Consider the following 54,229-nt stretch of genomic DNA (forward strand, 5'->3'; position numbering starts at 1 on the left):
TTATGGCGAACCCGAACGACCCCTTCACCCCTCCGAGCACGCCTCCCTCGTCGGGCGGCGGCGGCAGCGGGTGGCTGATCGCCCTTGTTGTCATTATCCTGGCCATTGTTGCGTATTATGTTTTTGGCAGAACCGGCGGCGAAAAGGCCCCGGCGCCCGCCGAGCCGCCGGCCGCCAGTACGCCGGCTCCGGCGCCCGAGCCAGCGCCTGCAACTCCTGCTCCGGCTCCCGCGCCAGCACCGGCTGAGCCAGCGCCTGCACCGGCTCCTGCCCCTGCGCCCGCCCCGGCCCCTGCGCCGGCTCCTGCTCCGTCACCCGCTCCGGCTCAGTAACCAGACCGCGATTCTTGGAAAAACGGCCCGCCTTTCGGCGGGCCGTTTTGTGTTGGAGCAACCACGCCTCGTCACCCAAGGGTCTGCGCGCGTCGCTTCGCTCCCTGCTTCGCCCTGGGATGACGAAGCGATGGAGGTTCGGCGCCAAGCGCGGTCAAATGTGGATCGGCTTGAAGAACGTGGCCAGCGCCGCTTCCTTGACCGCTTCCGACATCGTCGGATGCGCATGGCAGGTGCGGGCGAGGTCTTCCGAGGAACCGCCGAATTCCATCAGCACCGCCGCTTCGTGGATCATCTCGCCGGCGCCGAAGCCGACGATATGGACGCCGAGCACGCGATCGCTAGCCTTGTCGGCCAGGATCTTCACGAAGCCGTCGGTGTGCAGCATGGCGCGCGCGCGGCCATTGGCGGTGAACGGGAATTTGCCGACCTTGTAGTCGATGCCGGCCTTCTTCAATTCCTCCTCGGTCTTGCCGACGGAGGCGATTTCCGGGCTGGTGTAGACGACGCTCGGGATGACGTCGTAGTTCACGTGACCGGCCTGGCCGGCGATCATCTCGGCCACCGCCACCCCCTCGTCCTCGGCCTTGTGCGCCAGCATCGGCCCGGCGATGACGTCGCCGATGGCATAGATGCCCGGCACGCTGGTCCTCAAATGCGCGTCGGTCTTGACCCGGCCGCGCTCGTCCGTCTCGACGCCCGCTTCCTTCAAGCCAAGGCTGTCCGCATAGGGGCGACGGCCGGTGGCGACCAGCACGACGTCGGCCTCGATGGTTTCGGCCGCGCCACCCTTGACCGGCTCGAAGGTGACGCTGGCGCCCTTCTTCGATTTGGCGACGCCGGTGACCTTGGCGCCGAGCCTGAACTCGAAGCCCTGCTTGGACAAGAGCCGCTGGAACTGCTTCGAGACCTCGCCGTCCATGCCGCCGAGGATGGTGTCGAGGAACTCGACGACGGTGACCTTGGCGCCGAGCCTGGCCCACACCGAGCCTAGCTCCAGCCCGATGACGCCGCCGCCCACCACCACGAGGCTGCCGGGTACCTTGGGCAGCGACAGCGCGCCGGTCGAGGATACGATCACCTTCTCGTCGAAGTCGACCTTGACACCCGGAATGCCGGCGACGTCGGAACCGGTGGCAATCACGATGTTCTTGGTCTCGAGCTCCTCGACCTTGCCGTCCTCGCCGGTGACGGAAATCTTGCCGGCGCCGATCACGTTGCCGGTGCCGCGGAAGCTGTCGATCTTGTTCTTCTTGAACAGGAAGGCGACGCCGCTGACATTGGAGGCTACCGTCGCATCCTTGTGCGCCAGCATCTTCTTCAGATTGAGCTTTGGCGCGCCGACCTCGACCCCCAACATGTCGAAGGTATGGCCGGCTTCGGCGAACATCTCGGAGGCGTGGAGCAGCGCTTTCGACGGGATGCAGCCGATGTTGAGGCAGGTGCCGCCGAAGGTGGCGTTCTTCTCGACTACCGCCGTCTTCAGGCCGAGTTGCGCCGCCTTGATGGCGCAGACATAGCCGCCCGGTCCCGATCCGATGATTACGACGTCATAAGCCATGATGGTGTCCTTCTGGTCTGGCCTTCAACGGCCGCCGCTCACATTGAGGATCGCGCCCGTTATATAGGAGGCCGCGTCCGACAGAAGATAGAGAACCGCGCTGGCGACCTCGTCGGCCGTGCCCGCCCGCTTCATCGGCAGCATGTCCCGCATCCGCGCCACGCGATCAGGCTGGCCGCCCGAGGCATGGATCTCGGTTTCGGTGATGCCGGGGCTGACCGCGTTGACGCGGATGCCTTCGAGCACCACCTCGCGCGCCAGGCCGATGGTCAGCGTGTCGATCGCGCCCTTGGAGGCGGCGTAGTCGACATATTCGCCGGGTGAGCCCAGCCTGGCCGCCGCCGAGGACAGGTTCACGATGGCGCCGCCCCTGCCGCCGTGACGGGTCGACATGCGCTTGACCGCCTCGCGCGCGCAGAGGAAGGAGCCGACGACGTTGATGCGCATCATGCGCTCGACCCGCTCGGCGCTCATCTCGTCGACGCGCGCCTTGACGTCGACGATGCCGGCATTGTTGACGAAGGCGTCGAGCCGGCCGAAGGCCTTGTCCACCTGCTCGAATATCGCCATGACGTCGGCCTCGTTGCCGACATCGCCCTTGACCGCAAAGGCCGCGCCGCCGGCAGCCTTGAGTTCGGCGACGAGCGCATCGGCGGCCGCCTGGTTGGAGACGTAGTTGATCGCCACCCGATAGCCGGCCTGGACGGCCTGCCTGCAGATGGCGGCGCCGATGCCGCGGCTGCCGCCGGTGACCAGCAGCATCTTCTTGTCCGCGCTCATTCCTGGCAGCCTTTCAGGGTAAAGACGTCCCACGGCACTTTGGAGAAGCCGGCAGGGCCGTAAGCGGCCGACATTTCGAGCGACGGCCCGAGATCGGGAAAGATCAGGTTTTTCGGCGCATCGGCGCCCTCGGCCGGCAGCAGCCCGACGGTGCCCTTTTCGTCGGCGCTGTAGATCACGCCCTCCCAGACCGTGCAGGCGGCAAGCTCCTCGCCGGTGACGTCGCCGGTCGGGCATTTGTACATCAGCGAGCCGTGTGGGCGCGAGGCGGAGCCCTCGGTCCACATGGCGATGCCATCGAGCACGACATTATTGTCGAGGATCATGCGGAATGTGTTGGTGATCGTCGCCGAGGTGCCGGTCGGGGTGAAGTCGATCTCGGCTCCGCTTTTTGCCTCGGCATAGACGGCAAGCTGGATCGGGCAGGCGGCATGGGCGCCGGAATTCGCCGCCGTCAGCGCCAGCGATCCGGCCAAAAATCCGATCAAAGGCGAAGCGACGTTGGTCATCAGTTAGCCTGATCGCCTTCGCGGCCGTCGGCGTTTTCGAGCACTTCGAAGTCGGTCATCAGGAGAAGTGGTTCGCCGGCCGAGTCCAGTCCCCAGAAGGACCGATACGCGCCGTCGCCATAGCCAGTGTCGAACATGGCAACATTGAGCGGGTTGCCCTCAATGGGATTATCCAAACCAAACCTGTCGAGAGAGCATGCAACGTCGGCGAGGTAGTCGTCGAGTTCTTCAGTGTCGGTCATGAGCGTCAGAAAGGACTTGTCCATGAACGCCGCAACCGCGTCGTCGACGATAAATTCAAGAAATTCGGACTTATAGGCCGGTGGGCGATCGGGAACGAAGGTCGCCAATTCCCAGCGCATCGGCAAGCCGGAGCCGAACCGCAAGACCGCTGCGGCAATGCGGCCCTGCGCCTGAAACAGCGTGACCGGATAGCGTCCTGGCTCCACCTTGCGGCTGAAAGCAGGCCGGCTTAGTCCGGTGATGAGCGGATCGCAGGCGACAATTTCGCCGGTTGGCAGCTCAAGCTCACCGATCGTGATGGCGCTGATCTTCCGCTCCGCCATCTCAGCGTCGCTGAGAGCGAAGACGCCCAGATTACTGCTTTCCGGCGGCGGATCCGATTCAATCGATTTCACCGGTGAAGCGGCGGCAACCGAGGCAGTTGGCCGAAAAGTCCGAAGGGCGCGCCCCAGCGCAAACCCGAACCGTTCCAGCCAGCCGCTCATTGCGGATCAGCTCCGATCACAGATCGAGCACCAGCCGCTCGGGATCCTCCAGGCTTTCCTTGACGCGCACGAGGAAGGTCACCGCTTCCTTGCCGTCGACGATGCGGTGGTCATAGCTCAGCGCCAGATACATCATCGGCCTAATCACGATCTGGCCGCCGACCACCACCGGCCGATCCTGGATCTTGTGCATGCCGAGGATGCCGGACTGCGGCGCATTGAGGATCGGCGTCGACATCAGCGAGCCATAGACGCCGCCATTGGAGATGGTGAAGGTGCCGCCCTGCATGTCCGCCACCGACAGCTTGCCGTCGCGCGCGGCGAGGCCCAGCCGACCGATTTCCTTCTCGATCTCGGCGATGGACATCTGGTCGGCGTCGCGCACCACCGGCACCACCAGACCCTTGTCGGTACCCACCGCAACGCCGACATGGGCGAAGTTCTTGTAGATGATGTCGGTGCCGTCGATCTCGGCATTGACCGCCGGGATTTCCTTCAGCGCATGGGTGACGGCCTTGGTGAAGAAGCCCATGAAGCCGAGCTTCACGCCATGCTTCTTCTCGAACACGTCCTTGTACTTGGCTCTCAGCGCCATCACCGCGCTCATGTCCACCTCGTTGAAGGTGGTCAGCATGGCGGCGGTCGACTGCGCCTCCTTGAGGCGGCGGGCGATCGTCTGGCGGAGCTTGGTCATGCGCACGCGTTCCTCGCGCGAGGCATCGTCGGCCGTGGATGGCGCGCGGGCCGCGACGGGAGCAGGTGCCGCCTTGGGCGTCTCCGCCGGCTGCGACGGCGCGCCCTTGGCGATCGCGTCGAGCACGTCGCCCTTCAGCACCTGGCCGCGCTTGCCCGAGCCCGAGAGTTGGTCGACCGAGAGATTATGCTCCGCGATGAGTTTGGCCGCAGCCGGCGCCGGCGGCATGGTGCGCGGCTCGATCGGCCCGGCGTCGCCGGCCATCTTGGCGGTTTCGGCCTGGGCCTGCTTGACCGTGGACGCGGCGTCCGGGCTCGAGGCCTGCGCCACCGCCTGCGGCTTGGTCGCGGGAGCGGCGGTGGCGGCCGCGCCGCCAGCCGAAATCGAGCCGAGCAGCGCGCCGACATTGACCGTCTCGCCTTCCTTGACGGCGATCTCGGCCAGCGTTCCGGCACCCGCGGCAGGCACCTCCACCGTCACCTTGTCGGTTTCGAGCTCGACCAGCGGCTCATCGGCGGCGATCGCGTCGCCGACCTTCTTGAACCACTTGCCGACGGTCGCCTCGGTAACGGATTCGCCGAGAGTGGGGACGCGGATTTCGGTAGCCATTGTGCCTGTCCGTTCTTTTCTCTTCTTGAGGTCTGTTCGTCCGGTCTGCTTATTCGCCCAACCTGCCTACTCACCGAGCGCGTCGTCGAGCAGCGCGGCGAGCTGGCTGAGATGCTTCGACATCAACCCGGTCGCCGGCGAGGCAGAAGCCGGCCGGCCGGTGTAGCGCACCCGCTGATGCTTGGCGTCGATATGCGCCAGCACCCATTCCAGATACGGATCGATGAACGACCAGGCGCCCATGTTCTTGGGCTCCTCCTGGCACCACACCATCTCGGCGTTTCGGAAGCGCGACAGCTCGGTGATCAGCGCCTTGGCCGGGAACGGATAGAGCTGCTCGACGCGCAGCAGGTAGATGTCGTTGATGCCGCGCTTCTCGCGCTCCTCGTAGAGGTCGTAATAGACCTTGCCCGAGCACAGCACGACACGGCGGATCTTGGAGTCCTTCACCAGCTTGATCGCCTGGTTGGGCAACAGCTGCGCGTCGTCCCACAACAGCCGGTGGAACGAGCTTTCGCCCGCCATTTCCGACAGCGTCGACACCGCCCGCTTGTGGCGCAGCAGTGACTTCGGCGTCATCAGGATCAGCGGCTTGCGGAAGTCGCGCTTCAACTGCCGGCGCAGGATGTGGAAATAGTTAGCCGGCGTGGTGACGTTCGCCACCTGCATGTTGTCCTCGGCGCAGAGCTGCAGGAAGCGCTCCAGGCGGGCCGACGAATGCTCCGGCCCCTGGCCCTCATAGCCATGCGGCAGGAGGCAGACGAGGCCCGACATTCTGAGCCACTTGCGCTCGCCGGACGAGATGAACTGGTCGAACACCACCTGGGCGCCGTTGGCGAAGTCGCCGAACTGCGCTTCCCAGAGCGTCAGCGCCTTGGGTTCGGCAAGGCTGTAGCCATATTCGAAGCCGAGCACCGCCTCTTCCGAGAGCATCGAGTTGATGACCTCATAGCCGGCCTGCGCCGCCGACAGGTTGTTGAGCGGGATGTAGCGGTTCTCGTCGCGCTGGTCGTAGAGCACGGAGTGGCGTTGCGAGAAGGTGCCGCGCTCCGAATCCTGGCCGGAGAGCCGGATCGGGTTGCCGTCGAGCAGGATGGCGCCGAAAGCCAGCGCCTCGGCCGTCGACCAGTCGATGCCTTCGCCGGATTCGATCGCCTGGCGGCGGTTCTCGAGGAAGCGCAGGATCGTCTTGTGCGCCTCGAAATCCTTCGGCACCTCGGTCAGCTTCTTGCCGATTTCCTTGAGCGTGCGGACCGGCACCGCGGTCTTGCCGCGCCGCTGTTCGTCCTGGTTGTCGGCGGTGCGCAGGCCCGACCAGGCGCCGTCCAGCCAGTCGGCCTTGTTGGGCTTGTAGGACTGGCCGACTTCCCACTCCTGCTCCAGATGCGCGCGCCAGTCGGCCCGCATCTTGTCGACCTCGGCCTGGGTGATGTGACCCTCGGCGATCAGCCGGTCGGCATAGACCTGCACCACCGTCTTATGGGTGCGGATGCTGCGATACATGATCGGCTGCGTGAAGGCCGGCTCGTCGCCCTCGTTGTGGCCGAAGCGGCGGTAGCAGAACATGTCCACCACCACCGGCTTGTGGAACTTCATGCGGAACTCGGTCGCGACCTTGGCGGCATGCACCACCGCTTCCGGATCGTCGCCGTTGACGTGGAAGATCGGCGCCTCGATCATCTTGGCCACATCCGACGGATAGGGCGACGAGCGCGAGAAGCGCGGATTGGTGGTGAAGCCGATCTGGTTGTTGATGATGACGTGCAGCGTGCCGGCGACGCGATGCCCGCGCAGGCCGGACAGGCCGAGGATTTCGGCGATAACACCCTGGCCGGCAAAGGCGGCATCGCCGTGCAGCAAGAGCGGCATCACCTTGGCGCGTTCCGAAAGCGGCACGACCTCGCCGCGCTCGCGGCCGGCGAACTGGTCCTGCTTGGCGCGCGCCTTGCCCATCACGACGGGGTCGACGATCTCCAGATGCGAGGGATTGGCGGTCAGCGACAGATGCACCTTGTTGCCGTCGAACTCGCGGTCCGACGAGGCGCCGAGATGGTACTTGACGTCGCCCGAGCCTTCGACCTCGTCTGGCGCGGCCGAGCCGCCCTTGAATTCGTGGAAGATGGCGCGATGCGGCTTGGCCATCACCTGGGAAAGCACGTTAAGGCGGCCCCGATGGGCCATGCCGAGCACGATCTCCTTCAGGCCGAGTTGGCCGCCGCGCTTGAGGATCTGCTCCAGCGCCGGTATCAGCGACTCGCCGCCGTCGAGGCCGAAGCGCTTGGTGCCCTTGTACTTGACGTCGATATACTGCTCGAAGCCCTCGGCCTCGACCAGCTTCGACAGGATCGCCTTCTTGCCGGTGGCGGTGAAGGTGATCTCCTTGTCGGCGCCCTCGATGCGCGCCTGGATCCACGCCTTCTCCTCGGGGTCGGAGATGTGCATGAACTCGACACCGAGCGTCGAGCAATAGGTGCGGGTGAGGATGTCCAGCATCTGCCGGATGGTGCCGAACTCAAGCCCCAGCACATTGTCGAGGAAGATCGGCCGGTCGTAGTCGGCCGGGGTGAAACCGTAATTTTCCGGCGACAGCTCGTTATAGTCCTCGAGCGGGTTAGCGATGCCGAGCGGATCGAGATTGGCATGCAAATGGCCGCGCATGCGGTAGGCGCGGATCATCATGATGGCGCGCACGGAATCGCGCGTCGCCTGGTGCACGTCGGCGTCGGAAAGCGCCGCGCCGTTGACAACCGCCTTTTCCTTCACCTTCTTTTCGATGTGCTTCTCGATGAGGCCCCAATTGCCGTCGAGCGCCGATACCAGCTCGCCATTGGCCTGCATCGGCCAGGAAGGCTTCGCCCACGAGGCGCCCTTGGCGTTCTTGCGGACGTCGCCGGCATCGTCCTTCAGCGCCGCGAAGAAATCCTGCCATTCCGAATCGACGGAGGCCGGATCATCCTCATAGGCGGCGTAGAGCGCGTCGATATAGTCGGCATTGCCGCCATAGAGGAACGAGGTGAGCGAGAATTGGTCGTTGGCCTGATCTTGTCTTGCCATTTTTCGTCCGCGGAGCCTGGCTCCGTCTCCTTTTTGGAGTGAATGGTGAGTGGTGAATAGTGAATGGGTCCGACATGACGTCGCTATTCACTTGTTCCTTCCATTCACCATTCACCACGCACTATTCACTAACCCTTGATCGCCTCGACGAGCGTCGTTCCGAGCCTTGCCGGCGACGGCGAAACCTTGATGCCCGCCGATTCCATCGCCGCGATCTTGTCTTCCGCGCCGCCCTTGCCGCCGGAGATCACCGCGCCCGCATGGCCCATGGTGCGTCCTGCCGGCGCCGTGCGCCCGGCGATGAAGCCCGCCATCGGCTTCCTGCGGCCGCGCTTGGCCTCGTCCTTCAGGAACTGCGCGGCGTCTTCCTCGGCCGAGCCGCCGATCTCGCCGATCATGATGATCGACTTGGTCTCGTCGTCGGCGAGGAACATCTCGAGCACGTCGATGAACTCGGTGCCCTTGACCGGGTCGCCGCCGATGCCGACCGCGGTGGTCTGGCCGAGGCCGACATTGGAGGTCTGGAAGACCGCCTCATAGGTAAGCGTTCCCGAGCGCGAAACAACGCCGACCGAGCCCTTGCGGAAGATGTTGCCGGGCATGATGCCGATCTTGCATTCGTCGGGGGTGAGCACGCCCGGGCAGTTCGGACCGATCAGCCGTGAGCTGGAGCGGTCGAGCCGCGCCTTGACCTTGACCATGTCCATCACCGGGATACCCTCGGTGATGCACACGATCAGCGGGATCTCGGCCTCGATCGCCTCGATGATCGCTTCGCCCGCGCCCGCCGGCGGCACATAGATAACGGAAGCGTTGGCGCCGGTCTTTTCCTTGCCCTCGGCGACGGTGGCGAAGATCGGCAGGCTCTCGCCCTTGGAGCCGGTCCAGGTCTCGCCGCCCTTCTTCGGATGGATGCCGCCCACCATCCTGGTGCCGTGATAGGCCAGCGCCTGCTCGGTATGGAACGTGCCGGTCTTGCCGGTCAGACCCTGAACCAGCACCTTGGTGTTCTTGTCGACGAGAATGGACATGGGTGGGAACGCCTCTGACTTCAGCGATTACAGGAAAGGATTGACGGCCCGGACCGAGCCATAGACCTGGTTGTGGTTGAGATCTTCGGTGTAGAAAACCGGCGCGCCGAGATACGCCGCCGCCGCAAGCAGCGCAGCGTCGTAGTAGTGAATTCCGTAGCGCCGCGCGAGGTCCAATCCCGCACGGACATAAGTTTCGTCGACAGGTGCCAGCGGGCAGGTTCCGAGGAACACCAGCCATTGGTCGAGCAGATCATCCCCGACAAGGGACTTCCCACGCGCCACGGCGACGAATTCAGCCAAGATCTGCCCAGACACGCCAAAGACGGTCCGCGAGATAAGCTCTTCGGCGATTGGCGCGCGGCGCGGATCACGATTTTTCTCCGAAGCCGCGTAGATCAGGACGTTCGTGTCGAGAAAGCAATCGATCTTCCCGGTCGGCATAGGCGTCCCTTCGATCCCATTTGTAGGGAGTGTCGGCGCTGTCGCTTCGTTTCGCCGCCTCGTCCATGAGCCGCTTCATTCCGGCCTTGGCCCAGGCAATCCTGTCTTCCTGCTCGACCTCATGCTCAAGCAGCGCACGGATAAGGGCGTTGAGCGTCGTCTTGCGACGCCCGGCAAGACCGCGCGCCTTTTCGAGCAGGCCTTCGTCCACAGCCAGGGTGACGTTCTTCATCGGTCATCTCCACATAAATACACAGGGTATATATGTGTGATACTGTGTGGTTCTTCAACCGCCTTGCCCGCGATCTCCATCGGTTCAGCCTTCCCCGGAAGGCGAGACGCGCCGGTAGAGGCCGCTCACCATGTCTTGCCAGGCATCGCTGCCGGCGGGCTTGAATTGAAGCTTCATGCGGTAGGTATCGGCGCCTTCAAAAACATAGGTCACGCGCGCGGCGCCGCGCGGGGACGACCGTTCGAGCACAAGCTCGTTGCCGCTCCAGGCGCCTGTGGCCGGCGCCTGCGGCACAAACCCCATCGAGTCGAACTGGTGCATGGTGACGACGCCGTTCTGCTGGTCGAAGCCGAACACATTGTGCGCGCCGAACGAGATCGTGCCGTCGCGGCGCTGGCGATAGCGCTGCACCACGAACAGGCCGCCGAACTCGGGCTGCGCCTGCACTTCCGAAGTCGCCGTGCCGGCATCGGCCCATTGCGTGGCCGACACCTCCTCCTCGCCGCGCCACGCGCCGACCAGCGCCTGCAGGCGCTGGTGATCGGCCGAAAGCGAAGAGAAGGCGTTCATGGTCAGAGCCGCTTCAGATCGGTGACGGTGAGGTCGCTCTTGGCGTTGCCGGTGTTGAGCGTCGTCGCCGGCTCGAACATCAGCACCACCGGTTCTTTAGTCAGTGAGCGCGGCCGGTGCTCGACGCCGCGCGGCACGACGATGAAATCGCCCTCGCCGAGCTCGACCGGCCCGTCGCGGAAATCGATGGCGATCCTGCCGCGCAGCACGAGGAAGGCTTCATCCTCGTTGTCATGCGCGTGCCAGTCGAAGGTCTCGCCGAACTTGGCGACCTTGGCCTGGCTGTCATTGACGTCGCCAGCGACATGCGGATCGAAGACCCTGGCGATCTTCTGATCCGCCGCCTCGACCAGGTTTATCTTGCGCGGAGGCATTGGCTCTAGCCCTTTACCGCCTTGACGATCTTCTTGGCAGCGTCGTCGAGGTCGTCGGCCGACACGACATTCAGGCCACTGTCGTTGATGATCTTCTTGCCGAGCTCGGCGTTGGTGCCTTCCAGCCGCACCACCAGCGGCACCTTCAGTCCGACTTCCTTGACCGCGGCGATCACGCCCTCGGCGATGACATCGCACTTCATGATGCCGCCGAAGATGTTGATCAGGATGCCTTCGACCGCCGGGTCCTTGGTGATGATCTTGAACGCCGCCGTCACCTTCTCCTTCGAAGCGCCGCCGCCGACGTCGAGGAAGTTGGCCGGCTCGGCGCCGTAGAGCTTGATGATGTCCATCGTCGCCATGGCGAGGCCGGCGCCGTTGACCATGCAGCCGATATTGCCGTCGAGCGCGACATAGGCGAGGTCGTATTTGGACGCCTCGATCTCCTTTTCGTCCTCTTCGGTCGTGTCGCGCAGCTCCATCACGTCCGGATGGCGGAAGAGCGCGTTGTTGTCGAACGACACCTTCGCATCGAGCACGCGCAGATGTCCGTTCTTCATGACGATCAGCGGGTTGACCTCGAGCAGGCTCATGTCCTTCTCGACGAAGGCCTTGTAGAGGATCGGGAACAGCGTGCCGCCGTCTTGTGCCGCATCGCCGTCGAGCTTCAGCGCGGCGTTGAGCTTCTTCACGTCGTCCGCCGAGACACCCTTTTCGGGGTCAATGGCGACGGTGAGGATCTTTTCCGGCGTGTCATGGGCGACCGCCTCGATGTCCATGCCGCCCTCGGTCGAGACGACGAAGGCGATGCGGCCGACCGAGCGGTCGACCAGGATCGACAGATAGAGCTCGCGCTCGATGTCGGCGCCGTCCTCGATATAGAGACGGTTGACCTGCTTGCCGGCCGGCCCGGTCTGCTTGGTCACCAGCGTGTGGCCGAGCATCTCGTTGGCGTTGGCCACCACTTCGGCCGCCGACTTCGCCAGCCTGACGCCGCCCTTGGCGTCGGCCGGCAGTTCCTTGAACTTGCCCTTGCCGCGGCCGCCGGCATGGATCTGGCTCTTCACCACATAGAGCGGGCCGGGCAGCGCCTTGGCGGCGGCTTCCGCCTCGCTCGCCTTGAACACCGGAACGCCGCTTGCTACCGGCGCGCCGAAGGACTTCAGCAGCGCCTTGGCCTGATATTCATGGATGTTCATGCGCTTGGTCTCCGGAGAGGAACGATTACTTGCCGGCGAGATTACTTGCCGGCGAGATGTGGGGCGATCTTGGTGCAGGCCTCGGTCAGGCCCTGAACGGCGGCCACCGAATTGTCGAACATCTTCTGCTCGGCCTTGGCGAGGTCGATCTCGATGACGCGCTCGACGCCGCCGGCGCCGATCACCACGGGAACGCCGACATAGGTTCCCTTGACGCCATACTGACCGGAAAGGTGCGCGGCGCAGGGCAGCACGCGCTTCTTGTCCTTGAGATAGGATTCGGCCATCGCGATCGCCGAGGCCGCCGGCGCGTAATAGGCCGAGCCGGTCTTCAGGAGGCCGACGATCTCGGCGCCGCCGTCGCGGGTGCGCTGCACGATCTGGTCGAGCTTCTCCTTCGAGGTCCAGCCCATCTTGACGAGGTCCGGCAGCGGGATGCCCGACACCGTCGAATAGCGGATCATCGGCACCATCGAATCGCCGTGGCCGCCGAGCACGAAGGCGGTGACGTCCTCGACCGAGACCTTGAACTCTTCGGCCAGGAAGTAGCGGAAGCGGGCGCTGTCCAACACGCCGGCCATGCCGACGACATGGCTGGTCGGCAGGCCGGAGAATTTTTGCAGCGCCCACACCATGGCGTCGAGCGGGTTGGTGATGCAGATGACGAAAGCCTTCGGCGCGTATTTCTTCAGGCCGGCGCCGACCTGTTCCATGACCTTCAGATTGATGCCGAGAAGATCGTCGCGGCTCATGCCGGGCTTGCGCGGCACGCCGGCGGTGACGATGCAGACATCCGCGCCCTCGATGCCGGCATAGTCGTTGACGCCGGTCAGCCTGGCATCGAACCCGTCGACCGGCGAGGACTGGGCGATGTCGAGGCCCTTGCCCTGCGGGATGCCCTCGGCGATATCGAACAGCACCACGTCGCCGAGATCCTTGAGGCCGATCATATGGGCGAGCGTGCCGCCGATCATGCCCGAGCCGATGAGCGCTATCTTGTTGCGTGCCATGTCAGGATGTTTTCCCTTTGTCTGTGACGGTGCCGTGACGGGGCCGGGGAGGCCGAAAGGATGCGGGAACCCGCGAGATTTCGCCGCACCCAATAGCTCCGGCGTGGAAGAAATTCAAACGATTATTTTGAGCCTAGTGTTTTCAATCGGTTAGATGCGTTGGGACTTACGTAAACGTCAAAATTCTTAAGCCGACTGAGGAGAATTTACACAATGACCGTCGAAATCAGAAGGCTTCATCCCGGCGATGACGCCCTTGTGATGCAGATGGCCGAAGAGGTGTTCGACGAGCCGGTCCGGCCCGATCGCCTCGCCGCCTACCTCGCCTCGCCCGGCCATTTCATGATCGTGGCGATAGTCGATCAAATTGTGGTCGGGCAATGCGCCGCCGTCATCCACCGCCACCCGGACAAGGTGAGCGAGCTCTACATCGACGAGGTCGGCGTCGCGCCCGCCTTCCAGCGCCAGGGCATAGCGCGCAAGATGCTGGACGCCGTGTTCGCGCTCGGCCGCGAGCATGGCTGCGAGGAAGCATGGGTGGGGACGGAGCCCGACAATGGGCCGGGGCGGGCGCTTTATGAATCGCGGAACGAGCCGCATGGACCGGCGGAGGATTTCGTGATGTATGCATACCGCCTATAGATTAGCGTCGGCGGGACAGCGGCCTTCCGGAATATCTTCTACCCCTGAGCCAGCCGCGCCTCTGCCGGCGCCTCACGCTCGCGCCGTTCCGCCCAGCCTTCCAGCCAGTCGCGGCTCTGCATCTCGACCAGCCGCGAGGCCGTTCGCTCGAATTCGAACACCTCCGTGCCGCGCCTGGCGGTGTAGAGCCCTTCGGGCTGCGCGGCTGCGCTCATCACCAGCCGCATGCGGTGGTCGTAAAGCGTGTCGACCAAGAGGATGAAGCGCTTGGCCTCGTTGCGCTTGCCTTCGCCGAGCACCGGCACATGGTCGATGAAGATGGTCGAGAAGCGGCCGGCGATCGCCAGGTAGTCGCGCGCGCCGAGCGGCTTTTCGCAAAGATCGGCGAAGGAGAAACGCGCGGCTTCGCCGGCGGCGCGGGGCACGACGAGCTGGCGCCCTTTAAGCGTCAGCGTCACCGCTTCCGCCGGCCTGCCATGCGTCATCGTCTTCCAGGCCTCGTCGAGCGCCCGGTCGGCCGCCGCGTCGGCCGGCGTCACATAGACCGGCAGGCGGTTGAGCTTTTCCTGCCGATAGTCCTTTTCGGCATCGAGCGTCATCACCTCGGCGTTGCGTTCGAGCAGGCCGATGAAGGGCAGGAAGAGCTGGCGGTTGAGCCCGTCGCGGTAAAGGTCCCCCGGCGCAACATTGGAGGTGGCGACCAGCACGACACCGTTGGCAAACAGCGCCGAAAACAGCCGCGACAGGATCATCGCGTCGGCGATATCGGTGACCGAAAACTCATCGAAGCACAGCACCCAGGCTTGCTCGGCCAGCGCGCGCGCCACCGGCGGGATCGGATCGTCTTCCTTGACGTCGCCGTTCTTACGCGCCGCCCGGTGCTTCTGGATGCGGTCCTGCACGTCGGCCATGAAGTCGTTGAAATGGACGCGGCTCTTGCGCCGGACCGGCAGCAGCTCGAAGAAAATGTCCATCAGCATGGTCTTGCCGCGCCCGACACCGCCATGGATGTAGAGGCCCTTGACCGCCTCGTGCGGCTTTTTGCTGCGCGCGAACAGCCAGCCCAGCGCGCTCGATTTCTGCGCCAGCCTTTTTGCCGAGATTTCGTCGATCAGCCGGTCGAGCGCGGCGACGACGCGCTCCTGCGCCGGATCGCGTTCGACCACGCCGGTTTCGACAAGATGGTCGTAACGCTGCCTGACGGTCACATGGGTCTGGAGGCCGTCACGCAGATGCATAGGTCACGTCGTTTGCTCTGAGCAGAATGCTCTAGGAAAGAGTTAGGGTGTGTTGAGATTCAGGTCAGGCCGAGCCGAGAATGGCGGCTTTCGTTCGCAGGCCGGCATCACCTGAATATCAGCATACCCTAGCCTTACCTTGTAAGCGAGATCGGCTGCCCGCTGGAAGTCTGGCCGTCGAACTTTTCGCCGCCGGAGGAATAGAGTCTGGCCAGAGCGCCGCCGTTTTCGTCGTAGAGCGTCAGCTGCTTGCCGGCGACGTTCCACGACTTGATGCCGTCGATCGGGGCCGGGCAATGCAGCGGCCCGGCGCGGTAGCCGGCGCCGAACTTGGTCTGCGGCGTCGCCACCTTGCAGCCCTGACCGCCGACGCTGACGTTCCAGACACCGGCGACGCTGGCCGCGGTCAGGTCCGTGGCGCCAGCGGGCGCGGTGCCGTCCGGCGGCAGCGAGGCGACCTGGCTGTTCTTCGGCGCATTCGGGAATTGCGACGGGTCGGTGGTGCCCGGAGCGGCCGGCGGCGGCAGCTGGTTCTGCGTCACCGTGCCGGACGGCGCCGGCGTGAGCGGCGCCGGCTGCTGGTCATCCATCGACGAGAAGCGCGAGGTCGAGCAGCCGCTCGCAACGAGCGCGGCCAGCGATACGGCCAAAAGGCCAGTCCTATAAAAAGTCATTCCAACCTCCGTCGGATCCGGTGGGGGGCGCCGTCCGCGTAAAATACCTGCTTCACCAAGATGGCGAAGGTGGCAGAATTTCAACCCGATATGGTTAAAATAGGGTTTTCGGGGCCGCTGTTGCAAATTTATCGCAACCGCCATCGTCACCCGGTCCCGACCGCGAACGTGGGTCCTAACGTGTTGAAATCTCAGGCCTGCAGCCGCGCGCTGGGCACGAAGACATAGCCGTCCGGACCGACAATATAGCATTCGCGCAGGCCATGCGGCTTGTCGATGGAGCCGGCCAGCACGACGTGGCCGAGCGCCGCCGCCTTTTTCTCGACCGCATCGGGATCGGCGCCGTAGAGGCGCAGCTCTATCCCGGCCCCGCGTGTCTCGGCGCCCGCGGTGACCCCGGTCATCGGGTTGTCGAGATAGGAATGGTCGGCATGCAGCATGATGATCGAGCCAATAAGCTCGATCGCCGCGAAATCCTCGTCGGCATAGATGATGCGCGCGCCAAGCACGTCGCGGCAGAAAGCCTCCATCGCCGCCATGTCGGTGACTAAAAGGTTGACGCCCAGCCCATGCGGCAGCGAGCGGCCGAAATCCTCGGCCTTCATCCACGGCGTCCTGGTCCGCTTCATTGCCATGACGGTCACCCCTCTCTCCCGATCCTAATTGAAGCGGGCTTCGCCAGTTGGCATTCGGCGGCAAAATGCTTGCGCCAAGCGGGCGCATCCTTATCTCAGGACACGAGACAAGCTGGCGGAAAAGAGAATGGCCGCAAGAAAAAGAACCGCCAACCGCTATTACAGCGGCCCGCTTAGCGATCATTTCGACGGCGCCTTGTTCTTCAACCCTGGCGGCAAACCGCCCGGACGCTTCGCCGATCTCCTCAGATGGCAGTTCGGCGGCAAACGGGCGAAATGGCCGGCCGCCTGGCCAAGCCCCCATCCGCCGGCAAAACCGTACGCCCGAGTGGAAGGCGACGCGCTCAGGCTGACCATGGTCGGCCATGCCTCGCTCCTCATCCAGACCGCGGGCCTGAACATCCTCACCGATCCGGTGTGGTCGGAACGCGCCTCGCCCTTCGCCTTTGCCGGCCCCAAAAGGGTCAACGCGCCGGGGATTGCCTTTGCCGACCTGCCGCCGATCGATCTCGTCCTGGTCAGCCATAATCACTACGACCATCTCGATCTCGCCACTCTGAAACGGTTGCGGGAGAGCCACGACCCGCTGGTGATCGCGCCGCTCGGCAACGACGCCGTCATCGGCCGCGCGGTGCCAGGCATGCGGCTTGGCGTGCATGATTGGGGCGACCGGGTCGACATCGGCGCGGCCGCCATCCATGTCGAGCCGGCGCATCACTGGTCGGCGCGTGGCGGACGCGATCGCCGCATGGCGCTGTGGGCGGGCTTCGTCATCGAGACGGCCGCCGGCAACATCTACTTTGCCGGCGACACCGGCTTCCATGACGGCATCAACTACCGGCTGATGGCGGAAAAGCATGGCGGCTTTCGGCTGGCCATCCTGCCGATCGGCGCCTACGAGCCGCGCTGGTTCATGGCGCCGCAGCACCAGAACCCGGAGGAAGCGGTGCAGGGCATGAGACTGTGCAACGCCGCCCATGCCGCCGGCTGCCACTGGGGCACTTTTCAGCTGACCGACGAGCCGATCGAGGAGCCGGCGCAAAAGCTCGCGGAGGCATTGGCGGCAGAGCGCATGTCGCACGAGCGATTTCGCGCCATGCGCCCGGGCGAAGTGTGGGATGTGCCGTCCGCCTAGCCCGCTCAGGCAGCGGAACCGGAAGCACATGTCCGCGTTGCTTCCTTGACACAATTCGGCAGGGAGCCGTCTCATGATCAAGTGGATCATCATCCTTCTGATTGTCGCGGCAGCCGCGAGCCTGCTCGGCATGCCGGCGCTGGCCGGCGCCGCCGCCCTGGGCGCGCGAATTCTGATCGGCATCGTGCTGATCCTGTTCCTGCTGCTCCTGCTCGGCGTCTTCGCGGTAACCTAGGCACGACCACTTGGTCGTCGCCGGCCCGGCGCCTTCGGCGTGGCCAGGTCCGCGCGCTGGACTGGTAATTCCCGCCCGTTTCCGCCATATAGCGCCAAACGGACACGGAAATGACGGGATCGATGGCAGGCACCGCCCCCTTCGCCAAGATGAACGGCATCGGCAACGATATCATCGTTGCCGATATGCGTGGCCGTGCCGACAAGGTGACGCCGGAAGCGGCGATCGCGCTCAACGGCGACGCGGCGACCAAGTTCGACCAGATCATGGCGATCCACGACGCGCGCACGCCCGGCACCGCTTATTACATCGACATCCTGAACTCCGACGGATCGGGCGCGCAGGCCTGCGGCAACGGCATGCGCTGCGTCGTCCAGGCCCTGGCCGCCGAGACCGGGCAGAAGAGCTTCACCTTCGAGACTCGCGCCGGCATCCTCAACGCAAAGGAACATGCCGACGGCACGATCTCGGTCGACATGGGCAAGCCGCGCTTCGGCTGGCAGGAAATCCCGCTCGCGGAGGAGTTCCGCGACACGCGCATGATCGAATTGCAGATCGGCCCGATCGACGCGCCGGTGCTGCATTCGCCCTCCGTCGTGTCGATGGGCAATCCGCACGCCATCTTCTGGGTCGACCGCGACGTCTGGTCCTATGAGCTCGACCGCTTCGGCCCGCTGCTCGAGAACCACCCGATCTTCCCCGAGCGCGCCAACATCACCATCGCCCAGGTGACGTCGCCGCAGACGATGATCATCCGCACCTGGGAGCGCGGCGCGGGCCTCACCAAGGCCTGCGGCTCGGCCGCATGCGCCGCCGTGGTGGCCGCGGCCCGTACCAAGCGCACCGGCCGCAGCGTGTCGCTGGTCACGCCCGGCGGCGGCGAATTGCATGTCGAGTGGCGCGAGGACGACCACGTCATCCTGACGGGCGCCGCCGAATGGGAGTTTTCCGGCAGCTTCGATCCCTCGACCGGCGCCTGGGCCCGCGATACCGAAAGCGCCGCCTGATGTCCGCACTGCAAAAAGGTCCGGTTTCTGCGGACCCCATCTCTAAAGGAATCGACGTCGTCACGTTCGGCTGCCGCCTCAACACCTATGAATCCGAGGTGATGCGCCGCGAGGCCGAGAACGCCGGCCTCGGCGCGCTGGAGGGCGGCGCCGTCATCTTCAACACCTGCGCCGTCACCGGCGAGGCCGTGCGCCAGGCCAAGCAGGCGATCCGCAAGGCCCGCCGCGAGAACCCTGAAGCGCGCATCATCGTCACCGGCTGCGCGGCACAGACCGAGCCGCAGAATTTCGTCGCCATGCACGAGGTCGATCTCGTGCTCGGCAACGAGGAGAAGCTCAAGGCCAACTCCTACCGCGCGCTGCCCGATTTCGGCGTCAACGACACCGAGAAGGCGCGCGTCAACGACATTTTTTCGGTGCGCGAGACCGCAGGCCACATGGTCGACGCCATCGAAGGCCGGGCGCGCGCCTTCGTGCAGGTGCAGAACGGCTGCGACCACCGCTGCACCTTCTGCATCATCCCCTACGGCCGCGGCAATTCGCGCTCGGTGCCGATGGGCGCCGTGGTCGAGCAGATCAAGCGCCTTGCCGGCAACGGCTATGCCGAGATCGTGCTCTCCGGCGTCGACATGACCGGTTTCGGCGCCGACCTGCCCGGCAGCCCGAGGCTGGGAAAACTGGTGAAGACCATCCTGCGCCAGGTGCCGGAGGTGAAGCGGCTCAGGCTCTCCTCGATCGATTCCATCGAGGCCGACGAAGACCTGCTCGAGGCCATCGCCACCGAGCCCAGGCTGATGCCACATCTGCATCTGTCGCTGCAGTCGGGCGACGACATGATCCTGAAGCGCATGAAGCGCCGCCATCTGCGGGACCAGTCGATCCGCTTCTGCGAGGATGTGCGCAAGCTGCGCCCTGGCATCGTGTTCGGCGCCGACATCATCGCCGGCTTCCCGACCGAGACCGAGGCGATGTTCGAGAATTCGGAGAAAATCGTCGAGGAGTGCGGGCTGACGCATCTGCACGTCTTCCCGTTTTCCCCGCGCGAAGGCACGCCCGCCGCGCGCATGCCGCAAGTCCGCCGCGAGGTGGTCAAGCAGCGCGCCGCCAGGCTGCGCGCCGCCGGCGAGGCCGCCTATCGCCGTCATCTCATGTCCCTTGGCGGCACGCGCCAGTCGATCCTGGTCGAGCGCGACGGGCTCGGCCGCACCGAAGGTTTCACGCTTGCCGCGATCAACATTGGCGCGCCGGGAGAGATCGTCGATGCTGTCGTCACCGGCCATGACGGCGCCCGTCTGATCGCGGCACCCCTCGCCGCCCAAGCCGCCTGAGACTGCGAGACGCATGGCTGGTTTCTTCAAGAAGGTATTTTCGTTCGGCAGGAAAGAGGTCGTCGAGGAGCGCGTCGACGAGACTGCGCCGCTGCCGCCGATCAAATGGGACGCGCTGGAGGCGCTGAAGCCGGAGGCGCAGCCGGCGCCCCACCCTCCCCTCGATGGGGAGGGTCGCCACGAAGTGGCGGGGCGGGGTGACGGCGCCGACGCTGGTGCCGATCGCCCCCACGCCCGAGCTGCGCTCGGGACCTCCCCCATCGAGGGGGAGGTAGAGGCCGCGCCTCAACCGGCTCCCGAGGAACCGAAGCCCGAGCCTTCACCGGCTATCCCACAGCCGCCGGAACCGACAATTCCCGCCGAGCCGGAACCGCTGCCGCAGCCCAAGCCGGAAGAAGAACCGCAACGCACGCCGGAGACACCCGAGCCGCCGGCGCCGGTGGAAGTGCCTACGCAGCCCGTCAGGCCGGAGCCGGCACCCGAGCCGCAGCCGCAGGAAGTACCGCCGCCCGCCCCGGTCGAGCCGGAGATCGTGCCCTCGCAACCGGAGCCCCAGCCGGAACCCGCGCCGGTCGAGATACCCGCGACGGTGCCGGAAATTCCCGTCGAGGCTCCCACGCCCGAGATTCCGCCGGCCGAGGTCATGCCGCCCGTTCGCCAGCCTGCGCCCGTCGAGCCTGAGCCGGTGCGTGCCGAGATCGCTCCGGAGATCGAAGCTGCGCCAACGCCCCACCCTCCCCTCGATGGGGAGGGTCGCCACGAAGTGGCGGGGCGGGGTGCCGGCGCCGACGCTGGCGCCAGTCACCCCCACCCCCGAGCTGCGCTCGGGACCTCCCCCATCGGGGGGGAGGTAGGGCCGGCACCCGTCAGTCAACCTTCGCCAAAGCCCGCCTCCTCCGCCGGCAAGGTGACGGTGGCGAAAAAGGTCGAGCAGAAGGCCGAACCGCAAAAGGCGCCGGAACCGGCGCCGCGGCGTTCCTGGTTCCAGCGCATGCGGGACGGGCTTGCCCGCTCCTCGCGCGAGCTCTCGGGCAACATCGCCGGCGTCTTCACCAAGCGCAAGCTGGACGAGGACACGCTGCAGGACCTGGAGGACGTGCTGATCCGCGCCGATCTCGGCCTGGAAACCGCGCTCCGCGTCACCGATGCGCTGGCCTCCAGCCGCTATGGCAAGGACGTCTCCGACACGGAGGTGCGCTCGGTCATGGCGGCCGAGGTGGAGAAGGTGCTGACCCCCGTCGCGCTGCCGCTGGAGCTCGACCTCAGCCACAAGCCGCATGTCATCCTGGTCGTCGGCGTCAACGGCACCGGCAAGACCACGACCATCGGCAAGCTGGCCGCCAAGCTGACCGATGGCGGCCTGTCGGTGATGCTCGCCGCCGGCGACACTTTTCGCGCCGCCGCGATCGAGCAGCTCAAGATCTGGGGCGAGCGGACGAAATCGCCGGTCATCGCCTCCAAGCTCGGCGCCGATGCCGCCGGCCTCGCCTATGACGCCTTCGAGAAGGCCAAGGAGGCCGGCTCGGACGTGCTGATCATCGACACGGCCGGGCGCCTGCAGAACAAGGCCGAGCTGATGGCGGAGCTGGAAAAGATCGTGCGCGTGCTGGGCAAGCTCGATCCGGAAGCGCCGCACACCGTGCTGCAGACGGTCGACGCCACCACCGGCCAGAATGCGCTCAGCCAGGTCGAGATCTTCCGCAATGTCGCCGGCGTCAACGGCCTGGTCATGACAAAGCTGGACGGCACGGCGCGCGGCGGTATTCTGGTGGCGATCGCCGCCAAGCACAGGCTGCCGGTCTATTTCATCGGCGTCGGCGAGCAGGTCGACGACCTCGAACCTTTTTCGGCCAGCGAATTCGCCAGGGCGATTGCCGGTGTGGCTTGAACGATCCCAAAAGCGCCGACTTTCGGGACAACAAGGACTTTCATGAACATCCTCGAACGCGACCCGTCCGACCCGCAGAAGCAGAAGAAGGAAGGCCTCAACCCGCTGCTCAAGCTGGTGCTGGAGCTCGGGCCGTTGCTGGTCTTCTTCTTCGCCAATGCGCGCGGCGAATGGCTGGTGCAGAAGGTTCCGGCGCTGGGCGAGCTCGGCGGCCCGATCTTCGTCGCCACCGGCCTGTTCATGGCCGCGACCGCGATCGCGCTCATCGCCTCCTGGTTGCTCACCCGCACCTTGCCGATCATGCCGCTGGTGTCGGGCGTCGTCGTCCTTATCTTCGGCGCGCTGACGCTCTATCTGCAGGACGACATCTTCATCAAGATGAAGCCGACCATCGTCAACACGCTGTTCGGCTGCGTGCTGCTCGGCGGCCTTTTCTTCGGCAAGTCGCTGCTCGGCTATGTTTTTGACTCGGCCTTCAGCCTCGATGCCGAAGGCTGGCGCAAGCTCACCTTCCGCTGGGGTCTGTTCTTCCTGTTCCTGGCCCTCGTCAACGAGGTGGTCTGGCGGAACTTTTCGACCGACGCCTGGGTTACCTTCAAGGTCTGGGGCATCATGCCGATCACGCTGCTCTTCACCTTCAGCCAGATGCCGCTGATCATGCGCCACTCGCTGGAGGAAAAGGCCAAGGGAGAGAACGCCCGCAAATAAAAGCAATTCCAGGAAAAGTGCGTGGCGGTTTTCCATCCGGGATTGCGGCGAGACAAACCGGACAATTCCGGGAAGGGACGGCATGGAATTCCTCACCACGCGCGACGAGCTGAGGACGATCTACAAGACGCCGCGGCCGACCGACGGATCGATCCGCAAGGAATTGAAGGCGCTCGACGGCCACTGCCGCTCCTTCATCGGCAAGAGCCCCTTCGTGCTGATCGGCTCCTCGGACGGCGCCGGCAATGCCGATGTAACGCCCAGCGCATGACCCCGAAAATCGAAATCGATTTTCGGAAAGGATCATGCGCCAAATCAGAATTGTTACAGCGTCCTTTGCGCGTCCAAAGGACGCGCGGCGCTGTAATGGTGACAAGCCCGGCTTCGCCGCCATCCTCGACAACGCCACCGTCGCCATCCCCGACCGTCCCGGCAACAACCGGCTGGACACGTTGGAGAACGTCATCCGCAATCCGTCGGTCGGGCTGCTGTTCCTCATTCCCGGCATGAACGAGACGCTGCGCGTCAACGGCGACGCCCGCATCGCCGTCGATGCGACCTTGCGCGAGCGGCTGGCCGTCGACGGCAAGGAGCCGCAAAGCGTCATCGTGGTGACGGTGAAGGCCGCCTATATGCATTGCGCCAAGGCCTTCATGCGCTCCGAGCTGTGGAAGCCCGAGACCTGGTACGACCGCGCGAGCCTGCCGACGCTCGGCCAGATCATCCGCGACCAGCTGGCGCTCTCCGAGACCGCCAATGAGATAGACCGCGAGCTCGACGACGATTACCGGCAGACCATGTGGTAGGCTTGGGGCACGATTCGCCTGAGCAACCCGCCTCCTCCCCGTGCTGAATATCATCGCCATCTCCGGCAGCCTCCGGGCCGCCTCGACCAATTCGGCCCTCATCGCGGCGCTCGCCGCCAACGCGCCGGCGGATTGCCGCGTCACCGTCTATGACCGGCTCGGCCGGCTGCCGATCTTCAACCCGGACGACGAAGGCGAGCGGACGCCGCCGGAAGCGGCGCGCCTGATCGACGCCGTCACCCGCGCCGACGGCCTCATCGTCTCCTGTCCCGAATACGCGCATGGCGTGCCTGGCGGCATGAAGAACGCGCTCGACTGGCTGGTGTCGCGCGACGCCGCCGTTGGCAAGCCGGCGATGCTGGTGCATGCCTCGCCGCGCTCGCTCTATGCGCGCGCGGCGCTTGCCGAGATCATGCGCACGATGTCGTTCGCGCTCCACGAAGAGGCCGCGCTCGAGATCGCGCTGCTCGGCAAGAAACCGCCGGAGGTGAAAGCCGTTCTGGGGGAGCCGGAGAATGTGGTGGCAATGCGCGATGCGGTGAACGCCTTCGCGGAGTTCATCCGCAGGCAAACCTAGCCTCGTCATTCTAGGGCGGAGCAAGGAGCGTAGCGACGCAGCGCAGACCCTAGAATCCATGCCGCGATCTTTACCGGAGGGTACAGCGGTCCAGAAAAGGCAGCCGAACGTTCAACACACTCGACGGGCTATGGGATAGCATTGCACCGTAGACGTGCTCGGAAGCCACGGCATGAATCCTAGGGTCTCCGCGACGTCGCTTCGCGACTGCTTCGCCCTAGGATGACGAAGTGTAGAGGCTTCGCCCAATCTCAAACGCCGGCCACAGCCGGGTTTTTCAACTCAATAGGTCTTCGCCCCATTGACCATCAGCCGCACCATGTAGAGCGAGGTGGTGCCGGCGATGTAGAGGCAGTTGCGCTTGATGCCGCCGAACACGCAATTGGCGGTCACCTCCGGCACCTTGACCTTGCCGATCAGCGTGCCATCCGGATCGTAGCAATGAATGCCGTCGGCCGCGCTCGTCCAGATGCGCCCTGCATCGTCGAGCCGGAAACCGTCGAACAGGCCAGCCGTGCAGTCGGCGAACACCTTACCTCCCGAGACCTTCTTGCCGCCCTTGCCGACATTGAACACGCGGATATGCGCAGGGTTCTGGGCGCCATGCGTGCGGCCGGTGTCGGCGACGTAGAGAAGGCTCTCGTCGGGCGAGAAGGCAAGCCCGTTCGGCCTGACCATATCGGTGATGACGGCCTCGATATCGCCCGTGCCCGGATCGACGCGAAATACGTAACAGGCGCCGATCTCGCTCTCGGCCTTGTCGCCCTCATAGTCGCTGTCGATGCCGTAGGACGGATCGGTGAACCAGATCGATCCGTCCGACTTCACGACCACGTCATTGGGCGAGTTGAGCCGCTTGCCCTTCCATGTGTCGGCGATGGTGGTGATCGAGCCGTCATGCTCGGTGCGGCTGACGCGGCGGCCCGAATGCTCGCAAGTGACCATCCGGCCTTGCCGGTCGACCGTGTTGCCGTTGGAATTGCCCGACGGCTGGCGGAAGACGCTGACGCTGCCGTCGGTCTCGTCATAGCGCAGCATGCGGTTATTGGGGATGTCCGACCATACCACATAGCGGCCGGCGGCGAACCAGGCCGGACCCTCCGCCCAGCGGCAGCCGGTGAACAGCTTGTCCACCTGCGCGTTGCCGACGAACAGGCGCGCGAAGCGCGGATCGAGAACTTCGTAGTCGGCGGCCGCCATGCTTTCCTCCCGGCACGATGTGACGCGCGGATCAAGCCAGCCGATGGCAAAGAAGGCAAGGCCAATGATGGCAGCTTCACCGCGTCTTGAGGGTCCTGGGGCAGCCATGGCGATCCCAGCTTGGACCGAGCGGCTGGGTAACGGCCGGTTAACCGGCTATGCGCTGGCTGCAATGGTGCATTGCAACATCTTTCTTTTGCAATGCACCATTCCTATGTCATGCTGGCAATCGATCAAGGGAGGAACAAACCGCCGCGTGAATGCGGCAGAGAAGGAACCTCGTCATGATCTTCGACAACCTCGTCTCCCGCGCTCGCAACAACATCGCCAAGCGCCGCCAGTACAACCGTCTCGTCGCCGAAATCGAGAACCTGTCGAGCCGCGATCTCGCCGATCTGCGCGCCGACCGCTCCGAGATGCTCTATCAGATCCACAAGCAGGTTTACGGCTGAGTCTTTCGGTCGGCTCGGCCTCGCGCGTTGGTCATCCTCGGGCTTGACCCGAGGATCCGTGCCGTAATGTCTGAGCGCCGCCGCATTTCAGAACAGTGTTCCGCCCTTTCGCTGGGATCGAGCGGCTAAGACGACACGATTTGCCAGGCGACCTTGCTGACCTGCAGCATTCTTTGGCAAACATCACGGCATGGATCCTAGGGTCTGCGCCGCGTCGCTTCGCTCCTTGCTTCGCCCTAGGATGACGAAGTGAAGGGCGCCGCCTTAACCCGGCGCCGTCAGCGCTTTCTCGATCTGCGGCAACAGCAGATCCCGGGCCGATTCCGGCGTCAGCGGCCCAACATGCTTATAGGCAATCCTGCCGTCCTTGCCGACGACGAAGGTCTCCGGCACGCCGTAGACGCCCCAGTCGATCGCCGCTCGCCCGGCCGGATCGACGCCGATCGCCTGGTAAGGATTGCCGAGATCGCCAAGGAAGCGGCGGGCATTTTCCGGCTGGTCCTTGTAGTTCAGCCCCGCCAGCGTGAATCGCCTGTCCTGCGACAGCCCGAGAAGCACCGGATGCTCTTCCCGGCACGGCAGGCACCACGATCCAAAGACATTGACCAGCGTCACCTTGCCGGCGAAGGATTTTGGGTCCAGCCCCGGCAGGCTCAACCCTTCGAGCGGCGGCAGCTTTGTCTGCGGGGCCGGCTGGCCGATCAGCGCCGAGGGGATTTCCGAAACGTCGCGGCCGGACAGAAGCTGCGCCAGGAACAGTCCGGCCAATCCCAGGAAAATCAGCAGCGGCAGAAGCACCAACAGGCGACGACGGGGCGGCGCCGAGGATCCGGTTTCGATGCTCATGGCTTCCCCGTCCCGGCCTTGTCGGAGCGGCGCCGCACGCCGGCGGCTTCGAGCGCCGCGAGCTCGCGCCTGCGTGCCCGCTGGTCGAGCAGGATCCAGCCGATCAGGCCGATGAGCACAATCGCCGTGATGGCATAGGCGGCGGCGACATAGAGGGCATGCGCGCTCATCTCAGCCGCTCCGCGCGCGCAGCTTCCGCGCCTGCCATGTCAATCCGCTTGATCATGCCTTCCTTTAACCTTGCGCCGCGGGCCCGGCAATCAGTCGCGGTGCCGCAGACTTGAGAACGTCCGACAGACCTCAATCCGTTCCGTGGCGCAACGCCAGCGCTGCCGACAGCGGCCCGACCACCGCAAGAAACAGCGTCAGCGCGGCAAGAATGAGGAAGGGCTGCAGGAACGGCGCCGGATCGGCCACCGCGCCGTAGCTCGCCGAGACGCCGAAGATCAGCACCGGGATGGTGAGCGGCAGCACAAGCACCGAGATCAGCAGCCCGCCGCGCGGCAGCGCCACCGCCACGGCAGCGCCAGCGGCGCCGATGAAGGTGATGGCCGGCGTGCCGACAAGCAGGGTCAGTGCCGTGGCGCCGATGCCCGTCGGCTCCATGTTCATGAACAGGCCGAGCAGGGGTGCCGCGACCACCAGCGGCAGCACGCTGCCGGTCCAGTGCGCCAGGCACTTCACCAGCACCGTCAGCGCCAGCATCTGGCGGTCGCTGTTCAGCACAAGGAGATCGAGCGCGCCGTCCTCGCGGTCGGCCTGGAAGAGGCGATCGAGCCCGAGCAGGCAGGCGAGCAGGGCGGCGATCCACAGGATCGCCGGGCCGATGCGGGACAAGAGGTTGAGATCGGGCCCGACGCCGAACGGGATGGTGGCGATGACGGCCAGGAAGAAGATGACGCCGATCAGCGCCCCGCCGCCGGCGCGGATCGAGAGGCGGATGTCGCGCAGGAAGAGGGACGACATTATGAGGCGATCCCCTCGTGCGGGATGCGTTCCTTCGCGCCCCCCTCTGTCCTGCCGGACATCTCCCCCACAAGGGGGGAGATCAGCCGTCGCTCGCGATTTCGCCAATCGCCAACGTCGGCAGGAAGAGCGGGGCGCCGGAACAGCCAATCTCCCCCCAAGTGGGGGAGATGTCCGGCAGGACAGAGGGGGGCGCCGTAGAGCACCGACATCAATGGCCTACCCTCATTTGCAGCTCGCGCGCCCCCTTCAGCCCGAGCGGCAAATGCGTAGCCGCCACCAAAATTCCACCATCCGCCAGATGCACCCTCATCAACCCCGCGAACCTCTCCTCCGAGGCCTTGTCCAGCCCCGCCGTCGGCTCGTCGAGCAGCCAGACCGGCCGCCGGCTGACCAAAAGCTTGGCGATCGAAGCCCGCCGCCTTTGCCCCGTTGAAAGATAGCCGAACGGCAGGTGGCCAATGCCGCCCAGCCCGACCGTCTCCAGCGCCTCCTCGACGCCGAGTCCCGGCTCGCCCTGGAAGGCGCGCCAGAAATCCAGGTTTTCGTCGACGCTGAGCGCCGTCTTCATCGCATTGAGATGGCCGAGATAGTGCGAGGCCGAAGCGACCGAGGGGAAATCATCGCCGCCGCCTTCGACCGTCACCCGGCCCCTGGCCGCCGGCAGCAGGCCGGCGATGACTCTCAGAAGCGTCGATTTGCCGGCGCCGTTCGGCCCGGTGACGATCAGCGCCTCGCCCTTTTCGAGCGCGAATCCGATGCCGGAAAAAACCGTCTCGCCGCCGCGCTCGCCGCCCAGATTTTCGGCGATCAGCCGCATCCTTGCCCGTCCCGAAAGCACCGTTTCGCGGCCGCCGCCGCATCGCACAAATTTGCCTTTCGACTGTCTAGAACTATTCCAGGAAATTCTCTATATGCGGTTCATCCGTGCCAGCGGTCGGCGCGGGAACAGAATTTGCGCCGAACCAGCGCGCGCGCCGCCTTGAACGGCTCGGGTTGCTCGGGAGCGGACAGCGGAAATGGCCGTACCCGCACCTTTGCGCGTGATTGCATGCCATCGGCGTCCGTTCCCTTTCAGGCTGAACAGACAAGGACGGATCGCACGTGTCAAAATCCCTCGACAGTTTCCATTGCCGCCGCACCCTGACCGCGGGTGGCGCGGACTATGTCTATTTCGACCTCACCGAGGCCGAGAAGAACGGCCTCGCCGGCATCGCCAAGCTGCCCTATTCGATGAAGGTGCTGCTGGAGAACCTGCTGCGCAACGAAGACGGCCGCTCCGTCACCAAGGAGAGCATCCAGGCGGTCGCCGCCTGGCTCGCCGACAAGGGCACCGCCGGCGTCGAGATCGCCTATCGCCCGGCACGCGTGCTGATGCAGGATTTCACCGGCGTTCCGGCCGTGGTCGATCTCGCGGCCATGCGCGACGGCATCAAGGCGCTCGGCGGCGATCCGGAAAAGATCAATCCGCTGGTGCCGGTCGACCTCGTCATCGACCATTCCGTCATCGTCGACGAGTTCGGCACGCCGATGGCCTTCGCCCGCAATGTCGAGCTCGAATATGAGCGCAACGAGGAGCGCTACAAGTTCCTGAAATGGGGCCAGCAGGCCTTCCGCAACTTCCGCGTCGTGCCGCCCGGCACCGGCATTTGCCACCAGGTCAACCTCGAATATCTCGGGCAGGTCGTGTGGACCAACGCCGAGGACGGCGAGACCACCGCCTATCCCGACACCTGCGTCGGCACCGATTCGCACACCACCATGATCAACGGCCTCGGCGTGCTCGGCTGGGGCGTCGGCGGTATCGAGGCGGAGGCCGCGATGCTCGGCCAGCCGGTCTCCATGCTGCTGCCCGAGGTCATCGGCTTCCGCCTCACCGGCAAGTTGAAGGAAGGCGTCACCGCCACCGACCTGGTGCTCACCGTCACCCAGATGCTGCGCAAGAAGGGCGTCGTCGGCAAGTTCGTCGAGTTCTTCGGCCCCGGCCTTTCCAACATGACGCTCGCCGACCGCGCCACCATCGGCAACATGGCGCCGGAATATGGCGCCACCTGCGGCTTCTTCCCGGTCGATAGCGAGACCATCCGCTACCTCACCATGTCCGGCCGCGAGGAGAACCGCATCGCGCTGGTCGAAGCCTATTCGAAGGCGCAAGGCATGTGGCGCGACGCAGGCTCCGCCGATCCGGTCTTCACCGACCTGCTCGAGCTCGACCTCGGCGACGTCGTGCCGTCGATGGCCGGGCCGAAGCGCCCCGAGGGCCGCGTCGCCCTGCAGGACATTCCGGCCGGCTTCGCCAAGGCGATGGAGACCGAGTACAAGAAGGCCGCCGAGCTTTCGAAGCGCTATGCGGTGGAAGGCACCGGCCACGACCTCGGCCATGGCGACGTCGTCATCGCCGCCATCACGTCCTGCACCAACACCTCGAACCCGAGCGTTTTGATTGGCGCCGGCCTGTTGGCCCGCAATGCCAACCGGCGCGGCCTGAAGCAGAAGCCGTGGGTGAAGACCTCGCTCGCCCCCGGCAGCCAGGTGGTGGCCGAATATCTCGAAAAATCCGGCTTGCAGAAGGAGCTCGACCAGATCGGCTTCAACCTGGTGGGTTTCGGCTGCACGACCTGCATCGGCAATTCCGGCCCGCTGCCGGGGCCGATCTCCAAGACCATCAATGACAAAGGTTTGATCGCCGCCGCGGTCTTGTCCGGCAACCGCAACTTCGAAGGCCGCGTCTCGCCGGACGTGCAGGCGAACTACCTGGCCTCGCCGCCGCTGGTGGTGGCGCACGCGCTGGCCGGGACCGTCACCAAGGACCTCACCACCGAGCCGCTCGGCGAAGGCAGCGACGGCAAGCCGGTCTACCTCAAGGACATCTGGCCGACCTCGGCCGAGATCCAGGAGTTCATCGAGAAGAACGTCACGCGCGAGCTCTTCGCCCGCAAATATGCCGACGTCTTCAAGGGCGACGCGTACTGGCAGAAGGTCAAGGCGCCGGAAGGCCAGACCTACGCCTGGGACGACGGCTCGACCTATGTGCAGAACCCGCCCTATTTCGCCGGCATGGGCCGCGCCTTCGGCAAGGTCGGCGACATCAAGGGCGCGCGGGTGCTAGGTCTCTTCGGCGACAAGATCACCACCGACCACATCTCGCCGGCGGGTTCGATCAAGGCGGCGTCGCCGGCCGGCAAATATCTCACCGAGCATGGCGTCGGCGTCGCCGACTTCAACCAGTACGGCACGCGGCGCGGCAACCATGAGGTGATGATGCGCGGCACCTTCGCCAACATCCGCATCCGCAACCACATGCTGGGCGAGAACGGCCGCGAGGGCGGCTACACGATCCACTATCCCTCCAAGGAGGAGATGTCGATCTACGACGCCGCGATGGAATACAAGAAGGAAGGCGTGCCGCTGGTCATCTTCGCCGGCGTCGAGTACGGCAACGGCTCCTCGCGCGACTGGGCGGCCAAGGGAACGAATCTGCTTGGTGTCCGCGCCGTCATCGCCCAGTCCTTCGAGCGCATCCACCGCTCGAACCTGGTCGGCATGGGCGTCATCCCCTTCGTCTTCGAGGACGGCACCTCATGGGCCTCCCTCAACCTCAAGGGCGACGAACTGGTCGAGATCTACGGGCTGGACGCGATCAAGCCGCGCCAGAAGATGGTGGCCAAGGTCACCTATGGCGACGGCACGGTGAAGAACGTGCCGATCGTCTGCCGCATCGATACGCTGGACGAGCTCGACTACTTCAAGAACGGCGGCATCCTGCAATACGTGCTGCGCGATCTGGCTGCGTAAGTAAGGGAATAAGGGAGTAGGGCAGTAAGGGAGTAGGAAACGGTAAGCTACTTCCTACCCCCTACTGCCCAATCTCCAACAATGAAACCGCAGCCGGCCAAGCATCCGCCGGCGCGGTTCAAAGTCCAAGTCCGGCCCGCTCGCAATAGAGATCGGCCGGCATCAGAAAAGTTTACCGCATGGCGGCGATGCGGCCCCGAAATCGAACCGCGTCGAAAAATGCAGTGGCCTCTCTGTCGCCACCTTACCTGCGGCCGCGACAACAAAAATTTCACCGCAACGTGACTTCCCGTTGACTGTCCGTTCTGCCACATATTTTGGCAATCAGAACAAGGCCGGCGTCACCGGCGGGAATTGGAACAGTCATGGCTTCTCGAGGACCATTGCGGCTTGCGGCAGTTGCGCTGGCCCTTTCAACATTTGCCGGCGCCGCGCCGGCAAGCGAGCCCGATAAGCCGCAAACCGACAAGCTCCAGGCAGAAAAGCCTCAAACCGAAAAACCTCTGGGCGTGGTTGAGCTTTTCACCAGCCAGGGCTGCAGCTCCTGCCCGCCGGCCGATGAATTCTTCGCCGAGCTGGCCGCCAAGGAAAACGTCGTCGCGCTCGCCTACCACGTCAACTACTGGGACTATCTGGGCTGGCAGGACACGCTGAGCAACAAAGAGAACACCGACCGGCAGTATGACTATATGCGCGCCTTCGGCAGCCGCTCGGTCTATACCCCGCAAGCCGTCATCAACGGCCGCAGCCACGTCAACGGCGCCAGCCGCAAGGATGTCGACGGCGCGCTGGCCCGGATGGACAGGACCGGCGAGGGCATGCGGGTCGGCATCAAGGTGAGCCGCACCAGCGACCGCGTCATGATCGATGCCGGCGACGCCGGCAACGGCCCGACCGACGCCCATGTTGTGATCGTCTATTTCGATCCGCCGCAGACGGTGCAAATCGGCCAGGGCGAGAACAGCGGCCGCAACCTGACCTACTGGAATTCCGTCTCCGACATCCAGACCGCCGGCATGTGGCACGGCAAGGCGCAGCGCTACGAGCTGCCGATGACCGAGATTGCCAAGAAGGGCGGCTGCGCGGTGCTGCTGCAGTCGGTCGGCAAGGACGGCATGCCCGGCCCGATCCTCGGCGCCGCCTTCATCCGCAAGCCCGATCGGCTGTAGCTCCTTTTCCTTCTCCCCCTGTGGGCAGGGCAATCGCATATTGGTTATCGGCGAAGGCCGACACAACGCCGTCATCCTCGGGCTTGTCCCGAGGATCCGCCGTCGCACGCGGATATAGCGCGCGACCAGTTCGGGGAGGCCGGTAGATCCTCGGGACAAAGCCCGAGGATGACGGCATCGAGGCATGCCGGTTATCCGAACTCCCAAAGCCGTATGCGATTGCTCACCCCACAAGGGGAGAAGGGGGATCTGCGCCAAGCAATAAAAAACCGGCGTCAGCTTGCTTCTGACGCCGGTCATTCAGGTTTTGGGATCGTCGCACCTGATTTTTCCAAGGAAAAACCGAGGTTGGTTCGATCCGACGCTGACCCGTGGGCGGGGGGCTTGGGGTTTACGAGCCGGTGCCGGACCGAACCGTCTCAGGCAACGCGGGTAAACTCGTCGGACATTGGGGCATGAGCGCGGATAATTTGTGGCAAGAATGTGGCGGAGCATCACCAATTCCAACACACGTTTTGCAAATGTGACTGGACCTTTCGGAAACCGCGCAGGCCCCGCATGCTTAGCCGGCCCTTGCAATTCGGCCGCGAAAGCGCGAACCTCGGCTGCGAGATTCAAGCGAAGGATCGAAGCATGACCGATCACGGCTGCGGGACGGAGGATGGGGAAGCATCCGGAATATTGATCCCGCTGCATGAGGCGCGCAGTGCGCGCCTCGATCAGCCGGTGCGCTTCGACCGGCGCGAACTCGACCAGATCCTGAGGCTTTACGGGCGCATGGTGGCGGCCAATGAATGGCGCGACTATGCGATCGACCATCTCACCGATCGCGCTGTCTTTTCGGTGTTCCGCCGGGCCAGCGAAGTGCCGCTGTTCCAGATCGTCAAGGACCCGAAACTGGCGCGCCGGCAAGGCGCCTTCGCCGTCATCGCCGCCGGCGGACGAATCCTCAAGCGCGGCCAGGAGCTCGGCCGCGTGCTCGGCGTGTTCGATCCCAAGCTGAAGCTGGTCGAGGCGTGAGAGGAACTGGAGAATTTGAAGAACTGAAGAATTGAGGAAAAGAGGCGCTAAGCGCCTGATATAAAATTATCTTTCTTCAATTCTTCAATTCCCCAGTTCTTCAATTCCCATTTTCTCATTTCCCTCCGAGCCGGAACTTCCGCTCCGGCAGCGAATCAGCGTCCGGCGGCAGCGCCGCGCCGCCGTTGAGCGGCAGCTGCATGAACACCGTGTCCAGCCAGCGCCCGTGCTTGTAGCCTGACCCTTCCAGGCGCCCGGAATGACGGAAGCCAAGCTTCTCGTGCAGCCGCACCGAGGCGCTGTCGGCATGGCCGTCGCCGATCACCGCGATGATCTGGCGAAAGCCTGCCAGGCGCGCCGCCTCGATCAGCGCCTGCATCAGCAGGAAACCGACGCCCTGGCCCTTGGCCTCGGGCGCGACATAGACCGAATCCTCGATGACGAATCGGTAGGCGGGACGCGGCCGGAACGGCCCCGCATAGGCATAGCCGAGCACGATGCCGTCCTTTTCCGCCGCGAGATAGGGAAAGTCGCCTGCCGTCAGGCTGTCGAATCGATTGCCCATTTCGGCGCGGCTGGGCGGTTCCAACTCGTAGCTCGCGGTGCCGTGCGTGACGGCGTCGGCATAAATTTCCGTGATTCGGTCGAGGTCGGCCGTGGTGGCGGCCCTGATCGCAATAGTGCTCATAATTTATGCAGGTCGTTTCCCTGCTTCGATATCAGCAGAGGGACACGCAAAAGGAAAGGGCGGCCGTTGGGCCGCCCTTTCCGAAGTCTATGGTCCAGCAGAACCGGGTGCTCGCCTTAGCGGCGGTCGCCCATGAACTGCAGCAGGAACATGAACAGGTTGATGAAGTCGAGATAGAGCTGCAGCGCGCCCATGATCGCCTTGCGGCCGGCGACGTCGGCGACGTCACCCTCGTAATACATCTCCTTGATCCGCTGCGTGTCGTAGGCGGTCAGGCCGGCGAACACCAGCACGCCGATCGCCGAGATGGCGAAGGCCAGCGCCGACGACGCCAGGAAGATGTTGATGACCATGGCGATCAGCAGGCCGATCACGCCCATGATCAGGAACGAGCCGAACGCCGTCAGGTCGCGCCTTGTCGTGTAGCCGTAGAGCGACAGCGCGCCGAAGGCGGCGGCGGTGGCGAAGAAGGTCTGGGTGATGCTGGTGCCGGTGTAGACGAGGAAGATCGTCGACAGCGACAGGCCGACAAGGCCGGCATAGACCCAGAAGGTGGTCTGCGCCGCAGCCACGCTCATCGACTGGATCCTGAAGGACAGGAACATCACGGCAGCGAGCGGCGCCAGGATGACGACCCAGCGGAACGCGCTTGCGTAGATGAGCTGGCCGAAGGCGGTCAGCTGGCCGTCGCCGGTGACGGCGAGCTGGAACGCGCCCCAGGCGGCAAGGCCGGTGATGAGCAGGCCAAGCCCCATCAGGTTGTAGACCTTGATCATATAGGCCCTGAGGCCCTGATCGATATCGACGCGCGCGCCGGGGGCGGCGGACGTCTGGTAGTTGCGAATGGGATCAGCCATTGGAAATCCTCTGTTGCTTCTGCCCCGTCCGGTGACAGGTCGCCCGATCATCACTTTGGGATGACCGCTTCGGGACCAGGCGCCGCTGGCGGGGCTCCAGCATGCCTGCGCAAAATATGAGCGTTCTCGGCGTCAAGAACAAGACGGTAACGAGGGGTAACGCTTCGTGAGAAAGCAAAAGCCCGGTTTTCGGCCGTTTCGGCCGGGCATTCTTGCAAAGATTTAAGGCGCGAGCAGCTTCCCGGCATGTCGGGTCAAAGGTTGCGCAGCACCGGCGCCGCCTTGTGGCCGAGCACCCGCCAGGTGCCGGCAAGGCCGATGCCGACGGTGACAGCCAGCGACACGAGGATCGTCGGCACCGCCACTTCCGGCATGAAGTGCGACGGCAGCGTCATGATATGCGCGACGACGAACCATGCCGCGATGCCGCCCGCGGCAAGCGCGAACAACGCGGTCGCAAGGCCGATCAGCACATATTCCAGCGAGAAGGCGACGATCAGCGTTTGCCTTGTCGCGCCAAGCGTCTTCAGCACCACCGCGTCATGGATGCGCGCCCGGTTGCCGGCGGCCAAAGCGCCGGAGAGAACCAGCACCGAGGCGATCAGCGCCACGCCGGCGGCGGCGCGGATCGCCGTGCCCAATTGGGCGACCAGCCGGTTGACGATGTCGAGCGCGTCCTTGACCCGCACGGTCGTCACCGCCGGAAAGGCGCGGGTGACCGCGTTGAGCAGCCTGGCGTCGTCGGCCGTGGTGGTGCTCTTGTCGGTCAGCGTCGCCAGCCAGCCATGCGGGGCGCCGGCGAAGGTGTTGGGCGAGAACACCATGACGAAATTGATGCCCATGGTTTCCCACTCGACCTGGCGGAAATTGGCGATCCTTGCCATCACGTTGCGGCCGAGCACGTTGACGGTGACGGTGTCGCCAAGCTTCAGCCCGATCGCCTTGCCCTCCTCCGCCGAGAACGATACCAGCGGCTCGCCGGAATAGTTCTGCGGCCACCACGTCCCCTCTGTCAGGGTGGCGTTGGCCGGCTGCTTCGCATCATAGGTCAGCCCGCGGTCGCCGCGCAGCACCCACGCGCCGTCGGCGGAGACCTTCACCTTGTCGACGTCGACGCCGTTGAGCGCCATGATACGGCCGCGCAGCATCGGCACCTTGACCAGCGTTCCCCGCGGCGCCTCTTTGCCGACCAGGCCGGCGAAGGCATCGACATCGGTGCTCTGGATGTCGACGAAGAAGAAATTCGGCGCCCGCTCCGGCAGGCTGCCGGAGATCTGGCGCCTGAGATTGCCGTCGATCAGCGCCAGCGTCACCAGGAGCGTCAGGCCGAGCCCGAGCGACAGCACCACCGAGGGCGTCAGCGCGCCGGGGCGGTGGATGTTGCCGAGCGCCAGCCTGAGCGACACGAAACGCGCGCGCGGGCTCTGCCGGGCAGCCCACTGCACCAGCGCGGCCACCAGCCGCAGCACCAGGAAGGCAAAGACCGTGGCGCCGACGAAGATCGAGGCGATGCGCCGATCGTCGGCGGAAAGGATGGCGAGCGCGGCCAGCGCCAGCACGATCGCGAGAGCGGCGCCGACATAGGGCAGGCGCGGCCAGCCGCGGCTCTCAAAACCCATCTCGCGAAACAGCGCCGTCGCCGGCACGTCGCGGGCGCGCCCGAGCGGCAACAGCGCGAAGGCCAGCGTCACCAGGAGACCAAAGAGCGCGGCCATGGCGAGCGCGCCAAGATAGAAGCCGCCCTCCGCCGGCACCGGGATGACCGACCGCAGAAGCGCGCTCGCCACGAACGGCATCGCTGCGCCCAGGATCAGGCCGAGCACGATGCCGAGGCCGGCGATCAAGAGGATCTGCACGAGATAGACCGTGAAGACGAAGCCGCCTGAGGCGCCGAGGCTCTTGAAGGTGGCGATGACGCCCCGCTTGCCGTCGAGATAGGCGCGCACCGCGTTGGCCACGCCGACGCCGCCGACCACCAGCGCCGTCAGCCCGACCAGCGTCAGGAACTGCGAGAAGCGCTCGATGTTGGAGGACAGCGCGGGCGCCGCATTGCTGCGCGTGCGGATCGACCAGCCCGCTTGTGGAAAATCTTTCGCGGCCTCGGCCTGGATCGCCTTGATCCGCGCCTCACCGGCGCGGTCGGGCAGCCGGACCTTGTAGGCGTTCTCGACCAGGCTGCCGGGCTGGATCAGTCCGGAGGCGGCAAGCCCGTCGTTCGAGATCATCAGCCGCGGCGCGAAGCCGAAGCCGTCGGATATCGCATCGGGCTCGCTGACTAGCCTCGCTCTCAGCTCGAAGGTGGCGCCGCCAAGCTTCAGCCGGTCGCCGATCTCGAGATTGAGGCGATCGAACAAGAGATCGGGCGCGGCGGCGCCGAAGATGCCGGCTTTCTCGCCGAACAGCTCCTTCTTCGGCAGCGGCGGGTCGGTTTCCAGCGAGCCGTAAAGCGGATAGGCGTCGTCGACCGCCTTGGCCTCGACCAGCGCCTGGTCCGAGCCGTCCTCGAGCCGCGCCATGGAACGCATGCCGGAATTCAGCGAGACCGTGCCAAGGCTGTCGAGGAAGCCAAGCTCCGCATTCGAGGCGCTGCGCTGGTTGATCTGGAAGCGCAGATCGCCGCCAAGCAGCGTCTGGCCCTGATTGGCGACGCCTGCCGTGATCGCCTGCGCCACCGAATTGACCCCGCCGATCGCGGCCACGCCGAGCGCGATGCAGGCGAGGAAGATCATGAAGCCGGACAGGCCGCCGCGCATCTCGCGCAGCGAGAAGCGGATGGCGAGCTTCAGGGTCCGCATCAGGCCGGCACCTTCACCGGCTTGGGCGCATCCTCGATGCGTCCCGAGCGCATCGATACCTGGCGCGCGCAGCGGGCGGCAAGCGCCGGGTCATGCGTGACCAGCACCAGCGTCATGCCGCGCTCGGCCGCCTTGGCGAACAAAAGGTCGGCGATCTGTTTCCCCGTCGCCTGGTCGAGGTTGCCGGTCGGCTCGTCGGCAATCAGGATGCGCGGCGAGGGCGCCAGCGCCCTGGCGATCGCCACGCGCTGCTGCTCGCCGCCGGAGAGCTCGCCGGGATAGTGCGTCACACGGTCGCTCAAGCCGACCGCCGCCAGCTCCTGCGCCGCCACGGCGAACGGATCGGAATGGCCGGCGAGCTCCAGCGGCACCGCGACGTTCTCGAGCGCCGTCATGTTGGGGATCAGGTGGAAGGACTGGAAGACGATGCCGATGTTTCGCCCCCGAAACGAAGCAGTCTGGTCCTCGCTTTTGCCGTTGAGCAGTTCGCCGGCGATCCGCACGGTTCCTGAATCGACCCTCTCCAGCCCGGCCAGAACCATCAGCAAGGTGGACTTGCCGGATCCCGACGGGCCGACGATGCCGGTGGCCTCGGCGCCAGCCACGTCGAGGCTAATGCCCTTGAGCACATGGACGGAGGACGCACCCTCGCCGAGCGTCAGCGAGATATCCCTCAGTGCGATGACGGCTTCTGTCACAATGAAAGCGTCCTATATGGTGGAAAAGGGAGACGAGAATGCCTCCTCCAAGGATCGTTTCGGTCATATGGGGCTCGCCGCATGGCTTTCAAACATACTCTTGCCGCGGCCCTCGTCCTTTTCCTTTCGGTTTGCGGCGCCATGGCGCCGGCGGGCGCGGAAACCTTCAACATCGTCGGCTTCGGTGACAGCCTGACGGCAGGCTTCGGCCTCGGCCCGGGTCAGGGGTTCACCGACAGGCTACAGGCGGCGCTGAAAGCGAAGGGCCGTGATGTCGCCGTCGCCAATGCCGGCGTGTCCGGCGATACCACGAGCGGCGGATTGGCGCGGCTCGACTGGTCGGTGCCGGACGGCACGGGGCTCGTTATCCTCGAGCTCGGAGCCAACGACATGCTGCGCGGCGTCGCGCCCGACATCGCTGAAAAGAATCTCGATGCGATGCTGGCCAAGCTCAAGCAGCGCAAAATCCCGGTGCTCCTGGCCGGCATGCGCGCGGCGCCCAATCTTGGCGCCGACTACCAGAAGGCCTTCGACGCGATCTATCCGCGGCTGGCCGCAAAGTACGGCATTCCTCTCTACCCGTTCTTTCTCGACAACGTCGCCGGCCATCCGGACCTGCAGCTGGAGGACGGCCTGCATCCCAACCCGAAGGGAGTTGATGTCATGATCAAGGGCATTCTGCCGGTCGTCGAAAAGGCCATCGCCGCCAATGGAGGTCCGTCGTGAGTCCCAAACGCCACGGTTTCCGTTGGGGAAACCTTGTGGACAACAAACCGCTTGCCCCGCGCCGATATCGATGATTCGCTAGGGGTAGAGTTTCGATTCGAGGACAGGAGGCTTCTCATGCCACGTCTTTTCACCGCCCTCGAAATTCCGCGCGACGCTGCTCTTTCGCTGTCCCTGCTGCGGGGCGGCCTTCCCGGAGCCCGCTGGATCGATGTCGAAAACTATCATCTGACGCTGCGCTTCATCGGCGACATCGAAGGCCATGTCGCCGACGAGATCGCCAACGCGCTCGACCGCGTCAACCGTCCCTCCTTCCCCTTGACGCTCTCCGGCGTGGGCGCCTTCGGCGGCAAGAAGCCGCATGCGGTGTGGGCCGGCGTGTCCGCCTCGCCCGACCTGGTGGCGCTGCAGGGCGAGATCGATCGCATCTGCCAGCGGCTCGGCCTCCCGGCCGACCCGCGCAAATTCTCGCCGCATGTGACGCTCGCCCGCCTGCGCAATGCGAGCCCGCTCGACGTCGCCCAATATCTTTCGGCGCGCGGCAACTTTTCCGCGCTGCCCTTCCGGGTCGGCCGCTTCGTCCTGATGTCGTCGCGCGATTCGGTCGGCGGCGGCCCCTACATCGTTGAGGAAGCCTGGCCGCTGGTTGGTGCTGACACACGCGCGTCCAGCCGCTTCGCCAGCGCCTCCGACGCCTCGCGGATCATGCGGTAGACCGAAGCAAAGGCCTGCTGGTCTTCATAGTAGGGGTCCGGCACGTCGCGCGCGTTTCCGCTGGCAAACTCCAGGAACAGGTGGATGCGGTCGCGCGCGGCCTCAGGCGCCAGCGCCTTGAGGTCGCGCACGTTCGACCGGTCCATGCCGAGGATCAGGTCGAAACGGGAAAAGTCTTCCGGCGCGATCTTGCGCGCCCTCTGCCCGGAAATATCGATGCCGTGGCGAATGGCGACCGCGATCGAGCGCGGATCGGGAGTGGAGCCGGCCTCCCAGCCGCCGGTCGCGGCCGAATCGAGCACGATGCCCTGATCGTCGCCACGCTCGCTCAGCACGGCGCGAAAAACACCTTCAGCCAGCGGCGAGCGGCAGATGTTGCCGAGGCAGACGAACAGAATGGATTTTATGGGCTTTATGCTCATTCGATATGCGCCGTTTGTGCATTTGGAACCCCAAAACCGCAAAGCACCTTTGGGCGACTTGCATTATGGTGAGGTCAAATTCGAGATAGCACGGGAAATCATCATGACGAGAGAAAAACTCAGCAAGGACGCCATCACCGCTGCGCTTGCCGAACTCGAAGGCTGGTCGCTGGCCGCCGACGGCGCCTCCATCAAGCGCAGCTTCGGCTTCAAGAACTTCTCCGAAGCCTTCGCCTTCATGACGCGCGTGGCACTGGCAGCCGAGAAGATGGACCACCACCCCGACTGGTCGAATGTCTACAAGGTCGTCGACGTGACCCTGAACACGCACGACGCCGGTGGCGTGACGGCGCTGGATATCGAGCTTGCCAAGCGGATGAACCGTTATTTCGGATAGGTCGCAGGAGTCCTCCAGCCGTGTGACTGCCGCCGCTCCAGCGTCGTCATCCTAGGGCGAAGCAGGAGCGTAGCTCCGTCGCGAAGACCCTAGGATCCATGCCGTGACCTCGGCCGAAAAGTACAGCGGAGCAGAATTCTGCACCGTGGGCGGCGCTCCCATGTAACGGCATGGATTCTATGGTCTGCGCCGCGTCGCTCCGCTCCTTGCTCCGCCATAGAATGACGACGAGAGGGACGTTCCGGCCAATCTCCAACGTTGGAGATTTCCCAACTCGGCTTACCCACTGCCGGCGCTGCCGAGTTCGATTTTGGGGCCAGCAGCCACCCGAACTCTTGCAGCGAGGCAGCGCTTTCACCACATCTCCCGCGGCGGGCCGACGTGCAAGGACACGCGCGGCCAAGGAGAGATGAATGGCGCAGGAATCCCGTTTCGATTTCTTCGGTTTCGGCGACAGGCTCGCCGGCGAAGGAGAGGTGCGCGAGAAGTTCTGGCGCACCGCCAAGAAGGCCGCCCGGCAGATCCCGTTCATGGACGAGGTGGTCGCCGCCTATTACTGCGCCATGGACAAGGACACGCCGCTGCGCGCCAAGGGCACCCTGCTTGCCGCGCTCGGCTATTTCGTGCTGCCGGTGGATTTCATCCCCGACTTCGTCTTGGGTCTCGGCTTCACCGACGACCTTGCCGTGCTGACCGCCGCGATCGCCGCCGTCAGCGCCCACATCACGCCCGCGCACCGGCAGGCCGCCAGGGACGCGCTGGCCGACAAGCGTTGACCCTTGGGATTGACCCTGGCTTACATTTCCGCACGACGAGGCCGCGAAAGCGCCCGCGCGAAAAGACAAACTCTTGCCGTTTTCGTGGCCTCCAAGTTCGGCCGGGACGTCGTGATCGCCGCACTACCAGCGGCGGCGCGAATGGTGGCGGTTTCCTGGGGTGAGCTCCTTTTCTTGAGGACAATTCACCGTTTGGTAACCCTGATTAAATCAAAATGAAGCGACGGCAGGACGCCACGCGGCCCGCCTCCGCACCAGTTGGAATACGGGAAGAACGATGCGCGGATTGATTGCTACAGTTTCCAGCCTGGTCCTGGCGGCCGCCTTCGTGACGTCGGCCATGGCCCAGCAGGCGACCAAGATCGGCCAGCACAACGCCTGGGGCACCTACAGCTATCAGTCGCAGGCCGGCAAGGTCTGCTACGTGCTGACCGTGCCGACCGACAAGCAGCCGCCGTCGCTCGACCACGGCGACATGTTCTTCTTCGTCAGCCAGCGCCCGGGACAGCAGGTTTCCTACGAGCCGCAGTTCATCGCCGGCTACAATTTCCAGGAAGGCTCCAAGGCCACCGTCACCATCGACAAGAAGACCTTCTCGATGTTCACCCGCGGCAAGTCGGCCTGGGTCGAGAACGCGGCAGAGGAACCGGTCCTTATCGCCGCCATGAAGACCGGCACCGACATGAAGGTGCAGGCGAAGTCCGGCCGCGGCAACCCCACGTCTTACGTCTTCTCGCTGAAGGGCATTTCGGCGGCGCTGTCCTCGATCGCCAAGTGCAAGTAACGAAGAGCCAATCCGACGATTAGGCCGGGCCTCCAAGCCCGGCCTTTGCTTTCGTCCTGCCCGGCTTGCCCGCCGTTCCGGCTCACATCGCCATTTTTTCACATTCGGCCTGGGCCTTCTTGGTCGACGTATCGACCATGTAGGTTTTGCCCTTGGCGTCGGTGATCATCATCATGCAATGCTTGATCGGCTTCGCCATCTTCATCATTTCGGCGCTCGTCTTGGCGTCCGGCATCATGGTGCCCATATGCCCGTCGGGCATGATCGCCGTCACTTGCCCGCCCTTCATCATGGTCATCGTTCCCATCGCGTCCTCGGCGAATGCCTGCGAGGCGCAAAGGCTTGCAAGACCGGCCATGGCAACAAGCTTGATCGAATGCATTCCGCGTACTCCCATTTTTGCAAGGGCATGGTCGCCCCTTTCAGGTTCGCGGCCGGGCTTCGAGCTGTTACGCCAACACGAATATGTGATCTGTTTTCCGCAACGGGAATGACGGCACCCTGGCCGGATGGGCCGCCCCCATGACTCCGCCTGCAACCTGTGCTATGCGCCGCGCTTCATTTCGGGCACGATGCTGAAATCGGCCGCAAACCGCTTATATTGGCGCAACCATGACCCTTTCATTCGATCTGACCGCCGAAGGCGCACGCGACGCCTTGCGCGCCCGCGCCCCGGCAGCCGAGAAGCCGTCGCTGATCGGCCTGACCCGCGCCGAGCTCGGCGCGGCGCTGGTTGCCGCCGGCATCGTGCCGGAGCGCCAGGCCAAGATGCGCGCCCAGCAGCTCTGGCACTGGATGTATGTGCGCGGCGTCTCCGACTTCGCCCATATGTTCAACATCTCCAAGGATTTGCGCGCCGCGCTCGACAGGCATTTCACCGTCGCGCGGCCCGAGATCGTCGAGGAGCAGATTTCTGCCGACGGCACGCGCAAGTGGCTGTTCCGCTTTCCGCCGCGCGGCGCCGGCCGCCCGGTCGAGATCGAGACCGTCTATATCCCGGAGGAGGGCCGCGGCACGCTCTGCATCTCCTCGCAGGTCGGCTGCACGCTGACCTGCTCCTTCTGCCACACCGGCACGCAGAAACTGGTGCGCAACCTGACGACGGAAGAAATCCTGGCGCAGCTGCTGACCGCGCGCGACCGGCTGGGCGATTTCCCCGACCGCGACACGCCGGACGGCGCCATCGTGCCGGCCGAAGGCAGGAAAGTCTCCAACATCGTCATGATGGGCATGGGCGAGCCGCTCTACAATTTCGAGGCGGTGAAGAAGGCGCTGCTGATCGCTTCCGACGGCGACGGCCTGTCCCTGTCGAAGCGCCGCATAACGCTCTCGACCTCCGGCGTCGTGCCGGAGATCGCCCGCACCGGCGAGGAGATCGGCGTCATGCTGGCGATCTCGCTGCACGCCACCAATGACGATCTGCGCGATCTTTTGGTGCCGATCAACAAGAAGTATCCGCTGAAGGAACTGATCGCCGCCTGCCGCGCCTATCCGGGGCTTTCCAACGCCCGCCGCATCACCTTCGAATATGTGATGCTGAAGGACGTCAACGATTCGCTCGAGGACGCCAAGGCGCTCGTCAAGCTGCTCAAGGGCATTCCTGCCAAGATCAACCTGATCCCGTTCAACCCCTGGCCCGGCACCAACTACCAGTGCTCTGCCTGGGAGACGATCGAGAAGTTCGCAGACTACATAAACAATGCCGGCTATGCCTCGCCGATCCGCACGCCGCGCGGCCGCGATATCCTCGCTGCCTGCGGCCAGCTGAAGTCGGAGTCCGAGCGCATGCGCAAGGTGGACCGGCTGGCGCTGGAAGCCATGATGATCGCGGGGCATGGCGAGGCGTGAGGCGTATCATCGCCTATCTCGTCCGCTTCGCCGCCATCCTGATCGGCTATGCGATCGCCTCGCTGGCGGCGAGCGCCTTTCTTAACGTGCTTTTCCTCGGCCATTTCGGCTATGCGCCGGAGCCCGGTCATCCGACGATCGCGCCGGCGCTCTATTTTTCGGTGCCTTTCGTGGCGCTGTTCGTCGCCTATTTCGGCTTCATGCCGGCGGCAATCGTCATCCTGATCGCCGAGGTGCTCGGCCGGCGCGACTGGCTGTTCTACGCGCTCGGCGGTGCCGCCGTCGCCGTCGTCTTCCTCGGCTTCGCGCACAATGTCGGCGATGGCGATTTCGATGTCGCCGACAACAATGTCAGGCTCGCGCTGGTCGGCAGCGGCATGGTCGGCGGCATCTTCTACTGGCTCTGCGCCGGCCGCTGGGCCGGCGCCTGGCGCCGCGAGCCGCTGCCCGACGCCGAAGCCTGAGATCGGCGCCAGCGAGGCGAGGCTTACTTCGCCTGCGCCGTCAGGATCTTCAGCGCGAAGGCCGAGAACACGCCGCCGAACAGATAGTCGACCACGCGCGTGACGCGCGGGCTCGCCTTCATCGCAGCCGCGAATTTCTCCCCCGCCAGCACCATCGGCGCCGTCACCGGGATCGACAGCACGATGAACATGACGCCGAGGAAGAACAGTTTTCCCGGCGCGTTCGGATCGTGCGCGGAGACGAATTGCGGCAGGAAGGTCATGAAGAACAGGATGATCTTCGGGTTGAGCAGGTTGACGCCGAGCCCGGCCGCCCAGCTGCGGAACAGCGAGATCCGCGGTCCGCTCTTCTTCTCCGGCGAGAAGGCCGAGCCCTTGGTGACCGCCTGCCAGGCCAGGAAGACGAGATAGCCGGCGCCGAAGATCTTCAGCGCGAAGAAGGCCATCGGCGAGGCGACGATCAGCGCCGAGACGCCCACCACCACCAGTGTGGTGTGGATCAGCGTGCCGCAGAGCGCGCCGGCCATCGAGGCAAAGCCGGTGGCGCGGCCCTGACTCAGTGTTCGCGACACGAACAGCGTCATGTCCGGTCCCGGCGTGATCGCCAGGATGACGGTCGCGATGGCGAACTGGATCAGCGTCGTGGTGTCGGGAATGAAGGACATTGCTCGCTCCTGGGAAGCTTTGCGCAGCCTATAACGCAGCCATTTCCCCGCCGCCAGCATCTGCTGCAAGAAGTATCTGGCCCAGCCTCTGCCTGGGCCCCGCGCCCGTTCGTCTCTTGCGCCACCCGGAAACCCCGTGATACCTCGCCCGCGAACACTGTCCCTGCGGAACCGCCAAGATGTCCAAGACCAAAGACGTGAAGAAAGTCGTGCTCGCCTATTCCGGCGGCCTCGACACCTCCATCATCCTGAAATGGCTACAGACCGAGCTCGGCGCCGAGGTCGTCACCTTCACCGCCGATCTTGGCCAGGGCGGCGAGTTGGAGCCGGCGCGCCGCAAGGCCGAGATGATGGGCATCAAGGACATCCGCATCGTCGACGTGCGCGAGGAATTCGTCGCCGACTTCGTCTTCCCGATGTTCCGCGCCAATGCCGTTTATGAAGGCACCTATCTGCTCGGCACCTCGATCGCCCGGCCGCTGATCTCCAAGCATCTCGTCGAGATCGCCAGGGAGACCAGCGCCGACGCGATCGCGCATGGCGCCACCGGCAAGGGCAACGACCAGGTCCGCTTCGAGCTGTCTGCCTATGCGCTCAATCCCGACATCAAGGTCATCGCGCCGTGGCGCGACTGGTCGTTCAAGTCGCGCACCGACCTGATCAACTTCGCCGAGCAGCACCAGATCCCGGTGCCGAAGGACAAGCGCGGCGACGCGCCCTTCTCGGTCGACGCCAACCTTTTGCACTCCTCCTCCGAGGGCAAGGTGCTGGAGGATCCGTGGAGCGAGCCGCCGGAATTCGTCCACCAGCGCACCGTCTCGCCGATGGACGCGCCCGACGCCGTCACCGAGATCGAGATCGAATTCCTCAAGGGCGATCCGATCGCGCTCAACGGCAAGAAGCTCTCGCCGGCAACCATGCTGGCGGCGCTCAACGACCTCGGCCGCGACAACGGCATCGGCCGCCTCGATCTGGTCGAGAACCGCTTCGTCGGCATGAAATCGCGCGGCGTTTACGAGACGCCCGGCGGCACCATCCTGATCGCCGCCCACCGTGCGATCGAATCGATCACGCTCGACAGGGGTGCCGCGCACCTCAAGGACGAGTTCATGCCGCGCTACGCAGAGCTCATCTACAACGGCTTCTGGTTCTCGCCCGAGCGCGTCATGCTGCAGGCGATGATCGACAAGAGCCAGGAAGACGTCGAAGGCACGGTGCGGCTGAAGCTCTACAAGGGCAATGTCATCGTCACCGGCCGCAAGTCGAAGAAGACGCTTTATTCCGACGCGCTCGTCACCTTCGAGGACGACCGCGGCGCCTACGACCAGAAGGACGCAGCCGGCTTCATTCGCCTCAACGCGCTCCGGCTCAGGACGCTGGCGGCGAGAAGCCGCAAGGGCTGATGTCCGAACGTCGAAAGTTGCGATGAGCGGGAAACCCGGCGGCGACGCCGGGTTTTTATTTCACAAAGCTAATATAATAAAAGTTCAGTCCACTTCAGAGAAATTATCGTTTGACCTTTCCGCCGCTCCAATTAAGTTCGCTAGCGGGGTGGGGGTTGACAGTGAAAAGTAGTATTTCTCTTTTGCTTGCGGCGGCGTTGACCTTAATGGCGTGCGGGTCTTCGCAAGCAGGCACACGGCAGGTACCTGAGGCTAATTTGGACGGGTGCATCTCCGCTGTGCATTTATGGAGTATCACGTTCAAGCACGAAATCGCCTCTTTCATGGGCGTCTCGCAGGAGCGCATGCCGGCCTTGTTCTGCCAGCGCATTGCCGAGGGGATACGCAGCGGGCGGATCAACTACTCCGATTTGAATAGAGTGCAGTTGGACCTACCGACCGAGATATGGCTGGTCATCAAGGGCAAGTCCAAGGCTGCGGCTACGGCCACGCCGGCGCCGCGGAACCCCAAATTCCGTACCTGCAACGGCACTACCGGTACCTTCCAGATTCCCGTTTCCCGGAAATGCCCGTTGAGCGGCTACGCGAATGATTGAGCGTTAGGACATGAGATCGAACCTGGTCGTTCCGAGCGGGTGGGTTTTGACCCTTGCTCCGTAACAAAAAGCCCGGCGCCTGGCCGGGCTTTTTGTCTACGTCAGATAGGTTCCGTCAGTTGGCGTCAATCGCCTCGGCTATGCGGGCGATGGCCTGCTGGTAGACGCTGGCCGAATTCCAGCCGGCGATCGCGCCCATATTCGCCTCATAGCTCGCGCCGGCACGCCAGCCATGACCCTTGAGGAAGTTGGCGGTGGAGGCGAGCGCGGTGTTCCTGTCGCGCAGGTTTCCGTTGCCGACGCCATATTGCAAGACATTTCCGGGCAGGAACTGCGTGTGGCCGATCTCGCCATGCATGGCGCCGACCGAGGAAGCGCTCAGCGCGCCGCGATCGACCAGCTTCAGGGCCGCGATGGCGTGCGGGGTAAAATAGTCCGGACGGCGGCAATCATAGGCAAGCGTCAGAATGGCGGAGACCGTGTTCTGGTTGCCCATGGAGGCGCCGAAGCCGGTCTCCATGCCCCAGATGGCGAGCAACACACCCGGCGGCACGCCGTAGTTCTGTTCGATCCTGTCGAACATCGCCGCGTTCTGCTTCTTCAGCGCGCGGCCCCTGGAAATGATCGCTGCCCCGCCCCGGCGCTTCATGAAAGCCTCAACCGAGCCGCTGAAAGCCTTGTGAATGGCGCGGTCGGCGGCGATCGTCCTTGTCGCGTAGGTCGCGCCGGCCAGCGCCGACAGGCCCTTCTGGCCAACGCCGTTGGCCTGTGCTTCCGCGGCAAACTGCTGTTTCCACGCGTCGAAGCCGGCGCCGTTCCTGCCACAGCTGCCCGCTGCCTGAGCGGCCGTCGCCAGCCCGAAAACCGCCACAGCGGCGGCCACGAAAATCCTTCCCTTGGCAAAAAATGCCATTCTGTCTCTCCTGGTTGCCTGAATCACGTCCCGGTTGCGAATTTGCCAGTGAAGCGCCCGGTTGTCACCGCCCACACGGGGACAGCGCGGCGCTCGGCGCTGGCGAATGCCGGGGAATTTGCGCATGATCAAGCATTAATTATGGCGCAAGCTCATTGTGGCTGGGTCTTTATGGAAGACGTTGATGTTGTGATCATTGGCGCAGGCTCGGCAGGGCTTTCCGCGGCCAAGACGCTCAGGGCAGCCGGACTTTCCTTCACGCTCCTGGAGGCGATGAGCCGCATCGGCGGCCGCGCCTGGACCAGCGACCGGCATTTCGGCGTGCCCTTCGACATCGGCTGCGCCTGGTTGCACGCCGCCGACCGCAATCCCTACTTTCCCGAAGCGCAGGCCGCCGGCTGGACGCTGCACCACCACGACATGAATGTCGACCACCTCTATTACCGCAAGCGCAAGGCGAGCGAGGCGGAAGAGGCCGAGATGAAGGCCGCCGACGCAAGGCTGTTCGAGCTGCTTGCCGCCCATCAGGTCGAGGAAGGCGACGACGACCGGCTGTCGGCGCTGCTCGCCAAGGGCCACGCGCCGCGCGCCGCCGCCACTTTTGCCGGTCCGATGGATTTCGGCGCCGACGAGGACGAGATCTCGATCCGCGATTTCCAGGCCGCCGCCGACCTCGATCCGAATTATTTCACCAAGGAGGGCCTCGGCGCGCTGGTCGCGCATTTCGGCGCCGACGTGCCGGTCGAGCTGTCGACGCCGGTGCGCAAGATCCTTTGGGACGTGCCGGGCGTCGCCTGCGTCACCGACCGCGGCACGATCCGCGCCAAGGCGGTCATCGTCACCGCCTCGCCGGCGGTGCTCGCCTTCGAGGAGATCGAGTTCGCGCCGGCGCTGCCCGACACGCATTTCGGCGCCTTCTTCGACCTGCCCATGGGCATGCTCACCAAGCTGCCGGTGGAGATCAAGGGCACGCGGCTTGGCCTCGAGCCCTTTGACGACCTCTTGATCGAGCGGATGGCCAGGCACGACATCTATTTCCTCTGCTTCCCGTTCGACCTAGACCTGATGGTGGGGTTTGTCGGCGGCGACTTCGCCTGGGAGATGTCGGCCGCCGGCGAGGCGGCGGGCGTCGACTTCGTCGTCGACCGGCTGTGCGGCATCTTCGGCGGCGACGTGAGGAAGCATGTCGGCCGCGCCATGATGACCAATTGGGGCCCGGAGCGCTTCGTGCGCGGCGCCTATGCGGCGGCCCGTCCCGGCCGTTCCGAAGCCCGCGCCACGCTGATGCAGCCGGTGGCGGAAAAGATCTTCTTCGCCGGCGAGCATGTCGCCGGACCGCTCATCCAGACCTGCGGCGGCGCCAGGCTGTCGGGCGAAAGCGTGGCCAGGCAAGTCATTGCGCAGCTCGCGACGAAATAGCGTCGGAACGACGGGCGACGACGGGCGTTTGGGCGATGCCCAACGCCGTTACCCCATGCTGTGGTTCGATTACCGATGAATCTGTTCGACTGTCCTCATTGCGGTCACCGCCTTTATTTCGAAAACGCGCAATGCCTGAACTGTTCCAGCCTGGTGCTCTATGACCCGGAGCGCGCGCGTTTCACGCTTTCCGGCGCCGACGACGCCGTTCCATGCGGCAATGCCGACGAATGCGCCTGCAACTGGCGGGCCGAGCCGGGCAGGACCTTCTGCCGCGCCTGCGCGCTCAACCAATTGATCCCCGACCTCTCGGTGGACGGCAACCGCCAGCGCTGGATCCGCGTCGAGGCGGCGAAGAAACGCGCCGTCTATTCGCTGCTCGCCTTCGGCCTGCCGGTCGCGCCCAAGGCCGGACCCCAGGACGAGGCCGGGCTCGCTTTCGACTTCCTCGCCGATCCGATCGGTGGCGGACCTGGCGGCGAGCGCATCCTGACCGGCCATGACAACGGCCTGATCACCCTCAACGTCGCCGAGGCCGATTCCGCCGAGCGCGAGCGGCGGCGCGTCGAGATGGGTGAGAACTACCGCACCTTGCTCGGCCATTTCCGCCACGAGCTCGGCCACTTTTATTGGGACCGGCTGATCCGCGACGATCCCGGGCGGCTCTCAGCCTTTCGCGCTCTGTTCGGCGACGAGCGGGCCGACTACGAGCAGGCGCTGAAGGCCCATTATGCCAATGGCGCTCCGCTGGACTGGCAGCAGCGCCACATCTCGGCCTATGCGACGTCCCACCCCTGGGAAGACTGGGCCGAGACCTGGGCGCACCACCTGCACATCACCGACACGCTGGAGATGGTGCATGCGCTGAATTTTCCGCTCGGCCGGCTGGAGACGGTGGAAGCCAACGAACTGCCGCGTGGCGACACCGGCGGGCATCCGCAGCCGACGCCCGCCGAACCCGATCCGGCGCCGGAACCTTTCGAAAAGATCCTCGCCCGCTGGCTGGTGCTGTCGGAGGCCTCGAATTCGATCAACCGCTGCATGGGACTGCCCGATCTCTACCCCTTCGTCATTTCGGACGTGACGGCTCGAAAACTGGCCTTCGTTCACCAGCTTTTGACCAGTACGCCGAAAAAACCTGGAACAATTCGTGAGCAGGCGACGGCACTTTAGCCGGAACGCATAAGGCCCGGTTTCGTTTTCGAGCCCGAGGGAGCGTTGAAAACGGAGAGTAAAACCATGAAACGCATACTGTTTCCGGCGGTTGCCGGCGCGCTGCTCGCCATGTCGGGCGCGACCCTTGCCGACACGCCCGTCTCGGCAGTGGCGGATTTGAACGTTCGCGCCGGCCCGGGTCCGCAATATCCCGTGATCGGCGTGCTGGCCGCCGGCCAGTCGGCCACTCTCACTGGCTGCATCGCAAACAGCAAATGGTGCACCATCGCCGAGGCCGGCGGCAACGGCTGGGTCTATTCCGACTATGTGACGGGTGATTTCGGCGGCAGCCGGGTTGTCGTCACACGTCGACCGGCCGAGGCCAGTATCGCTGTCGTGGCGCCGCCGACCGACGATATCTATTCGCAGGACGACTACACCGGCGCCATCGTTTCGGGCGATGCGGTCGAGCCGATCGTCAGGCCGCCGGCCGAGGTCGGCACCTATATCACCACCCACAGGGTCGACCCGGTCTATCTCGAAGGCGAGGTGGTCACGGGCGCAACGCTGCCCGACACGGTCGAGCTGCGCGAGATTCCGGACTACAATTACCGCTATGTCTATGTGAACAACCAGCCGGCGCTGGTCGATCCGGGCACGCGGCGCATCGTCTATGTGATGCGCTGATCAACGGTGATTTTGGAAGAGCGGCCGCCGGAGATGGGCGGCCGCTCGTTTGAGGAAACGCCGTCGTCAGGTCGGGCTGCCTGCATACGCTCGCCGGCGTCGACCTTCCTGCCCTCCACCAGGATCGGTATGACGTTTGGTTGAGCCGTTATCCTGATCTTCGCCAGATGCTTCACGCCCGCGGATGCGACCGTTCGTAGACTTCGAGCAGCCTTGCCGTGTCGACGCCGGTATAGACCTGCGTGGTCGACAGGCTGGCATGGCCGAGCAGCTCCTGGATGGTGCGCAGGTCGCCGCCGCGGCCAAGCAGATGCGTGGCGAAGGAATGGCGCAAGGCATGCGGCGTCGCCGTCTCGGGCAGGTTGAGCGCCGAACGCAGCTTCGCCATCTCGCGCTGGACGACCGCCGGGTTCAGCGGGCCGCCGCGCGCGCCGCGGAACAGCAGGCCCTTCGGATCGATATGGAAAGGACAGAGCCGCCGGTATTCGCCAACCGCGCGTGACGCCACCGGCAGCACCGGCACCAATCTTGTCTTGCCGCCCTTGCCGGTGACGCGCAGCACGGTGTCGGCCTCCGAGGCGAGATCGGCGCCGGCGAGGCCAAGCGCTTCCGAGATGCGCAGTCCGGAGCCGTAGAGCAGCGTCAGCACGGCCGCGTTGCGGGCGGCGATCCACGGCTCTTCCGCGAGCTGGCCCTCCACGGCCACGACCTGTTTCGCATCGCTCGCCGTCAGCGGCTTGGGCAGCGATTTCGGCTGGCGCGGCGCGCGCAGCGCCGCCGCGCCAGCCGCGTTGGCGAGGCCGCGCCGCTCGAGGAAGCGCAGCAGCGAGCGGATGCCGGCCAAGCCGCGGCCGAGCGTGCGGGCGCCGGCGCCCGAGTTGCGGCGCGCGGCGAGGAAGCCGCGCAGATCGGCCGGCCGCAAATCGGCGATATCGGAGATGCCGGGCGGTCCGCCGCAATGCCCGGTCAAAAAATGCAGGAACTGGCGCGTGTCGCGCTCATAGGCCTCGACCGTCTCCGGCGACAGCCGGCGCTCGCGCGCCAGCATCTTCAGCCAGGCCTCGCGTGCCGCTTGAAGATCCGGCTTTGCCGGGATGAGGAATTCCTGCATGGCTGCAGTTTCGGGCACACGGGTTAGGAAGCGGTGAAGAGGCCGTCATTGAAATGGCGGCTTGAGGGCGTTAGAGCAGTTCAGCGATTGGCAAAATCGCTGAACTGCTCCAACTACTTGTTTTTCCGCAATTCCGAACGGAAAACCGCTACACACTGTTCCTGGAATTGCTCTAGAGCAAGGCAAAGGAAGCGCTGCCGATGTCCAAGCTCGAGAACCCCGTCCAGATGGCCGTGATCGGCGCCGCGCACGGCATCAAGGGCGAATTGCGGGTAAAAACCTTCACCGGCGATCCGCTGGCGCTCGCCGATTACGGGCCGCTCCACGCCAAGGATGGCCGGGCGTTCCAGATCCTCGACATCAGGCCGGCCGGCACGGTGGTGGTGGTGCGCTTCAAGGGCATCAACGACCGCAACGCCGCCGAGGCGCTCGCCGGCACCGAACTGTTCGTCGACCGTTCGGTGCTGCCGGACGACGGCGAGGAGGACGAGTTCTACCACGCCGACCTGATCGGCCTGGAGGTCAGGGACGATACCGGCGCTATCGGCAGGATCGTCGCCGTGCACAATTTCGGCGGCGGCGACATACTCGATGTCACGCTCGCCGGCCGCAAGGGTGTGCTGATCCCGTTCACCCAGGCCGCGGTGCCGCATGTTTCAATCGCCGACGGTTTTGTCGAGGTCGATCCCATGGCGGCGGGGCTGGTCGATGACGAGGAGAGCGAGGCGCCTGGCCGGTCCGGCTTCGACCCGAAGGGACGGCCGCGCGGACCGAAGGACGCCGGGGGCAACCGGTGAGCTTTGCCGCCTCGGTGCTGACGCTCTATCCCGAGATGTTTCCCGGCGCGCTCGGCCTGTCGCTCGCCGGCCGGGCGCTGGAGGCCGGCACCTGGTCGCTGGAGGCGGTCCAGATCCGCGACTTCGCCACCGACAGGCATCGCACCGTCGACGACACGCCGGCCGGCGGCGGCGCCGGCATGGTGATGCGCGCCGACGTACTGGCCAAAGCCATCGATCATGCCTCGCCGCCTGGCGATGCGCGCCCGCGCCTGTTGATGAGCCCGCGCGGAAAACCGCTGACGCAGGCGCGGGTGCGCGAGCTCGCCGCCGGGCCGGGCGCCGTCATCCTGTGCGGCCGCTTCGAGGGCGTCGACCAGCGGCTGATCGAGGCGCGCGGCCTGGAGGAAGTCTCGATCGGCGATTTCATCCTGTCGGGCGGCGAGCCGGCGGCGCTCGTACTGCTCGACGCAGTGGTGCGGCTGCTTCCGGGGGTCATGGGCAATGCCGTCTCGGGCGAGGAAGAAAGCTTCGAGAACGGCCTGCTCGAGCATCCGCACTACACAAGGCCGCAGGAGTTCGAGGGGCGGCAAATTCCCGACGTGCTGATCTCCGGCAACCACAAGAAGATAGCTGACTGGCGGCGGGCGGAGGCGGAGAAGCTCACCAGAGAGCGGCGGCCGGATTTGCTGGCGGCTGCTCAGCCTTTGACGAAGTAGTAGAACGCCAGGAAAAGGCCGACGGCGACGACGAAGCCGCGCACGACGCCCTGCGGCACGCGCTTTGCGATCCAGACGCCGGCATAGCCGCCCAGCGCGCCGGCCGGGATCATGACGATCGCCTGCGGCCAGGCGACGACGCCGCCCGAAACGAAGACGAGGATGGCG

58 protein-coding genes and 1 pseudogene (1 of these 59 only partly in view) are annotated in these 54,229 nt (G+C 65.0%); 28 read left to right on the forward strand and 31 right to left on the reverse strand.

Annotation, left to right across the window (positions count from 1 at the left end; translation table 11 throughout):
- Positions 1-486: 486 nt before the first annotated feature.
- The 13 genes from lpdA to mdh form a co-directional block, all read right to left on the reverse strand.
- Complete coding sequence (gene lpdA / locus EN874_RS21215; protein WP_127427119.1) at positions 487-1,893, reverse strand: dihydrolipoyl dehydrogenase; 1,407 nt, start codon at positions 1,891-1,893, stop codon at positions 487-489.
- 24 nt (positions 1,894-1,917) lie between these two features.
- Complete coding sequence (locus EN874_RS21220) at positions 1,918-2,673, reverse strand: SDR family oxidoreductase (protein WP_127427120.1); 756 nt, start codon at positions 2,671-2,673, stop codon at positions 1,918-1,920.
- Entirely contained in the window at positions 2,670-3,182 is a 513-nt protein-coding gene (locus EN874_RS21225) for a hypothetical protein (RefSeq protein ID WP_127427121.1), read from the reverse strand. Before EN874_RS21225 ends, EN874_RS21220 begins: the two co-directional genes overlap by 4 nt.
- Positions 3,182-3,910: a DUF4241 domain-containing protein gene (locus EN874_RS21230; RefSeq protein WP_127427122.1), complete on the reverse strand. Its 729-nt coding sequence runs from the start codon at positions 3,908-3,910 to the stop codon at positions 3,182-3,184. Before EN874_RS21230 ends, EN874_RS21225 begins: the two co-directional genes overlap by 1 nt.
- Before the next feature lie 16 nt (positions 3,911-3,926).
- Positions 3,927-5,213, reverse strand: a complete 1,287-nt coding sequence (odhB, locus tag EN874_RS21235; RefSeq protein WP_127427123.1) for a 2-oxoglutarate dehydrogenase complex dihydrolipoyllysine-residue succinyltransferase — start codon at positions 5,211-5,213, stop codon at positions 3,927-3,929.
- Between the two features lie 66 nt (positions 5,214-5,279).
- Positions 5,280-8,267, reverse strand: coding sequence for a 2-oxoglutarate dehydrogenase E1 component (locus tag EN874_RS21240; protein WP_127427124.1), 2,988 nt, complete (start codon positions 8,265-8,267; stop codon positions 5,280-5,282).
- Between the two features lie 128 nt (positions 8,268-8,395).
- Positions 8,396-9,298, reverse strand: a complete 903-nt coding sequence (gene sucD, locus EN874_RS21245) for a succinate--CoA ligase subunit alpha (protein WP_127427125.1) — start codon at positions 9,296-9,298, stop codon at positions 8,396-8,398.
- 27 nt (positions 9,299-9,325) lie between these two features.
- Positions 9,326-9,742, reverse strand: coding sequence for a PIN domain-containing protein (locus EN874_RS21250; protein ID WP_126086837.1), 417 nt, complete (start codon positions 9,740-9,742; stop codon positions 9,326-9,328).
- The gene (locus EN874_RS21255; protein WP_127427126.1) at positions 9,669-9,974 is read right to left on the reverse strand and encodes a hypothetical protein; all 306 of its coding nucleotides are present in this window, start codon (positions 9,972-9,974) and stop codon (positions 9,669-9,671) included. Before EN874_RS21255 ends, EN874_RS21250 begins: the two co-directional genes overlap by 74 nt.
- 84 nt (positions 9,975-10,058) lie before the next feature.
- Positions 10,059-10,544, reverse strand: coding sequence for a DUF1579 family protein (locus EN874_RS21260; RefSeq protein WP_127427127.1), 486 nt, complete (start codon positions 10,542-10,544; stop codon positions 10,059-10,061).
- Between the two features lie 2 nt (positions 10,545-10,546).
- The gene (locus EN874_RS21265; RefSeq protein WP_127427128.1) at positions 10,547-10,918 is read right to left on the reverse strand and encodes a cupin domain-containing protein; all 372 of its coding nucleotides are present in this window, start codon (positions 10,916-10,918) and stop codon (positions 10,547-10,549) included.
- Between the two features lie 5 nt (positions 10,919-10,923).
- Positions 10,924-12,117 (reverse strand): ADP-forming succinate--CoA ligase subunit beta, encoded by a 1,194-nt coding sequence (gene sucC / locus EN874_RS21270; protein ID WP_127427129.1) that lies wholly within the window; start codon positions 12,115-12,117, stop codon positions 10,924-10,926.
- Positions 12,118-12,158: 41 nt separating this feature from the next.
- A complete protein-coding gene (gene mdh / locus EN874_RS21275) occupies positions 12,159-13,127 on the reverse strand; it encodes a malate dehydrogenase (protein WP_126086843.1) in 969 nt (322 codons plus the stop codon).
- 213 nt (positions 13,128-13,340) lie between these two features.
- On the opposite strand from mdh, the gene EN874_RS21280 reads away from it, so the two are divergent.
- The gene (locus tag EN874_RS21280) at positions 13,341-13,769 is read left to right on the forward strand and encodes a GNAT family N-acetyltransferase (protein WP_127427130.1); all 429 of its coding nucleotides are present in this window, start codon (positions 13,341-13,343) and stop codon (positions 13,767-13,769) included.
- A gap of 38 nt (positions 13,770-13,807) precedes the next feature.
- On the opposite strand, the gene zapE is transcribed toward EN874_RS21280, so the two are convergent.
- From zapE to EN874_RS21295, 3 genes are all read right to left on the reverse strand, one after another.
- Positions 13,808-15,007: a cell division protein ZapE gene (gene zapE, locus EN874_RS21285; RefSeq protein WP_127427131.1), complete on the reverse strand. Its 1,200-nt coding sequence runs from the start codon at positions 15,005-15,007 to the stop codon at positions 13,808-13,810.
- A 134-nt stretch (positions 15,008-15,141) separates the two neighbouring features.
- Complete coding sequence (locus tag EN874_RS21290; RefSeq protein ID WP_127427132.1) at positions 15,142-15,681, reverse strand: protease inhibitor Inh/omp19 family protein; 540 nt, start codon at positions 15,679-15,681, stop codon at positions 15,142-15,144.
- 191 nt (positions 15,682-15,872) lie between these two features.
- The gene (locus tag EN874_RS21295; protein ID WP_127427277.1) at positions 15,873-16,316 is read right to left on the reverse strand and encodes a hypothetical protein; all 444 of its coding nucleotides are present in this window, start codon (positions 16,314-16,316) and stop codon (positions 15,873-15,875) included.
- A gap of 127 nt (positions 16,317-16,443) precedes the next feature.
- Here EN874_RS21295 and EN874_RS21300 point away from each other — a divergent pair, with 127 nt between their 5' ends.
- From EN874_RS21300 to EN874_RS21340, 9 genes and pseudogenes are all read left to right on the forward strand, one after another.
- A complete protein-coding gene (locus EN874_RS21300; RefSeq protein WP_127427133.1) occupies positions 16,444-17,451 on the forward strand; it encodes an MBL fold metallo-hydrolase in 1,008 nt (335 codons plus the stop codon).
- A 73-nt stretch (positions 17,452-17,524) separates the two neighbouring features.
- Entirely contained in the window at positions 17,525-17,686 is a 162-nt protein-coding gene (locus EN874_RS21305) for a DUF1328 family protein (protein ID WP_127427134.1), read from the forward strand.
- A gap of 122 nt (positions 17,687-17,808) precedes the next feature.
- Entirely contained in the window at positions 17,809-18,693 is an 885-nt protein-coding gene (gene dapF / locus EN874_RS21310; protein ID WP_127427135.1) for a diaminopimelate epimerase, read from the forward strand.
- Positions 18,693-20,021 (forward strand): tRNA (N(6)-L-threonylcarbamoyladenosine(37)-C(2))-methylthiotransferase MtaB, encoded by a 1,329-nt coding sequence (gene mtaB / locus EN874_RS21315; RefSeq protein WP_127427136.1) that lies wholly within the window; start codon positions 18,693-18,695, stop codon positions 20,019-20,021. The genes dapF and mtaB overlap by 1 nt, the downstream gene beginning before the upstream one ends.
- 13 nt (positions 20,022-20,034) lie before the next feature.
- On the forward strand, positions 20,035-21,909 hold the full coding sequence (ftsY, locus tag EN874_RS21320) for a signal recognition particle-docking protein FtsY (RefSeq protein WP_127427137.1): 1,875 nt from the start codon (positions 20,035-20,037) through the stop codon (positions 21,907-21,909).
- A gap of 42 nt (positions 21,910-21,951) precedes the next feature.
- On the forward strand, positions 21,952-22,617 hold the full coding sequence (locus tag EN874_RS21325; RefSeq protein WP_127427138.1) for a septation protein A: 666 nt from the start codon (positions 21,952-21,954) through the stop codon (positions 22,615-22,617).
- 82 nt (positions 22,618-22,699) lie between these two features.
- A pseudogene (locus EN874_RS21330) lies at positions 22,700-22,879 on the forward strand (pyridoxamine 5'-phosphate oxidase family protein); the annotation flags it as partial.
- A 43-nt stretch (positions 22,880-22,922) separates the two neighbouring features.
- Positions 22,923-23,423 (forward strand): MSMEG_1061 family FMN-dependent PPOX-type flavoprotein, encoded by a 501-nt coding sequence (locus EN874_RS21335; RefSeq protein WP_127427139.1) that lies wholly within the window; start codon positions 22,923-22,925, stop codon positions 23,421-23,423.
- Positions 23,424-23,463: 40 nt separating this feature from the next.
- Positions 23,464-24,000, forward strand: coding sequence for an NADPH-dependent FMN reductase (locus EN874_RS21340; RefSeq protein WP_127427140.1), 537 nt, complete (start codon positions 23,464-23,466; stop codon positions 23,998-24,000).
- A 282-nt stretch (positions 24,001-24,282) separates the two neighbouring features.
- On the opposite strand, the gene EN874_RS21345 is transcribed toward EN874_RS21340, so the two are convergent.
- Positions 24,283-25,200, reverse strand: a complete 918-nt coding sequence (locus EN874_RS21345; RefSeq protein ID WP_127427141.1) for an SMP-30/gluconolactonase/LRE family protein — start codon at positions 25,198-25,200, stop codon at positions 24,283-24,285.
- Between the two features lie 284 nt (positions 25,201-25,484).
- Here EN874_RS21345 and EN874_RS21350 point away from each other — a divergent pair, with 284 nt between their 5' ends.
- On the forward strand, positions 25,485-25,652 hold the full coding sequence (locus tag EN874_RS21350; RefSeq protein ID WP_127427142.1) for a hypothetical protein: 168 nt from the start codon (positions 25,485-25,487) through the stop codon (positions 25,650-25,652).
- A gap of 264 nt (positions 25,653-25,916) precedes the next feature.
- Here the strand turns inward: EN874_RS21350 and EN874_RS21355 are convergent, their stop codons facing one another.
- From EN874_RS21355 to ccmA, 4 genes are all read right to left on the reverse strand, one after another.
- Positions 25,917-26,498, reverse strand: coding sequence for a DsbE family thiol:disulfide interchange protein (locus EN874_RS21355; protein ID WP_127427143.1), 582 nt, complete (start codon positions 26,496-26,498; stop codon positions 25,917-25,919).
- The gene (gene ccmD / locus EN874_RS21360; protein ID WP_127427144.1) at positions 26,495-26,668 is read right to left on the reverse strand and encodes a heme exporter protein CcmD; all 174 of its coding nucleotides are present in this window, start codon (positions 26,666-26,668) and stop codon (positions 26,495-26,497) included. The genes EN874_RS21355 and ccmD overlap by 4 nt, the downstream gene beginning before the upstream one ends.
- Before the next feature lie 130 nt (positions 26,669-26,798).
- Positions 26,799-27,464, reverse strand: coding sequence for a heme exporter protein CcmB (gene ccmB / locus EN874_RS21365; RefSeq protein ID WP_127427145.1), 666 nt, complete (start codon positions 27,462-27,464; stop codon positions 26,799-26,801).
- A gap of 211 nt (positions 27,465-27,675) precedes the next feature.
- The gene (ccmA, locus tag EN874_RS21370) at positions 27,676-28,284 is read right to left on the reverse strand and encodes a heme ABC exporter ATP-binding protein CcmA (protein ID WP_127427146.1); all 609 of its coding nucleotides are present in this window, start codon (positions 28,282-28,284) and stop codon (positions 27,676-27,678) included.
- Between the two features lie 284 nt (positions 28,285-28,568).
- Between ccmA and acnA the strand changes: the two genes are divergently transcribed.
- The 3 genes from acnA (at position 28,569) to EN874_RS21385 (ending at position 33,448) form a co-directional block, all read left to right on the forward strand.
- A complete protein-coding gene (gene acnA / locus EN874_RS21375; RefSeq protein WP_127427147.1) occupies positions 28,569-31,259 on the forward strand; it encodes an aconitate hydratase AcnA in 2,691 nt (896 codons plus the stop codon).
- A 365-nt stretch (positions 31,260-31,624) separates the two neighbouring features.
- The gene (locus EN874_RS21380) at positions 31,625-32,428 is read left to right on the forward strand and encodes a thioredoxin family protein (RefSeq protein ID WP_127427148.1); all 804 of its coding nucleotides are present in this window, start codon (positions 31,625-31,627) and stop codon (positions 32,426-32,428) included.
- A 633-nt stretch (positions 32,429-33,061) separates the two neighbouring features.
- A complete protein-coding gene (locus tag EN874_RS21385; RefSeq protein WP_127427149.1) occupies positions 33,062-33,448 on the forward strand; it encodes a DUF2794 domain-containing protein in 387 nt (128 codons plus the stop codon).
- 115 nt (positions 33,449-33,563) lie between these two features.
- On the opposite strand, the gene EN874_RS21390 is transcribed toward EN874_RS21385, so the two are convergent.
- The 4 genes from EN874_RS21390 to EN874_RS21405 all read right to left on the reverse strand — a co-directional run bounded on the left by EN874_RS21390 (position 33,564) and on the right by EN874_RS21405 (position 38,486).
- Positions 33,564-34,136 carry a GNAT family N-acetyltransferase gene (locus EN874_RS21390; protein ID WP_127427150.1) on the reverse strand — a complete coding sequence of 191 codons (573 nt, stop codon included), beginning with the start codon at positions 34,134-34,136 and terminating at the stop codon, positions 33,564-33,566.
- A gap of 116 nt (positions 34,137-34,252) precedes the next feature.
- Positions 34,253-34,993, reverse strand: a complete 741-nt coding sequence (locus EN874_RS21395; RefSeq protein ID WP_127427151.1) for a Bax inhibitor-1/YccA family protein — start codon at positions 34,991-34,993, stop codon at positions 34,253-34,255.
- 254 nt (positions 34,994-35,247) lie between these two features.
- Positions 35,248-37,788, reverse strand: coding sequence for an ABC transporter permease (locus EN874_RS21400; RefSeq protein WP_127427152.1), 2,541 nt, complete (start codon positions 37,786-37,788; stop codon positions 35,248-35,250).
- A complete protein-coding gene (locus tag EN874_RS21405) occupies positions 37,788-38,486 on the reverse strand; it encodes an ABC transporter ATP-binding protein (RefSeq protein WP_127427153.1) in 699 nt (232 codons plus the stop codon). Before EN874_RS21405 ends, EN874_RS21400 begins: the two co-directional genes overlap by 1 nt.
- 81 nt (positions 38,487-38,567) lie before the next feature.
- Between EN874_RS21405 and EN874_RS21410 the strand changes: the two genes are divergently transcribed.
- Together EN874_RS21410 and thpR are read left to right on the forward strand one after the other, a co-directional pair.
- Positions 38,568-39,212 carry an arylesterase gene (locus tag EN874_RS21410; RefSeq protein ID WP_127427154.1) on the forward strand — a complete coding sequence of 215 codons (645 nt, stop codon included), beginning with the start codon at positions 38,568-38,570 and terminating at the stop codon, positions 39,210-39,212.
- 117 nt (positions 39,213-39,329) lie between these two features.
- Positions 39,330-39,926: an RNA 2',3'-cyclic phosphodiesterase gene (gene thpR, locus EN874_RS21415; RefSeq protein ID WP_126086869.1), complete on the forward strand. Its 597-nt coding sequence runs from the start codon at positions 39,330-39,332 to the stop codon at positions 39,924-39,926.
- Here the strand turns inward: thpR and EN874_RS21420 are convergent.
- Positions 39,830-40,348 (reverse strand): low molecular weight protein-tyrosine-phosphatase, encoded by a 519-nt coding sequence (locus EN874_RS21420; RefSeq protein WP_127427155.1) that lies wholly within the window; start codon positions 40,346-40,348, stop codon positions 39,830-39,832. The genes thpR and EN874_RS21420 overlap by 97 nt on opposite strands.
- Before the next feature lie 103 nt (positions 40,349-40,451).
- On the opposite strand from EN874_RS21420, the gene EN874_RS21425 reads away from it, so the two are divergent.
- The 3 genes from EN874_RS21425 (at position 40,452) to EN874_RS21435 (ending at position 42,305) form a co-directional block, all read left to right on the forward strand.
- Positions 40,452-40,745 (forward strand): 4a-hydroxytetrahydrobiopterin dehydratase, encoded by a 294-nt coding sequence (locus EN874_RS21425; RefSeq protein ID WP_127427156.1) that lies wholly within the window; start codon positions 40,452-40,454, stop codon positions 40,743-40,745.
- A gap of 413 nt (positions 40,746-41,158) precedes the next feature.
- The gene (locus EN874_RS21430) at positions 41,159-41,521 is read left to right on the forward strand and encodes a YkvA family protein (protein WP_126086871.1); all 363 of its coding nucleotides are present in this window, start codon (positions 41,159-41,161) and stop codon (positions 41,519-41,521) included.
- 277 nt (positions 41,522-41,798) lie between these two features.
- Positions 41,799-42,305, forward strand: a complete 507-nt coding sequence (locus EN874_RS21435; RefSeq protein ID WP_127427157.1) for an invasion associated locus B family protein — start codon at positions 41,799-41,801, stop codon at positions 42,303-42,305.
- 82 nt (positions 42,306-42,387) lie between these two features.
- On the opposite strand, the gene EN874_RS21440 is transcribed toward EN874_RS21435, so the two are convergent.
- A complete protein-coding gene (locus tag EN874_RS21440; protein WP_127427158.1) occupies positions 42,388-42,687 on the reverse strand; it encodes a hypothetical protein in 300 nt (99 codons plus the stop codon).
- 230 nt (positions 42,688-42,917) lie between these two features.
- Between EN874_RS21440 and rlmN the strand changes: the two genes are divergently transcribed.
- Complete coding sequence (gene rlmN / locus EN874_RS21445) at positions 42,918-44,153, forward strand: 23S rRNA (adenine(2503)-C(2))-methyltransferase RlmN (protein WP_127427159.1); 1,236 nt, start codon at positions 42,918-42,920, stop codon at positions 44,151-44,153.
- Positions 44,150-44,617 carry a hypothetical protein gene (locus EN874_RS21450; protein WP_126086877.1) on the forward strand — a complete coding sequence of 156 codons (468 nt, stop codon included), beginning with the start codon at positions 44,150-44,152 and terminating at the stop codon, positions 44,615-44,617. Before rlmN ends, EN874_RS21450 begins: the two co-directional genes overlap by 4 nt.
- A 23-nt stretch (positions 44,618-44,640) precedes the next feature.
- On the opposite strand, the gene EN874_RS21455 is transcribed toward EN874_RS21450, so the two are convergent.
- On the reverse strand, positions 44,641-45,282 hold the full coding sequence (locus tag EN874_RS21455) for a LysE family translocator (protein WP_127427160.1): 642 nt from the start codon (positions 45,280-45,282) through the stop codon (positions 44,641-44,643).
- Between the two features lie 179 nt (positions 45,283-45,461).
- Between EN874_RS21455 and EN874_RS21460 the strand changes: the two genes are divergently transcribed.
- Positions 45,462-46,685: an argininosuccinate synthase gene (locus EN874_RS21460; RefSeq protein WP_127427161.1), complete on the forward strand. Its 1,224-nt coding sequence runs from the start codon at positions 45,462-45,464 to the stop codon at positions 46,683-46,685.
- Between the two features lie 161 nt (positions 46,686-46,846).
- Positions 46,847-47,281 (forward strand): hypothetical protein, encoded by a 435-nt coding sequence (locus tag EN874_RS21465; protein ID WP_245513623.1) that lies wholly within the window; start codon positions 46,847-46,849, stop codon positions 47,279-47,281.
- Positions 47,282-47,396: 115 nt separating this feature from the next.
- On the opposite strand, the gene EN874_RS21470 is transcribed toward EN874_RS21465, so the two are convergent.
- Entirely contained in the window at positions 47,397-48,194 is a 798-nt protein-coding gene (locus tag EN874_RS21470; RefSeq protein ID WP_127427163.1) for a lytic transglycosylase domain-containing protein, read from the reverse strand.
- A gap of 171 nt (positions 48,195-48,365) precedes the next feature.
- Here EN874_RS21470 and EN874_RS21475 point away from each other — a divergent pair, with 171 nt between their 5' ends.
- The 3 genes from EN874_RS21475 to EN874_RS21485 all read left to right on the forward strand — a co-directional run bounded on the left by EN874_RS21475 (position 48,366) and on the right by EN874_RS21485 (position 51,455).
- Complete coding sequence (locus tag EN874_RS21475) at positions 48,366-49,613, forward strand: NAD(P)/FAD-dependent oxidoreductase (RefSeq protein WP_127427164.1); 1,248 nt, start codon at positions 48,366-48,368, stop codon at positions 49,611-49,613.
- Between the two features lie 75 nt (positions 49,614-49,688).
- Complete coding sequence (locus tag EN874_RS21480) at positions 49,689-50,786, forward strand: putative zinc-binding metallopeptidase (RefSeq protein ID WP_127427165.1); 1,098 nt, start codon at positions 49,689-49,691, stop codon at positions 50,784-50,786.
- Positions 50,787-50,852: 66 nt separating this feature from the next.
- Positions 50,853-51,455: a DUF1236 domain-containing protein gene (locus tag EN874_RS21485; RefSeq protein ID WP_127427166.1), complete on the forward strand. Its 603-nt coding sequence runs from the start codon at positions 50,853-50,855 to the stop codon at positions 51,453-51,455.
- A gap of 172 nt (positions 51,456-51,627) precedes the next feature.
- Here the strand turns inward: EN874_RS21485 and EN874_RS21490 are convergent, their stop codons facing one another.
- Positions 51,628-52,566 (reverse strand): tyrosine recombinase XerC, encoded by a 939-nt coding sequence (locus EN874_RS21490; protein ID WP_127427167.1) that lies wholly within the window; start codon positions 52,564-52,566, stop codon positions 51,628-51,630.
- A gap of 200 nt (positions 52,567-52,766) precedes the next feature.
- Here EN874_RS21490 and rimM point away from each other — a divergent pair, with 200 nt between their 5' ends.
- On the forward strand, positions 52,767-53,363 hold the full coding sequence (gene rimM, locus EN874_RS21495) for a ribosome maturation factor RimM (RefSeq protein WP_127427168.1): 597 nt from the start codon (positions 52,767-52,769) through the stop codon (positions 53,361-53,363).
- Positions 53,360-54,061, forward strand: coding sequence for a tRNA (guanosine(37)-N1)-methyltransferase TrmD (gene trmD, locus EN874_RS21500; protein ID WP_127427169.1), 702 nt, complete (start codon positions 53,360-53,362; stop codon positions 54,059-54,061). The genes rimM and trmD overlap by 4 nt, the downstream gene beginning before the upstream one ends.
- On the opposite strand, the gene EN874_RS21505 is transcribed toward trmD, so the two are convergent.
- Positions 54,043-54,229, reverse strand: the 3' portion of a protein-coding gene (locus tag EN874_RS21505) for a sulfite exporter TauE/SafE family protein (RefSeq protein ID WP_127427170.1). 566 nt of this gene lie beyond the right edge of the window; only the last 187 of its 753 coding nucleotides appear in the window; the start codon falls outside the window, past its right edge; it ends in the stop codon at positions 54,043-54,045. The two genes, trmD and EN874_RS21505, sit on opposite strands and share 19 nt — an antisense overlap.

The sequence above is a fragment of the Mesorhizobium sp. M1D.F.Ca.ET.231.01.1.1 genome, assembly GCF_003999155.2.
Lineage (GTDB): Bacteria > Pseudomonadota > Alphaproteobacteria > Rhizobiales > Rhizobiaceae > Mesorhizobium.

Bases quoted from the DNA above. Each gene is read 5' to 3' on its own strand.
- lpdA (WP_127427119.1), bottom strand. From the start codon at position 1,893: ATGGCTTATGACGTCGTAATCATCGGATCGGGACCGGGCGGCTATGTC.
- EN874_RS21220 (WP_127427120.1), bottom strand. From the start codon at position 2,673: ATGAGCGCGGACAAGAAGATGCTGCTGGTCACCGGCGGCAGCCGCGGC.
- EN874_RS21225 (WP_127427121.1), bottom strand. From the start codon at position 3,182: ATGACCAACGTCGCTTCGCCTTTGATCGGATTTTTGGCCGGATCGCTG.
- EN874_RS21230 (WP_127427122.1), bottom strand. From the start codon at position 3,910: ATGAGCGGCTGGCTGGAACGGTTCGGGTTTGCGCTGGGGCGCGCCCTT.
- odhB (WP_127427123.1), bottom strand. From the start codon at position 5,213: ATGGCTACCGAAATCCGCGTCCCCACTCTCGGCGAATCCGTTACCGAG.
- EN874_RS21240 (WP_127427124.1), bottom strand. From the start codon at position 8,267: ATGGCAAGACAAGATCAGGCCAACGACCAATTCTCGCTCACCTCGTTC.
- sucD (WP_127427125.1), bottom strand. From the start codon at position 9,298: ATGTCCATTCTCGTCGACAAGAACACCAAGGTGCTGGTTCAGGGTCTG.
- EN874_RS21250 (WP_126086837.1), bottom strand. From the start codon at position 9,742: ATGCCGACCGGGAAGATCGATTGCTTTCTCGACACGAACGTCCTGATC.
- EN874_RS21255 (WP_127427126.1), bottom strand. From the start codon at position 9,974: ATGAAGAACGTCACCCTGGCTGTGGACGAAGGCCTGCTCGAAAAGGCG.
- EN874_RS21260 (WP_127427127.1), bottom strand. From the start codon at position 10,544: ATGAACGCCTTCTCTTCGCTTTCGGCCGATCACCAGCGCCTGCAGGCG.
- EN874_RS21265 (WP_127427128.1), bottom strand. From the start codon at position 10,918: ATGCCTCCGCGCAAGATAAACCTGGTCGAGGCGGCGGATCAGAAGATC.
- sucC (WP_127427129.1), bottom strand. From the start codon at position 12,117: ATGAACATCCATGAATATCAGGCCAAGGCGCTGCTGAAGTCCTTCGGC.
- mdh (WP_126086843.1), bottom strand. From the start codon at position 13,127: ATGGCACGCAACAAGATAGCGCTCATCGGCTCGGGCATGATCGGCGGC.
- EN874_RS21280 (WP_127427130.1), top strand. From the start codon at position 13,341: ATGACCGTCGAAATCAGAAGGCTTCATCCCGGCGATGACGCCCTTGTG.
- zapE (WP_127427131.1), bottom strand. From the start codon at position 15,007: ATGCATCTGCGTGACGGCCTCCAGACCCATGTGACCGTCAGGCAGCGT.
- EN874_RS21290 (WP_127427132.1), bottom strand. From the start codon at position 15,681: ATGACTTTTTATAGGACTGGCCTTTTGGCCGTATCGCTGGCCGCGCTC.
- EN874_RS21295 (WP_127427277.1), bottom strand. From the start codon at position 16,316: ATGGCAATGAAGCGGACCAGGACGCCGTGGATGAAGGCCGAGGATTTC.
- EN874_RS21300 (WP_127427133.1), top strand. From the start codon at position 16,444: ATGGCCGCAAGAAAAAGAACCGCCAACCGCTATTACAGCGGCCCGCTT.
- EN874_RS21305 (WP_127427134.1), top strand. From the start codon at position 17,525: ATGATCAAGTGGATCATCATCCTTCTGATTGTCGCGGCAGCCGCGAGC.
- dapF (WP_127427135.1), top strand. From the start codon at position 17,809: ATGGCAGGCACCGCCCCCTTCGCCAAGATGAACGGCATCGGCAACGAT.
- mtaB (WP_127427136.1), top strand. From the start codon at position 18,693: ATGTCCGCACTGCAAAAAGGTCCGGTTTCTGCGGACCCCATCTCTAAA.
- ftsY (WP_127427137.1), top strand. From the start codon at position 20,035: ATGGCTGGTTTCTTCAAGAAGGTATTTTCGTTCGGCAGGAAAGAGGTC.
- EN874_RS21325 (WP_127427138.1), top strand. From the start codon at position 21,952: ATGAACATCCTCGAACGCGACCCGTCCGACCCGCAGAAGCAGAAGAAG.
- EN874_RS21335 (WP_127427139.1), top strand. From the start codon at position 22,923: ATGCGCCAAATCAGAATTGTTACAGCGTCCTTTGCGCGTCCAAAGGAC.
- EN874_RS21345 (WP_127427141.1), bottom strand. From the start codon at position 25,200: ATGGCGGCCGCCGACTACGAAGTTCTCGATCCGCGCTTCGCGCGCCTG.
- EN874_RS21350 (WP_127427142.1), top strand. From the start codon at position 25,485: ATGATCTTCGACAACCTCGTCTCCCGCGCTCGCAACAACATCGCCAAG.
- EN874_RS21355 (WP_127427143.1), bottom strand. From the start codon at position 26,498: ATGAGCATCGAAACCGGATCCTCGGCGCCGCCCCGTCGTCGCCTGTTG.
- ccmD (WP_127427144.1), bottom strand. From the start codon at position 26,668: ATGAGCGCGCATGCCCTCTATGTCGCCGCCGCCTATGCCATCACGGCG.
- ccmB (WP_127427145.1), bottom strand. From the start codon at position 27,464: ATGTCGTCCCTCTTCCTGCGCGACATCCGCCTCTCGATCCGCGCCGGC.
- ccmA (WP_127427146.1), bottom strand. From the start codon at position 28,284: ATGCGGCTGATCGCCGAAAATCTGGGCGGCGAGCGCGGCGGCGAGACG.
- EN874_RS21380 (WP_127427148.1), top strand. From the start codon at position 31,625: ATGGCTTCTCGAGGACCATTGCGGCTTGCGGCAGTTGCGCTGGCCCTT.
- EN874_RS21385 (WP_127427149.1), top strand. From the start codon at position 33,062: ATGACCGATCACGGCTGCGGGACGGAGGATGGGGAAGCATCCGGAATA.
- EN874_RS21390 (WP_127427150.1), bottom strand. From the start codon at position 34,136: ATGAGCACTATTGCGATCAGGGCCGCCACCACGGCCGACCTCGACCGA.
- EN874_RS21395 (WP_127427151.1), bottom strand. From the start codon at position 34,993: ATGGCTGATCCCATTCGCAACTACCAGACGTCCGCCGCCCCCGGCGCG.
- EN874_RS21400 (WP_127427152.1), bottom strand. From the start codon at position 37,788: ATGCGGACCCTGAAGCTCGCCATCCGCTTCTCGCTGCGCGAGATGCGC.
- EN874_RS21410 (WP_127427154.1), top strand. From the start codon at position 38,568: ATGGCTTTCAAACATACTCTTGCCGCGGCCCTCGTCCTTTTCCTTTCG.
- thpR (WP_126086869.1), top strand. From the start codon at position 39,330: ATGCCACGTCTTTTCACCGCCCTCGAAATTCCGCGCGACGCTGCTCTT.
- EN874_RS21420 (WP_127427155.1), bottom strand. From the start codon at position 40,348: ATGAGCATAAAGCCCATAAAATCCATTCTGTTCGTCTGCCTCGGCAAC.
- EN874_RS21425 (WP_127427156.1), top strand. From the start codon at position 40,452: ATGACGAGAGAAAAACTCAGCAAGGACGCCATCACCGCTGCGCTTGCC.
- EN874_RS21430 (WP_126086871.1), top strand. From the start codon at position 41,159: ATGGCGCAGGAATCCCGTTTCGATTTCTTCGGTTTCGGCGACAGGCTC.
- EN874_RS21435 (WP_127427157.1), top strand. From the start codon at position 41,799: ATGCGCGGATTGATTGCTACAGTTTCCAGCCTGGTCCTGGCGGCCGCC.
- EN874_RS21440 (WP_127427158.1), bottom strand. From the start codon at position 42,687: ATGCATTCGATCAAGCTTGTTGCCATGGCCGGTCTTGCAAGCCTTTGC.
- rlmN (WP_127427159.1), top strand. From the start codon at position 42,918: ATGACCCTTTCATTCGATCTGACCGCCGAAGGCGCACGCGACGCCTTG.
- EN874_RS21455 (WP_127427160.1), bottom strand. From the start codon at position 45,282: ATGTCCTTCATTCCCGACACCACGACGCTGATCCAGTTCGCCATCGCG.
- EN874_RS21460 (WP_127427161.1), top strand. From the start codon at position 45,462: ATGTCCAAGACCAAAGACGTGAAGAAAGTCGTGCTCGCCTATTCCGGC.
- EN874_RS21470 (WP_127427163.1), bottom strand. From the start codon at position 48,194: ATGGCATTTTTTGCCAAGGGAAGGATTTTCGTGGCCGCCGCTGTGGCG.
- EN874_RS21475 (WP_127427164.1), top strand. From the start codon at position 48,366: ATGGAAGACGTTGATGTTGTGATCATTGGCGCAGGCTCGGCAGGGCTT.
- EN874_RS21480 (WP_127427165.1), top strand. From the start codon at position 49,689: ATGAATCTGTTCGACTGTCCTCATTGCGGTCACCGCCTTTATTTCGAA.
- EN874_RS21485 (WP_127427166.1), top strand. From the start codon at position 50,853: ATGAAACGCATACTGTTTCCGGCGGTTGCCGGCGCGCTGCTCGCCATG.
- EN874_RS21490 (WP_127427167.1), bottom strand. From the start codon at position 52,566: ATGCAGGAATTCCTCATCCCGGCAAAGCCGGATCTTCAAGCGGCACGC.
- rimM (WP_127427168.1), top strand. From the start codon at position 52,767: ATGTCCAAGCTCGAGAACCCCGTCCAGATGGCCGTGATCGGCGCCGCG.